The sequence below is a fragment of the Microbacterium sp. MMO-113 genome (genome assembly GCF_037148555.1).
In the GTDB taxonomy this organism is placed as follows: Bacteria; Actinomycetota; Actinomycetes; order Actinomycetales; family Microbacteriaceae; genus Microbacterium.
Genome location: NZ_JBBCTD010000003.1, coordinates 331,297 through 388,006 on the forward strand (window position 1 = coordinate 331,297; position 56,710 = coordinate 388,006).

General features: G+C 70.8%; 54 protein-coding genes, 2 tRNA genes and 1 other RNA gene (2 of these 57 running past the window's edge). 9 read left to right on the forward strand and 48 right to left on the reverse strand.

The genetic code is table 11. From position 1 onward, the window contains the following. From WFJ36_RS12240 to ffs, 15 genes are all read right to left on the reverse strand, one after another. On the reverse strand, window positions 1-219 hold the start of the coding sequence (locus tag WFJ36_RS12240; RefSeq protein WP_336643371.1) for a FadR/GntR family transcriptional regulator. The gene continues 504 nt to the left of window position 1, outside the view; the window shows 219 of its 723 coding nt (coding positions 1-219); it begins with the start codon at window positions 217-219; its stop codon lies off the left edge, out of view. A gap of 154 nt (window positions 220-373) precedes the next feature. Then, entirely contained in the window at window positions 374-1,027 is a 654-nt protein-coding gene (locus WFJ36_RS12245; RefSeq protein ID WP_292788307.1) for a thymidine kinase, read from the reverse strand. 9 nt (window positions 1,028-1,036) lie between these two features. Further along, a complete protein-coding gene (locus WFJ36_RS12250) occupies window positions 1,037-2,509 on the reverse strand; it encodes a malate:quinone oxidoreductase (protein ID WP_292788305.1) in 1,473 nt (490 codons plus the stop codon). Window positions 2,510-2,554: 45 nt separating this feature from the next. Further along, a complete protein-coding gene (locus WFJ36_RS12255) occupies window positions 2,555-3,625 on the reverse strand; it encodes an aspartate-semialdehyde dehydrogenase (RefSeq protein WP_336643372.1) in 1,071 nt (356 codons plus the stop codon). Window positions 3,626-3,978: 353 nt separating this feature from the next. Further along, a complete protein-coding gene (locus tag WFJ36_RS12260) occupies window positions 3,979-5,259 on the reverse strand; it encodes an aspartate kinase (protein WP_025104257.1) in 1,281 nt (426 codons plus the stop codon). A gap of 81 nt (window positions 5,260-5,340) precedes the next feature. Next, the gene (locus tag WFJ36_RS12265; RefSeq protein WP_336643373.1) at window positions 5,341-6,255 is read right to left on the reverse strand and encodes a DMT family transporter; all 915 of its coding nucleotides are present in this window, start codon (window positions 6,253-6,255) and stop codon (window positions 5,341-5,343) included. Beyond that, window positions 6,252-6,845, reverse strand: coding sequence for a recombination mediator RecR (gene recR / locus WFJ36_RS12270; RefSeq protein WP_025104255.1), 594 nt, complete (start codon window positions 6,843-6,845; stop codon window positions 6,252-6,254). Before recR ends, WFJ36_RS12265 begins: the two co-directional genes overlap by 4 nt. Further along, complete coding sequence (locus tag WFJ36_RS12275) at window positions 6,845-9,058, reverse strand: DNA polymerase III subunit gamma and tau (RefSeq protein ID WP_336643374.1); 2,214 nt, start codon at window positions 9,056-9,058, stop codon at window positions 6,845-6,847. Before WFJ36_RS12275 ends, recR begins: the two co-directional genes overlap by 1 nt. Before the next feature lie 126 nt (window positions 9,059-9,184). Further along, window positions 9,185-11,692 (reverse strand): glycoside hydrolase family 65 protein, encoded by a 2,508-nt coding sequence (locus tag WFJ36_RS12280; RefSeq protein WP_336643375.1) that lies wholly within the window; start codon window positions 11,690-11,692, stop codon window positions 9,185-9,187. Continuing rightward, window positions 11,689-12,447: a beta-phosphoglucomutase family hydrolase gene (locus WFJ36_RS12285; protein WP_292788294.1), complete on the reverse strand. Its 759-nt coding sequence runs from the start codon at window positions 12,445-12,447 to the stop codon at window positions 11,689-11,691. Before WFJ36_RS12285 ends, WFJ36_RS12280 begins: the two co-directional genes overlap by 4 nt. 100 nt (window positions 12,448-12,547) lie before the next feature. Then, window positions 12,548-13,768: an acetate/propionate family kinase gene (locus WFJ36_RS12290; RefSeq protein ID WP_336643376.1), complete on the reverse strand. Its 1,221-nt coding sequence runs from the start codon at window positions 13,766-13,768 to the stop codon at window positions 12,548-12,550. After that, window positions 13,765-15,894 (reverse strand): phosphate acetyltransferase, encoded by a 2,130-nt coding sequence (pta, locus tag WFJ36_RS12295; RefSeq protein WP_336643377.1) that lies wholly within the window; start codon window positions 15,892-15,894, stop codon window positions 13,765-13,767. The genes WFJ36_RS12290 and pta overlap by 4 nt, the downstream gene beginning before the upstream one ends. A gap of 62 nt (window positions 15,895-15,956) precedes the next feature. Next, on the reverse strand, window positions 15,957-16,655 hold the full coding sequence (locus tag WFJ36_RS12300; protein WP_336643378.1) for a hypothetical protein: 699 nt from the start codon (window positions 16,653-16,655) through the stop codon (window positions 15,957-15,959). Further along, window positions 16,652-17,260: a rhomboid family intramembrane serine protease gene (locus tag WFJ36_RS12305; RefSeq protein WP_292788288.1), complete on the reverse strand. Its 609-nt coding sequence runs from the start codon at window positions 17,258-17,260 to the stop codon at window positions 16,652-16,654. Before WFJ36_RS12305 ends, WFJ36_RS12300 begins: the two co-directional genes overlap by 4 nt. A 48-nt stretch (window positions 17,261-17,308) precedes the next feature. Further along, window positions 17,309-17,405: signal recognition particle sRNA small type (ffs, locus tag WFJ36_RS12310), an RNA gene on the reverse strand. Window positions 17,406-17,521: 116 nt separating this feature from the next. Here ffs and WFJ36_RS12315 point away from each other — a divergent pair. Genes WFJ36_RS12315 through WFJ36_RS12325 form a run of 3 tightly spaced genes read left to right on the forward strand, consistent with a single transcriptional unit; the run spans window position 17,522 to window position 21,966 of the window. Next, a complete protein-coding gene (locus WFJ36_RS12315) occupies window positions 17,522-18,511 on the forward strand; it encodes an AAA family ATPase (RefSeq protein ID WP_336643379.1) in 990 nt (329 codons plus the stop codon). Between the two features lie 10 nt (window positions 18,512-18,521). Further along, window positions 18,522-19,712, forward strand: coding sequence for a DUF58 domain-containing protein (locus WFJ36_RS12320; RefSeq protein ID WP_336643380.1), 1,191 nt, complete (start codon window positions 18,522-18,524; stop codon window positions 19,710-19,712). Then, window positions 19,699-21,966: a transglutaminase family protein gene (locus WFJ36_RS12325; RefSeq protein WP_336643381.1), complete on the forward strand. Its 2,268-nt coding sequence runs from the start codon at window positions 19,699-19,701 to the stop codon at window positions 21,964-21,966. The genes WFJ36_RS12320 and WFJ36_RS12325 overlap by 14 nt, the downstream gene beginning before the upstream one ends. Before the next feature lie 19 nt (window positions 21,967-21,985). Here the strand turns inward: WFJ36_RS12325 and trhO are convergent, their stop codons facing one another. From trhO to mpaB, 12 genes are all read right to left on the reverse strand, one after another. After that, window positions 21,986-22,894 (reverse strand): oxygen-dependent tRNA uridine(34) hydroxylase TrhO, encoded by a 909-nt coding sequence (trhO, locus tag WFJ36_RS12330; RefSeq protein ID WP_292788280.1) that lies wholly within the window; start codon window positions 22,892-22,894, stop codon window positions 21,986-21,988. 29 nt (window positions 22,895-22,923) lie between these two features. Beyond that, window positions 22,924-23,655 carry a hypothetical protein gene (locus WFJ36_RS12335; RefSeq protein WP_292788278.1) on the reverse strand — a complete coding sequence of 244 codons (732 nt, stop codon included), beginning with the start codon at window positions 23,653-23,655 and terminating at the stop codon, window positions 22,924-22,926. Further along, on the reverse strand, window positions 23,652-24,380 hold the full coding sequence (locus tag WFJ36_RS12340; RefSeq protein ID WP_336643382.1) for an ABC transporter permease: 729 nt from the start codon (window positions 24,378-24,380) through the stop codon (window positions 23,652-23,654). The genes WFJ36_RS12335 and WFJ36_RS12340 overlap by 4 nt, the downstream gene beginning before the upstream one ends. Further along, window positions 24,377-25,099: an ATP-binding cassette domain-containing protein gene (locus WFJ36_RS12345; protein ID WP_336643383.1), complete on the reverse strand. Its 723-nt coding sequence runs from the start codon at window positions 25,097-25,099 to the stop codon at window positions 24,377-24,379. The genes WFJ36_RS12340 and WFJ36_RS12345 overlap by 4 nt, the downstream gene beginning before the upstream one ends. Further along, complete coding sequence (mpaP, locus tag WFJ36_RS12350) at window positions 25,096-26,781, reverse strand: daptide biosynthesis intramembrane metalloprotease (protein ID WP_336643384.1); 1,686 nt, start codon at window positions 26,779-26,781, stop codon at window positions 25,096-25,098. Before mpaP ends, WFJ36_RS12345 begins: the two co-directional genes overlap by 4 nt. Beyond that, entirely contained in the window at window positions 26,778-27,590 is an 813-nt protein-coding gene (mpaM, locus tag WFJ36_RS12355) for a daptide-type RiPP biosynthesis methyltransferase (protein WP_071328897.1), read from the reverse strand. Before mpaM ends, mpaP begins: the two co-directional genes overlap by 4 nt. Window positions 27,591-27,658: 68 nt before the next feature. Then, window positions 27,659-27,778, reverse strand: a complete 120-nt coding sequence (mpaA3, locus tag WFJ36_RS12360; RefSeq protein WP_292788270.1) for an MpaA3 family daptide-type RiPP — start codon at window positions 27,776-27,778, stop codon at window positions 27,659-27,661. Between the two features lie 10 nt (window positions 27,779-27,788). Then, window positions 27,789-27,914, reverse strand: coding sequence for an MpaA2 family daptide-type RiPP (gene mpaA2 / locus WFJ36_RS12365; protein ID WP_256209429.1), 126 nt, complete (start codon window positions 27,912-27,914; stop codon window positions 27,789-27,791). Between the two features lie 43 nt (window positions 27,915-27,957). After that, window positions 27,958-28,092, reverse strand: a complete 135-nt coding sequence (mpaA1, locus tag WFJ36_RS12370) for an MpaA1 family daptide-type RiPP (RefSeq protein WP_256209430.1) — start codon at window positions 28,090-28,092, stop codon at window positions 27,958-27,960. A 5-nt stretch (window positions 28,093-28,097) separates the two neighbouring features. After that, entirely contained in the window at window positions 28,098-29,270 is a 1,173-nt protein-coding gene (gene mpaC / locus WFJ36_RS12375) for a daptide-type RiPP biosynthesis dehydogenase (RefSeq protein WP_336643385.1), read from the reverse strand. Next, window positions 29,267-30,526 carry a daptide-type RiPP biosynthesis aminotransferase gene (gene mpaD, locus WFJ36_RS12380; RefSeq protein ID WP_336643386.1) on the reverse strand — a complete coding sequence of 420 codons (1,260 nt, stop codon included), beginning with the start codon at window positions 30,524-30,526 and terminating at the stop codon, window positions 29,267-29,269. Before mpaD ends, mpaC begins: the two co-directional genes overlap by 4 nt. Further along, entirely contained in the window at window positions 30,523-31,590 is a 1,068-nt protein-coding gene (gene mpaB / locus WFJ36_RS12385; protein ID WP_336643387.1) for a daptide biosynthesis RiPP recognition protein, read from the reverse strand. Before mpaB ends, mpaD begins: the two co-directional genes overlap by 4 nt. A gap of 165 nt (window positions 31,591-31,755) precedes the next feature. On the opposite strand from mpaB, the gene WFJ36_RS12390 reads away from it, so the two are divergent. After that, window positions 31,756-31,843: transfer RNA gene (locus WFJ36_RS12390), tRNA-Ser, on the forward strand. Window positions 31,844-31,895: 52 nt separating this feature from the next. On the opposite strand, the gene WFJ36_RS12395 is transcribed toward WFJ36_RS12390, so the two are convergent. The 7 genes from WFJ36_RS12395 to WFJ36_RS12425 form a co-directional block, all read right to left on the reverse strand. Continuing rightward, window positions 31,896-32,498 carry a GNAT family N-acetyltransferase gene (locus WFJ36_RS12395; protein WP_336643388.1) on the reverse strand — a complete coding sequence of 201 codons (603 nt, stop codon included), beginning with the start codon at window positions 32,496-32,498 and terminating at the stop codon, window positions 31,896-31,898. Between the two features lie 18 nt (window positions 32,499-32,516). Continuing rightward, window positions 32,517-33,158, reverse strand: coding sequence for a phosphatase PAP2 family protein (locus WFJ36_RS12400; protein ID WP_256209431.1), 642 nt, complete (start codon window positions 33,156-33,158; stop codon window positions 32,517-32,519). A 47-nt stretch (window positions 33,159-33,205) separates the two neighbouring features. Beyond that, window positions 33,206-34,366, reverse strand: a complete 1,161-nt coding sequence (locus tag WFJ36_RS12405) for a cystathionine gamma-synthase (protein ID WP_071328902.1) — start codon at window positions 34,364-34,366, stop codon at window positions 33,206-33,208. 54 nt (window positions 34,367-34,420) lie between these two features. Continuing rightward, a complete protein-coding gene (locus WFJ36_RS12410) occupies window positions 34,421-35,791 on the reverse strand; it encodes a cystathionine beta-synthase (protein ID WP_336643389.1) in 1,371 nt (456 codons plus the stop codon). Window positions 35,792-35,895: 104 nt separating this feature from the next. Continuing rightward, the gene (locus tag WFJ36_RS12415; protein ID WP_025104231.1) at window positions 35,896-36,864 is read right to left on the reverse strand and encodes a carbohydrate ABC transporter permease; all 969 of its coding nucleotides are present in this window, start codon (window positions 36,862-36,864) and stop codon (window positions 35,896-35,898) included. Then, window positions 36,864-38,201, reverse strand: a complete 1,338-nt coding sequence (locus tag WFJ36_RS12420) for a carbohydrate ABC transporter permease (protein WP_336643390.1) — start codon at window positions 38,199-38,201, stop codon at window positions 36,864-36,866. Before WFJ36_RS12420 ends, WFJ36_RS12415 begins: the two co-directional genes overlap by 1 nt. A gap of 111 nt (window positions 38,202-38,312) precedes the next feature. After that, window positions 38,313-39,641 carry an ABC transporter substrate-binding protein gene (locus tag WFJ36_RS12425; protein ID WP_071328904.1) on the reverse strand — a complete coding sequence of 443 codons (1,329 nt, stop codon included), beginning with the start codon at window positions 39,639-39,641 and terminating at the stop codon, window positions 38,313-38,315. Between the two features lie 283 nt (window positions 39,642-39,924). Between WFJ36_RS12425 and WFJ36_RS12430 the strand changes: the two genes are divergently transcribed. Next, entirely contained in the window at window positions 39,925-40,929 is a 1,005-nt protein-coding gene (locus tag WFJ36_RS12430) for a LacI family DNA-binding transcriptional regulator (RefSeq protein WP_292788255.1), read from the forward strand. Window positions 40,930-40,995: 66 nt separating this feature from the next. Here the strand turns inward: WFJ36_RS12430 and rplL are convergent, their stop codons facing one another. From rplL to WFJ36_RS12445, 3 genes are all read right to left on the reverse strand, one after another. Continuing rightward, window positions 40,996-41,379: a 50S ribosomal protein L7/L12 gene (rplL, locus tag WFJ36_RS12435; protein WP_025104227.1), complete on the reverse strand. Its 384-nt coding sequence runs from the start codon at window positions 41,377-41,379 to the stop codon at window positions 40,996-40,998. A gap of 48 nt (window positions 41,380-41,427) precedes the next feature. Then, complete coding sequence (gene rplJ, locus WFJ36_RS12440) at window positions 41,428-41,916, reverse strand: 50S ribosomal protein L10 (RefSeq protein WP_025104226.1); 489 nt, start codon at window positions 41,914-41,916, stop codon at window positions 41,428-41,430. Window positions 41,917-42,242: 326 nt separating this feature from the next. Then, a complete protein-coding gene (locus tag WFJ36_RS12445; RefSeq protein WP_336643391.1) occupies window positions 42,243-43,217 on the reverse strand; it encodes a hypothetical protein in 975 nt (324 codons plus the stop codon). A 240-nt stretch (window positions 43,218-43,457) separates the two neighbouring features. Here WFJ36_RS12445 and WFJ36_RS12450 point away from each other — a divergent pair, with 240 nt between their 5' ends. Next, window positions 43,458-44,138, forward strand: coding sequence for a YqaJ viral recombinase family protein (locus WFJ36_RS12450; RefSeq protein ID WP_071328907.1), 681 nt, complete (start codon window positions 43,458-43,460; stop codon window positions 44,136-44,138). Window positions 44,139-44,179: 41 nt separating this feature from the next. Here WFJ36_RS12450 and WFJ36_RS12455 read toward each other — a convergent pair whose 3' ends face one another. Beyond that, window positions 44,180-45,064 carry a LysR family transcriptional regulator ArgP gene (locus WFJ36_RS12455; protein WP_177173820.1) on the reverse strand — a complete coding sequence of 295 codons (885 nt, stop codon included), beginning with the start codon at window positions 45,062-45,064 and terminating at the stop codon, window positions 44,180-44,182. Window positions 45,065-45,133: 69 nt separating this feature from the next. On the opposite strand from WFJ36_RS12455, the gene lysE reads away from it, so the two are divergent. Then, window positions 45,134-45,787 (forward strand): L-lysine exporter, encoded by a 654-nt coding sequence (lysE, locus tag WFJ36_RS12460; RefSeq protein ID WP_292788248.1) that lies wholly within the window; start codon window positions 45,134-45,136, stop codon window positions 45,785-45,787. Between the two features lie 4 nt (window positions 45,788-45,791). Here lysE and WFJ36_RS12465 read toward each other — a convergent pair whose 3' ends face one another. From WFJ36_RS12465 to WFJ36_RS12505, 9 genes are all read right to left on the reverse strand, one after another. Then, entirely contained in the window at window positions 45,792-46,148 is a 357-nt protein-coding gene (locus WFJ36_RS12465) for an iron chaperone (RefSeq protein WP_071328910.1), read from the reverse strand. A gap of 40 nt (window positions 46,149-46,188) precedes the next feature. Then, entirely contained in the window at window positions 46,189-46,992 is an 804-nt protein-coding gene (locus tag WFJ36_RS12470; RefSeq protein ID WP_071328911.1) for an amino acid ABC transporter ATP-binding protein, read from the reverse strand. Next, window positions 46,979-47,644: an amino acid ABC transporter permease gene (locus WFJ36_RS12475; RefSeq protein ID WP_025102334.1), complete on the reverse strand. Its 666-nt coding sequence runs from the start codon at window positions 47,642-47,644 to the stop codon at window positions 46,979-46,981. Before WFJ36_RS12475 ends, WFJ36_RS12470 begins: the two co-directional genes overlap by 14 nt. Window positions 47,645-47,647: 3 nt before the next feature. After that, complete coding sequence (locus WFJ36_RS12480; protein WP_336643393.1) at window positions 47,648-48,463, reverse strand: amino acid ABC transporter substrate-binding protein; 816 nt, start codon at window positions 48,461-48,463, stop codon at window positions 47,648-47,650. 200 nt (window positions 48,464-48,663) lie between these two features. Then, on the reverse strand, window positions 48,664-49,353 hold the full coding sequence (gene rplA / locus WFJ36_RS12485) for a 50S ribosomal protein L1 (protein WP_025102336.1): 690 nt from the start codon (window positions 49,351-49,353) through the stop codon (window positions 48,664-48,666). Window positions 49,354-49,364: 11 nt separating this feature from the next. Further along, a complete protein-coding gene (gene rplK / locus WFJ36_RS12490; protein WP_025102337.1) occupies window positions 49,365-49,796 on the reverse strand; it encodes a 50S ribosomal protein L11 in 432 nt (143 codons plus the stop codon). A 262-nt stretch (window positions 49,797-50,058) separates the two neighbouring features. Further along, the gene (gene nusG, locus WFJ36_RS12495; RefSeq protein ID WP_025102338.1) at window positions 50,059-51,093 is read right to left on the reverse strand and encodes a transcription termination/antitermination protein NusG; all 1,035 of its coding nucleotides are present in this window, start codon (window positions 51,091-51,093) and stop codon (window positions 50,059-50,061) included. 42 nt (window positions 51,094-51,135) lie between these two features. Next, on the reverse strand, window positions 51,136-51,408 hold the full coding sequence (gene secE, locus WFJ36_RS12500; RefSeq protein WP_025102339.1) for a preprotein translocase subunit SecE: 273 nt from the start codon (window positions 51,406-51,408) through the stop codon (window positions 51,136-51,138). 39 nt (window positions 51,409-51,447) lie between these two features. Then, window positions 51,448-51,520, reverse strand: a tRNA-Trp gene (locus WFJ36_RS12505). 192 nt (window positions 51,521-51,712) lie between these two features. Here WFJ36_RS12505 and WFJ36_RS12510 point away from each other — a divergent pair. Beyond that, a complete protein-coding gene (locus WFJ36_RS12510) occupies window positions 51,713-53,533 on the forward strand; it encodes an HSP90 family protein (RefSeq protein ID WP_336643394.1) in 1,821 nt (606 codons plus the stop codon). Window positions 53,534-53,561: 28 nt separating this feature from the next. Beyond that, window positions 53,562-56,354, forward strand: coding sequence for a hypothetical protein (locus WFJ36_RS12515; protein ID WP_336643395.1), 2,793 nt, complete (start codon window positions 53,562-53,564; stop codon window positions 56,352-56,354). A gap of 62 nt (window positions 56,355-56,416) precedes the next feature. On the opposite strand, the gene poxB is transcribed toward WFJ36_RS12515, so the two are convergent. Further along, on the reverse strand, window positions 56,417-56,710 hold the 3' end of the coding sequence (gene poxB, locus WFJ36_RS12520; RefSeq protein WP_336643396.1) for a ubiquinone-dependent pyruvate dehydrogenase. 1,431 nt of this gene lie beyond the right edge of the window; 294 of the gene's 1,725 nt are visible here — the last part of the coding sequence; the start codon falls outside the window, past its right edge — the gene reads right to left on this strand; it ends in the stop codon at window positions 56,417-56,419.

Consider the following 56,710-nt stretch of genomic DNA (forward strand, 5'->3'; position numbering starts at 1 on the left):
GGCGCCCGCCTGAGGGCCCGAGCCGGTCGCCGTGCGGATGAGGCCGAGCACCTCGAGCACGCGGAACGCCTCGCGGACGCTCGATCGTCCGACACCGAGGTCGCTCGCGAGGTCCCGTTCGGACGGCAGCCGGTCCCCCGGCCCGAGACGACCGTCGAGCAGATCACGCTCGATGTGCTCGAGCACGAGTCGCCATGCGCGCGCCGGCTGCTCCGTCATCCCGCCTCCTGTGGTCAGACCACAGGCTAGCGCGTGTGGTCAGACCACGCAATACGACGATGCCGCGCACGCGATCCACCCCTTTTCGTGCGTCCCGGCCCGGTGCGTACGCACGCAGAGGGGTGGGGCGACCGGAAGGGGGTGGGTCGACGGGTCAGCCGAGGCGGCCGCCAGACTCCTCCAGGTAGCAGGTGCCGCACAGCGACTCGTAGGTCGTGAGCTCGGGCGAGGCGGAGCCGTCGGCGCCCTCGTCGATCGCGACCTGGTCGCCGTCGAAGACGAAGCGGCCGCCGACCACGCGGCCGTTGAACACCGCCTTGCGCCCGCAGCGGCAGATGGTCTTGAGCTCTTCCAGGGAGTGCGCGATCGCGAGAAGACGGGCGGAGCCGGGGAACGCGTGGGTGCGGAAGTCGTTGCGGATGCCGTAAGCCATCACCGGGATCCCGTCCTCCACCGCGATGCGGAACAGGTCGTCGATCTGTGCGGGCGTCAGGAATTGCGCCTCGTCGATGAGCAGACAGGCCACGTCGACAGGCCCGGTCGGGAGGAGCTCCTCCTCCGTGGACCGCCGCATGCGCTCGCGGTGGACTGCGAAGAGCGCGCGGGCGTCGTCGTCCGGGCCGATGAGGAAGTCGACCGGTCGCGTGACCCCGAGGCGACTCTCGATCTCGCCGGCGCCCTTGGTGTCAATCGCGGGCTTGGCGAGCAGCACATGCTGGCCGCGTTCCTCGTAGTTGTACGCAGCCTGGAGCAGGGCAGTCGACTTGCCCGAGTTCATCGCGCCGTAGCGGAAGTAGAGCTTCGCCACGGTCCGAGGTCAGGCGTTGATGCCGAGGACGGCGGCGGTCGCGGTGGTCGACTCCTCCGCGAGCTCCGCGTCGCCGTTGAGCTTCCGGCCGAAGGTGGGGATGAGCTCGCGCAGCTGCGACTCCCAGCCCGGGTACTCGCCGGGGAAGCACTTCTTCAGCAGATCGAGCATGATCGGCACGGCCGTCGAGGCCCCGGGGGATGCTCCGAGGAGACCGGCGATCGAACCGTCACCCGAGGCGACCACCTCGGTGCCGAACTGCAGCACGCCACCCTTCTTCGGATCCTTCTTCATGACCTGGGCGCGCTGACCGGCGTCGATGAGCGTCCAGTCCTCGTCCTTGGCCGTCGGCATGAACGTGCGGAGGCTGTCGACCTTCTTGCGGTGGTTCTTCATCAGCTCGCTGATGAGGTACGTGATGAGGTCGGGGTTGGCGAAGGCGACGCGCAGCATCGGCCAGAGGTTGTGCGGCCGAACCTGCGTGACGATGTCGAGCATCGAGCCGTTCTTGAGGAACTTCGGGCTGAACGTCGCGAACGGCCCGAACATCAGCGACGCCTCACCGTCGACGACACGCGTGTCGAGGTGCGGGACCGACATCGGCGGCGCGCCGACCGAGGCCTGCGAATAGACCTTCGCCTTGTGCTGCGCAACGATCTTCGGGTTCGTCGTCTTGAGGAACTGGCCGCCGATCGGGAAGACGCCGTAGCCCTTGATCTCAGGGATGCCGGAATTCTGCAGGAGCTTCAGCGCCCACCCCCCGGCCCCGACGAACACGAACTTCGCCTTGATCTCGTTCGGGGTGCGGCCGACCGTCGTGCGGTACTTGATGAGCCAGGTGCCGTCCTTCTGCCGCTTGAGCGATTTGACCTCGTGGTTCGTGCGCACGGCGACGCCCGAGTCACGCAGGTGATCGAAGAGCTGGTGCGTGAGGGCGCCGAAGTCGACGTCGGTGCCGGCGGGCACCCGGGTCGCCGCGAACGGCTCGCCCTTCCGGCGCTTCTGCATGAGCAGCGGCGCCCACTGGTTGATGACGCGGGAGTCTTCGCTGTACTCGATCCCCGCAAACAGCGGCTGCTCCTTGAGCACCTCGTAACGCTTCTTGAGGTAGGCCACATCCTTCTCGCCCCGCACGAACGTCATGTGCGGGGTCGCGTTGATGAAGGTCGACGGCTCGTCCAGCACGCCCTTCTCGACGAGGGACGACCAGAACTGGCGGCTCTGCTGGAACTGCTCGTTGATCGAGATCGCCTTGGCGGGGTCGAGCGGAGCGTCGCCCTGTTGCGGCATGTAGTTCAGCTCGCACAGCGCGGCGTGCCCGGTCCCGGCGTTGTTCCAGGGGTTCGAGCTCTCCTGCGCCACGTCCGACAGCCGCTCGAAGGCGACGATCTTCCAGTCCGGCTGCAGCTCGTGCAGCAGGGTACCCAGGGTGGCGCTCATGATGCCACCGCCGATCAGGACGACATCGACGTTTTCAGTCACTCGAACAGTCTAGTTCGCGGCCAGGACACCGCAGACCATGCAGCCTCAGGAGACCGGGGCGAGCCGCTCCGCGAGGACCTCGGCGATCTGCACCGCGTTCAGCGCCGCTCCCTTGCGGAGGTTGTCGTTGCTGATGAAGAGCACGAGACCCTTGCCCTCCGGAGCCGACTGGTCCGCGCGGATGCGACCGACGAAGCTCGGGTCCTTGCCCGCGGCCTGCAGCGGGGTCGGCACCTCGTCGAGCACGACGCCGGGCGCCGCGCTCAGCACCTCCGTGGCGCGTTCCGGAGTCAGGTCGCGGGAGAACTCCGCGTGGATCGAGAGCGAGTGACCGGTGAACACCGGCACCCGGACGCAGGTGCCGGCGACGCGCAGGTCGGGCAGCTCGAGGATCTTCCGGCTCTCGTTGCGGAGCTTCTTCTCCTCGTCGGTCTCGTTGTCCCCGTCGTCGACGAGATTCCCCGCGAGCGGGATCACGTCGAAGGCGATCGGCGCGACGTACTTCTCGGGCTCGGGGAAGTCGACCGCGGAGCCGTCATGCACGAGGCGGAGGGTGTCGCCCTGCGCGAGCACGCCCTCGACCTGGCCGAGCAGTTCCTGTGCGCCGGCGAGTCCGGAGCCGGACACCGCCTGGTAGGTCGACACGATCAGACGCTCGAGTCCGGCCTCGGCGTCGAGGACCTTGAGCACCGGCATCGCCGCCATCGTGGTGCAGTTCGGGTTCGCGATGATGCCCTTGGGCCGGTCGTCGATCGCGTGCGGGTTCACCTCGCTGACGACAAGGGGGACCTCGGGATCCATGCGCCAAGCGCTCGAGTTGTCGACGACCACGGCGCCGGCCTCGGCGAAGCGGGGGGCGTAGGCGCGGCTGGCGGTGGCGCCGGCGGAGAACAGCGCGATGTCGATCCCGGACGGGTCGGCGGCCTCGACGTCCTCGACGATGACCGTCTGTCCGCCGAACTCGATCGCCGTGCCCGCGGAACGCGCCGAGGAGAACAGCCGCAGCTCGCGGATCGGGAACGAACGCTCCGCGAGAATCTCGCGCATCACAGTGCCCACCTGGCCGGTGGCGCCGACGATGGCGACGGAGAGTCCTGATTCGGAGATGCGGGTCATGATGTTCCTTGGCTTCGTGCGGTACGGCGTACGAGGCTTCGGGCGCGGCGTCGGGATGCTGAGGCTGCGCCTGGCGCCGGTGTCAGGGTTTCCGCGAGTCTATCGCGCCGCGACCACCCCGAAGCCCGCCTGTTTCACGGAGGTAGGCCACCCCGGCGAATCAGGCGAACGCGGGAGATCAGGCACGTGTGGACAGGACAGCCTGAACCCGCGCGAACGCCTGTGCTGGCGCGGCCCCTGGAGAACAGGCAGACCCGCGCGAACAGGCGAACGCGGGAGATCAGGCACGTGTGGACAGGACAGCCTGAACCCGCGCGAACGCCTGTGCTGGCGCGAGGTGAGAGTGGCCGGGGTCAGCGGCCGGTGCCGGCGTGGACCGTAGCCTCCGCGTCGCCGTCGAGACCGTAGGCGGTGTGCACGGTGCGCGCGGCTTCGGTGAGGTCGGTGTCGCGGAGCACGACCGAGATGCGGATCTCCGAGGTGGAGATCATCTCGATGTTGATGCCGCCGGCGGACAGGGCCTCGAAGAGGGTCGCCGAGACACCGGAGTGCGTGCGCATCCCCGCGCCGACCACGGACAGCTTGCCGATCTGGTCGTCGTGGATGAGGTTCTGGAAGCCGACCTCGGTCTGCTCGCCGGCGAGGGCCTTGAGCGCGGCAGCGGCGTCGGCCTTGGGGACCGTGAAGGAGATGTCCGTGCGCCCGGTGGCGGAGACGTTCTGCACGATCATGTCGACGTTGGCACCGGACTTCGCGACGATCTTGAAGATCTCGGCGGCCTTGCCCGGGACGTCGGGCACCCCGGCGACGGTGATCTTGGCCTGGCTGAAGTCGGTGGCGACGCCGGCGACGATCGGTTCTTCCATGACTGCTCCCTCGGCTTCGCGAGGGTTCTTCATGCCCTCGCCCAGAACGTATGTGCCCTCGGCCGACGAGAACGTCGACCGGGCGTGGATGAGGACGCCGTGCCGGCGGGCGTACTCCACGGCACGGATGTAGAGGACCTTGGCGCCATTGGCGGCGAGCTCCAGCATCTCCTCGCTGGAGACGTGGTCGAGCTTCTGCGCCTTCGGGATCACCCGCGGGTCGGCCGTGAAGATGCCGTCCACATCGCTGTAAATCTCGCAGACGTCCGCCGACAGCGCGGCCGCCAGCGCGACGGCCGTCGTGTCCGATCCGCCACGGCCGAGCGTGGTGATGTCGCGGGTGTCGCGGTTGAAGCCCTGGAAGCCGGCGACGATGACAATGGCGCCCTCGTCGAGCGCCTCGCGGAGTCGCACGGGCGTGACGTCGACGATGCGCGCCGCGCCGTGCTGCGAGTCGGTGATCATGCCGGCCTGGCTGCCGGTGAACGACCGCGCTTCGAAGCCCATCGAGTGGATCGCCATCGCCAGCAGCGCCATCGAGATCCGCTCGCCGCTGGAGAGGAGCATGTCGAGTTCGCGCGGCGCCGGGATCGGCGCGACCTCGTTCGCGAGGTCGAGCAGCTCATCGGTCGTGTCGCCCATGGCGCTCACGGCGACGACGACGTCGTGACCGGCGCGACGGGTGTCGACGATGCGCTTGGCGACGCGCTTGATGCTCTCTGCGTCGGCGACGGACGAGCCGCCGTATTTCTGCACGATGAGGGCCACGTTCACTCCCTGGGATGTCGGGCGGATCCGCCCACGGTCATTCTACGATCGGCGCGCATGCCGCCTCGCGCATGTGACGGCTCAGGCGGGGGCGGGCGGAACGGGCGTCACCGGGCGCAGCCGCCCTCCGGTGGCGGCGAACCAGCACCCGATGATGATCAGCGGGAATCCGAGGAGGAGCCCAGGGGTGAGGGGTTCGGCGAGGACGATGGCCCCGAGCACGATCGCCACGACCGGGTTCACGTAGGTGAACAGCGGCGCCCTGACCGGCCCGACCTCGCGGATCAGCGCGAAGAAGGCCAGGAACGCCAGCGCCGTGCAGATGACGGCGAGGGCGAGCAGCGCACCGATCGATGGGAGCGTCGGCATCTCGTGCTGCGTGAGCAGACCGATCGGGAGGTAGAAGATGCCGATCATGAGCAGCGACAGCGTGATCGTGCCGAGCGAGGGGACGTCGTTCAGCTTGCGGGCCACGATGAACGGCGCGATCGCGTACAGCACCGCGACGAGCAGCACCTCCCCCGCCGCGAGCAGGCTCACCTCTCCCCCGAAGAGCCCCGGCCCCGCCACGACGACGGCGACGCCGATGAAGCCGACCAGCAGGCCGATGCCGCGGGCGGGACGCAGCACGCCGCGGTCGCCACCACCCAGCGCGATGAGGGCGGCGAACAGCGGCACGGTGGCGACGAGGAGTCCGGTCATGCCGGAGGGCAGCGTCATCTCGGCGTGCCCGAGGAGGAGGAACGGTCCGGCCATCTCCACGGCCCCGAACGCCAGCACCCACGGCCAGTGTCGCAGCGCCGCGCGGAGGGCGCCGCTGCGCAGGGCGAACGGCAGCAGGAGGAGAGCCGCGATCAGCGTCCGTCCCGCCACGATCGCGGGCGGGGAGATCGAATCCACCGCCACGCTGATGAAGAGGTAGGGCACGCCCCAGAGCAGGGCCATGACTCCGAAGAGCAGCCAGCCCCGGCGGGAGAAGCCGGACTGCGGGGTCACAGCACGCGCCGGCCCTCGAAGGCCCGGCCGAGCGTCACCTCGTCCGCGTACTCGAGGTCGCCGCCGACCGGGAGGCCCGAGGCGAGCCGCGAAACCGTGATCTGCATCGTCGTCAGGAGCCGGCTCAGGTAGCTCGCCGTCGCCTCCCCTTCCAGGTTGGGGTTCGTGGCGATGATGACCTCCTGCACGGTGCCGTCGGCGAGCCGCGTCATGAGCTGGGCGATCCGGAGGTCGTCCGGGCCGATGCCCGCGATGGGACTGATCGCGCCGCCGAGCACGTGGTACAGGCCGCGGAACTCCCGCGTGCGCTCGATCGCGGCGACGTCCTTCGCATCCTCGACCACGCAGATCAGCGCCTGGTTGCGGCGTGGGTCGCGACAGATCGCGCAGCGTTCCTGCTCCGCGACGTTGCCGCAGATCTCGCAGAAGCGGACCCGGATGCGGATCTCGGTCAGCAGCTCGGCGAGACGGGCGACGTCGAACGTCGGCGTCTGCAGGATGTGGAAAGCGATGCGCTGCGCCGACTTCGGGCCGATGCCGGGAAGGCGGCCGAACTCGTCGATCAGCTCTTGGACGATGCCGTCGTACATCAGGAGAACCTCGTGGGGGGCTCGTAGGGCTCTTCGCGAAGGAACGTCGCGCCGAGCACCTGGCGGATCACGGCCTCTCCGTAGCGCTGCACGCCGCCGGCGGCGGGGGTGCGCTCGACGACGACCGGTGCAGCGGCCGCGGGGGCCGTGCGCGCGGCCGCCTGCGGGGCCGCCGCCGGAGTCGCGCGTGGGGAGGGAGGGCGGTCGTACGGAGCCGGCGGCTCGTAGGCCGGATCGTACGGCGGCTCCTCGTCGAACGCGGGAGCGTCGTCGTCGCCGGGCAGTGGCGGCTCATCGCGATCGATCCTGCCGTCGGCCGGCGGGGTCGGCGCGGCGGAGGCGGCCTCGACCTCCTCCGGCTCCTCGTCGACGGCGAGGGGCGCTGCCGGCGCGGCGGCCGCTGTCGTCGGGATGGGTGCGACCGCCCACTCCGTCACGGGGGCGGCGGCGCGGGTCTGCGGGCGGGAGAGACGCGCTGACGCAGGCTCCGATGCGGGAGCGGTGTCGGTCGGGGCGGCGGATCCCGAGGAAGCGGGCTGTCGCGGCGCACCGCCGGGCGGCATCGGGGCCGGCAGGTACTTGACCCGTACCCCGATCTCCTGCTCGATGGCCGTGCGGAGGTGGTCGGACGGTCCGGATCCGGGCGTGGTCCCCTTGAACTTCGCGACGTCGTGCTGACTCGTGAATCCGAGGGTCAGTACCTCGGACTCGCCGTCGTAGGCCAGCGGCTGCACAGCGGTGGCGAGCAGCCAGGACGTGCGGCTGATGCCTTCGAGGCGCTTCAGCACGGCCGGCCAGGCGTCGCGGACGCGGTCGAACGTGACGGGAGCGGACGGTGCGGACGACTCCGGGACCGGAGCGGGTGCGGGTTCCGGGGAGGACTCGGGCTCGGCGGGCGCAGGACCGGAGGGGGCCGGCGCAGGAGCCGAGGGGGCCGGCGCGGACGAGGCCGATGCCGTGGGCGTCGCCGTCTCGGGCTCGGGCGCGACGGTCGCCGAGGGCGGTGCCGAAGTCGGCGGGATCACCGGCGGATGCGTCGTCGCCGGCGGGTGCAGCGCACCCGATGCCGAGGCGCCGGAGGGGGCCGAGCCACCGGGAGCGGCAGCGAGCACACGGGCGACCATGAGCTCGAGGTGGAGCCGCGGTGACGTGGCGCCGGACATGTCGTCGAGCGCCGCGCTGACCACGTCGGCCGTGCGGGAGAGCCGCGCGGCGCCGAAGGACTCGGCCTGGCGGCGCATCCGGTCGAGCTCGTCCTCGGCGATGCCGCGCAACACGGCGGAAGCGCCGGAGCCGACGGCGGCGATGACGATGAGGTCGCGCAGGCGCTCCAGGAGGTCGTCGACGAAGCGCCGCGGGTCCTGCCCGGTCTGCACCACGCGGTCGATGGCCGGGAAGGCGGTCGCGGCGTCGCCCGCCGCCAGCGCGTCGACGATCTCGTCGAGGAGGGCCCCGTGGGTGTACCCGAGCAGCGCCACCGCCCGCGCATAGCCGACTGTGACGGTCTCGGAGCCGGCCGGGGCATCCGATCCCGCGATCAGCTGATCCAGCAGCGACAGCGTGTCGCGGGGAGAACCGCCTCCGGCGCGGACGACGAGCGGCAGCACACCCTGCTCGACGATCACGCCCTCTTCCGCGCACAGCTTCTCGACGTACTCGAGCATCGCGGCGGGCGGCACCAGCCGGAACGGGTAGTGATGCGTGCGCGAGCGGATCGTGCCGAGCACCTTCTCGGGCTCCGTCGTGGCGAAGATGAACTTGACGTGCGGCGGGGGCTCCTCCACGAGCTTCAGCAGCGCGTTGAAGCCCTGCGGCGTGACCATGTGCGCCTCGTCGAGGATGAAGATCTTGAAGCGGTCCCGGCTCGGGGCGAAGGTGGCCCGTTCCCGCAGGTCGCGCGCGTCGTCGACGCCGTTGTGGCTCGCGGCGTCGATCTCGACCACGTCGAGCGATCCACCGCCGGCCCGGGAGAGCTCGACGCAGCTCGGGCACGTCCCGCAGGGGGTGTCGGTCGGCCCCTCGGCGCAGTTCAGGCACCGCGCGAGGATGCGCGCGGAGGTGGTCTTGCCGCAACCGCGCGGGCCGGAGAACAGGTAGGCGTGGCCCACGCGGTCGCCGCGCAGCGCGGTCATGAGCGGATCGGTCACCTGCGACTGCCCGATCATCTCGCCGAACGTCTCGGGTCGGTAGCGGCGGTAGAGGGCTGTGGTCACCCCTCCAGCCTACGGCGTGCCACCGACGTTGCTCCCCTCCCGGTCGACCCGGCCCCTTTCACGCGAGCCACCCCTCTGTGTGCGTCCGCAACGGGGTGGGACACACGCAGAGGGGTGGGTCGGCGATCAGTCGATCGTCTCGATGACGGGGATCGCGCTCGTGATCACGGGAACCGAGGCGGAGAGCCGCGTGCCGTCGTCGCGGCGGGCGTCGGCGAACTCCTGCAGCGTCGGGCGTCCGGGGATCACGGGTCCCTGGTTCGAGAGGGGGACGATGACCTCGTCCTCCAGGGTCGCGATGTAGGCGTTGTCGCGCACGCTGAACGGCACCGGAGGGCCGCTGCGCACCTGCACCCGCAGCTCGTGCCGCGTGACGGTCACCTGCATCGCCGTGCCCTGCCACTGCAGCGGGAACGACAACGACGGCCAGGATTCGGGGAGCCGCGGGTCGAAGCTGAGGTCGCCGCCGTAGTCGCGCATGCCGCCGAAGCCGCACACGAGGGCCGTCCACACGCCACCGGCCGAGGCGACGTGCACGCCGTCGGCCGCGTTGTGGTGCAGGTCGTGCAGATCGACGAACAGCGACTGCTCGAAGTACTTCTGCGCGAGGTCCTGATAGCCGACCTCGGCTGCCAGGATCGACTGCACGACCGCCGACAGGGTCGAATCGCCCGTCGTCAGCGGGTCGTAGTAGTCGAAGTCGGCCTTCTTCTCCTCGGGCGAGAAGTGGTTGCCCTGCAGGAACAGCGCCAGCACGACGTCGGCCTGCTTGAGCACCTGGAAGCGGTAGATCACGAGCGGGTGGAAGTGCAGCAGCAGCGGGCGCTGGTCGGCCGGGGTGTTCGCGAGGTCCCAGACCTCCCGCTCCAGGAACAGCGAGTCCTGCGGGTGGATGCCGAGGCTCTCGCTGTACGGGATGTACATCGCCTCCGCCGCCCTCTCCCAGGACTCCGCCTCACCCGAGCCGAGGCCCGTCCGCTCGACGAGGGCCGCGTAGTCCTCCGGGTAGCTGTCGCGGATCTCCCGCACGACCTTGGCCGCGTAACGGAGGTTGTACCGCGCCATGACGTTCGTGTACAGGTTGTCGTTCACGACGGTCGTGTACTCGTCCGGGCCGGTGACGCCGTGGATGTGGAACGTCTGGAGGCCGTCGCCGGCACCGGACTGCTCCACGAGCCGCGATCCCCGCCAGAAGCCGAGGGTGGCCCAGAGCCGCGCGGTCTCGATCGCGACGTCGGCGCCCTCGCGCCGCAGGAAGGCCTCGTCCCCGGTCGCCCGCACGTACTTGCCGAGCGCGAAGCTGATGTCGGCGTTGATGTGGTACTGCGCGGTGCCGGCGGCGTAGTACGCCGAGGCCTCTTCGCCGTTGATCGTGCGCCACGGGAAGAGCGCGCCCGCCTCGTTGAGCTGAGCGGCCCGGCGGCGCGCCGCGGGGAGCATCTTCACCCTTGCTCGCAGCGCGTTGTAGGCCCAGCGCGGCGTCGTGTAGGTGAGGAACGGGAGCACGTAGATCTCGGTGTCCCAGAAGTAGTGGCCGCTGTAGCCGGAGCCGGTCAGCCCCTTCGCGGGGACACCGGCGCCGTCCGCCCTGGCCGAGGCCTGAGCGAGCTGGAACAGGCACCAGCGGGTGGCCTGCTGCAGGTCGTCGCGCCCGCCGATCTGCACGTCGCTGCGCTCCCAGAACGCGTCGAGCCACTCGCGCTGGCGGCGGAAGACCGTCTCCACGCCCTCGTCCGCTGCCCGGTCGAGCGAGCGACGGCAGCGGTCCACGAGCTCCCGCGGGGGCACCCCGCGGGACGAGTGGTAGCTGACGAGCTTGGTGATCGTGATGGGGACGCCGGCCTTCGCCTGCACGCGGAAGACGTTCTTGGCGATGTCCGGCTCGATGAGCGTCCGGACGTTGTAGTCGTTCTCCGTCTCGATGATGTGGTCGGCCACGACGGCGACGGTCATCCCGGACGCGGCGACCCGGTACGACAGCGCGGAGCGCAGCCCGTCCTGCCAGTGCTCGGCCGGCTCCAGCACACGGTCCGCGATGCGTTCGGCCTTGCGCGGGTCGAAGGCGGCGCCCTTGGTCGTCATCGGGGAGCCGGCGTAGACGCCCGCCCCGTCCTGACGGTTGAGCAGCTGGCAGCTGATCGTGACCGGGGCGTTGGCGTTCTCGACGACGACCTCGAGCCGCAGCACCGCGAGGTGCCGCTCCTCGAAGCTCACGAGACGCTGATCCCGCATACGCACCCGCTTGCCGGAGGGGGTCTCCCAGACCACGCGCCGCTCCAGCACACCCGTGCGCATGTCGAGGGTGCGGGCGTACTCGCGCACGTCGGCGTCGTCGAGGGAGATCGGCTCGTCGTCGACGTAGAGCCGCATCACCTTGGCGTCGGGGGCGTTGACGATCGTCTGGCCGACCTCGGCGAAGCCGTAGGCCTGTTCGGCGTGCCGGATCGGCCACGTCTCGTGCAGGCCGTTGATGAAGGTGCCGTGCTCCTGCGCGCCGCGCCCCTCGATGTGGTTGCCCCGGAGCCCGAGGTAGCCGTTGCCGACCGAGAACAGCGTCTCGCCGACGCCCTCCTCCGAGTAGCGCGTCTCGATGAGACGCCACGGGTCGACGGGGAAGCGGTCGCGGTCGATCATGCGGTCTCCGGGGTGTCGGTGCGGGCGGCGGGAAGCAGGATACCGAGGTCGTCGACGACGTGGGTCGCGCCGGCGGCGCGGAGTGCATCCGCGCCGGCGCCCCGGTCGACGCCGATGACGACGGCGTAGCCGGCGGCGGCGGCGGAAGCGGCACCGGAGGTGGCGTCCTCGACGGCGATGCTGCGGGCCGGGTCGACGCCGAGGGCCGAGGCACCGGCGGCGAACATGTCGGCCGCGGGCTTGGACGCGAGGTGCTCGCGCTCGGCGACGACGCCGTCGATCACGACGCGGAAGAAGGACCGGATACCGGCGGCCGCCAGCACCTCCTCGGCGTTCTTGGAGCTGGAGACGACGCCGAGCGGGATCCCCGCGGCGTGCAGCGCCTCGACCACGGCGAGGGAGCCGGGGAACGGAGCGATGCCCTGGCTGCGGAGGGACGTCGCGAACGCGGCGTTCTTGCGGTTGCCGATCCCGCAGATGGTCTCGGCGGACGGGTCATCGTCCACGGATCCCCAGGGGACCTCGACGTTGCGGCTGCGCAGCAGGCTCGCGACGCCGTCGTAGCGCTTCTTGCCGTCGACGTAGGCGAAGTAGTCCTCGTCGGTGTACGGCGGCGTGATGTCCCAGCGGGCGAAGACGTCGTCGAAGACCGCCTTCCAGGCGCGCATGTGCACCTCGGCGGTCGGCGTGAGGACGCCGTCGAGGTCGAACAGCACACCGTCGGCGTGGAACAGGTCGGGCAGCGCGTCTGGCACAGAGCCTCCAGGAGAAGGACGAGGGTCGGGAAAGGCACCTCTCCGTGCCACTGTGCAAGCGTAATGGCGCTGGCGCGCGCGGGGTAACCCCGGACCCGGATCAGAGCAGCTCGGCGGTCTGTCTGGCGATCTGCAGCTCCTCGTCCGTGGGCACGACGAGCACGGTCACGGGCGAGGCATCGGTCGAGATGACGCGGATCCCGCGCTCCTTCGCCTCGTTGCGGGCGGGGTCGATCTCGATCCCCGCGAAGCCGAGCGTCGCCATCGCCGCCGCGCGCACCGGCGCGGCGTTCTCGCCGACACCGGCGGTGAACGACACGACGTCGACCCCGCCGAGCTGCGCGATGTAGGCGCCCGCGTAGGCCCGCAGCCGATGGACGTAGACGTCGAAGGCGAGCGTGGCCGCCTCGTCTCCGGCCGCCACCCCCGCGAGGATATCGCGCATGTCACTGCGTCCGGCCAGACCTGCCAGCCCGCTGCGGGTGTTCAGCAGCGCGTCGAGGTCGTCGATGGTGTAGCCGGCGCGGCGGGACAGGTGCACGAGAGCGGCCGGGTCGAGGTCGCCCGACCGCGTGCCCATGACGAGGCCCTCGAGCGGAGTCAGGCCCATCGAGGTCTCGACCGAGCGGCCCCCGTCGATCGCGGTGACCGAGGCGCCGTTGCCGAGGTGGAACACGAGCTGCCGGAGGGTCCCGAGGTCGCGCCCGAGGAAGCGCGCGGCGGTCTCGCTGACGTACTGGTGGCTCGTGCCGTGGAAGCCGTACCGACGGACCCGGTGCTCGGCGGCGAGCGCTGCATCGATCGCGTAGGTGTAGGCCGCCGGCGGGAGCGTCTGGTGGAACGCGGTGTCGAACACCGCCACGTGCGGCACGCGGGAGAACACGGAGCGGGCCGCCCGGATGCCGGCGAGGTTCGCCGGGTTGTGCAGCGGCGCGAGCACGGCCAGCTCGTCGATCTGCCGCTCGACGTCGGCGTCGATCAGGGTCGGCGCGTAGAAGCGCGCACCGCCGTGCACGACCCGATGCCCGACCGCGACCGGCGGATGCGCGTCGAGGGAGGGGCCGTGCGCGGCGAACTGCGCGCGCATGACCTCGAAGGCGGCGGCGTGGTCCGGGATGGCCTGTTCGTCGCGGTAGGTGGCGTCGAGCATCGTCGCCGACGGTCCGTCACCCGGCTCCGGGCGCACAGTGTGGGCGACGGGGCTGGAATCCTGTCCGATGCGCTCGATGAGCCCGCTGGCGAGCTCGTCCTCGTGCGCGGTGTCGATGAGGCTGTACTTCAGCGAGGACGACCCGCTGTTGATGACGAGGATCGCGCTCACGCCTCCTCCCCCGATCGCTCGTCGCCCTGGGCCTGGATCGCCGTGATGGCGACCGTGTTCACGATGTCGTCGACGAGCGCACCGCGGGACAGGTCGTTGATGGGCTTGTTGAGTCCCTGCAGCACCGGACCGATGGCCACGGCGCCGGCAGAGCGCTGCACCGCCTTGTAGGTGTTGTTGCCGGTGTTGAGGTCGGGGAAGACGAACACGGTTGCCCGCCCCGCCACCGCCGAGTCGGGCAGCTTGGCCTTGGCGACCGCCGCGTCGGCGGCGGCGTCGTACTGGATGGGGCCCTCCACGAGGAGTTCGGGAGCGCGCTCGCGCACGAGCGCCGTCGCCGCCCTGACCTTGTCGACGTCGGCCCCCGACCCGGACTCGCCGGTGGAGTACGACAGCATCGCCACGCGGGGGTCGATGCCGAACTGCCGGGCGGTGGTGGCGGACGAGATCGCGATGTCGGCGAGCTGCTCGGCCGTGGGATCCGGGATGACCGCGCAGTCGCCGTACACGAGCACGCGGTCGGCGAGGGCCATGAGGAACACGCTGGAGACGACGTTCACCCCCGGCTTCGTCTTGATGATCTCGAAGGACGGACGGATCGTGTGGGCCGTGGTGTGCGCGGCACCGGAGACCATGCCGTCGGCGAGCCCGAGGTGCACCATCATCGTCCCGAAGTAGGAGACGTCGGTGACGGTGTCGGCGGCCTGCGCGAGCGTGATCCCCTTGTGGGCGCGCAGCCGGGCGTACTCGGCGGCGAAGCGCTCCACGAGGGCCGGGTCGGTGGGACTCAGCACCTGCGCGCCGGCGATGTCGAGGCCGAGTTCCGCCGCACGGGCGCGGATCGCACCGTCGTCGCCGAGGATGGTGAGCTCCGCCACCTCGCGGGACAGCAGCGCCGCCGCCGCCCGGAGGATGCGGTCGTCGTCGCCCTCGGGGAGGACGATGTGGCGACGGTCGGAGCGCGCGCGTTCCATCAGGCCGTACTGGAACATGAGCGGCGTGACGACGTGCGACTCGGCGAGCCCGAGCTGCTCGGTGAGCTCGGCCACGTCGACATGCGCCTGGAAGAGTCCGAGCGCCCGGTCGTAGCGACCGCGCGAGTCGGCGGAGATGCGGCCGCGGGTGCCCATCACCCGCACCGCCGTGTCGTAGGTGCCGAGGTCGGTGGTGATGATCGGCACCGAGGAGGCGAAGCCGTCGAGCAGCTGGAGGATCGGGTCCGGCAGGGGGAAGGGCCCGTTGAGGATGATGCCGGCGATCCGCGGGAACGTGCCGGAGGAGTCGGCGAGGAGGGCGGCGAGCAGCACCTCGGTGCGGTCAGCGGGAATCACGACGACGGCCTCGTCGGTGAGGCGAGGCAGGACGTTCACCATCGACATGCCGGCCACGACGATCGACAGCGCGACCGCGGTCAGGCGATCCTCGTCGCCCTTGAGGAGCGTCCCGTCGACCGCGGAGACGATGCCGCGGATGGACGGCGCGACGAGCGCGCGATCCTCGGGGAGCGCCCAGACCGGGGTACCGGTGGGGACGACGGCCCGCACCGCGTCGGCGATGGCATCGAGCGCGTCGGGGTCGGCCCTGTTCACGGCCACCGCGAACAGCTCCGCGCGCTCCTCGGCGAGTTCCGGCAGCGCCAGGGCGGCGATCTGGCCGACGGCGGCGGGCACCCGGGCAGTCGTGGTGCCGAGCTGCTCGGCCTGCCGCTGCTGGTCCCGTCCGCTCAGCACGAGCAGGACGGGGGCGCCGAGGTTCGCCGCGATCCGGGCGTTGAAGCCGAGCTCGGCGGGGCTCGCGACGTCCGTGTAGTCGCTGCCGACGATCACGACGGCGTCGCACTGCGCCTCGACGGCCTTGAAGCGCGCGACGATGGTCGACAGGGCGCCCTCCGGATCGGCGCGCACATCGTCGTAGGTGACCCCGATGCAGTCCTCGTAGTCGAGCTGGACGCCGTCGTGGGCGAGCAGCAGCTCGAGGATCTCGTCCCGCTCGGCGACCGCCCGGGCGATCGGGCGGAAGACGCCGACGCGCGGCGACACGCGCATCAGCGCGTCGAGCACCCCGAGGGCGATCGTCGACTTCCCGGTGTGGCCTTCGGCCGAGGTGATGTAGATGCTCCGCGACACGGCTCCAGCTTAGGCGGGCACCCGGACACCGCACCCGGCCGCTGCCGTGACAAACGTGCGCGTCACTCGCACGGGCCGGACAGCACGTCGACGACGGCCGTCGCGTCCTCCTGGTACCGCGTGTAGTAGTCCCGGTCCGTGTTCACCTGCACCCGGTGGATCGCGTGCGACGGCGCCATCGACCGCCAATCGGGGATCCGCCCGAGGCGCTCGAAGAACAGGCGGGCCGCGGTGGCGGGATCCATCCGCTGCTCCGCGCTACCCCACCAGTCCTGCTGCTGGAAGAGGCCGATGCTCGTCGTGCGCGATCCATCCGGATTGGTCCAGCCGCGCGTCTCCCAGTCCCCGTAGTCGATATTGCGCAGGCTGCTCTCCCCCATCGCGGTCATGACGCCGAGGATCTGGCCGTCCCGCGCGAACCCGAGCTCGTCGGCGGTGCGGATGATGGTCGCGGCGTTCTCGAGCTGTTCGCCGCTCCATCCGGCGACGCCCGCCTGGGGGAAGGTCGACGGGCGGTCGAGGCAGACCGGCGCCGGATCCCTCGCCAGCCCCAGGGGGATGAGCACGAACAGCACCGCCACAGCGGCCACCACCGCGGCCGACACGGCGACGCGCTGCAGGATCCGCTTCCGCCGGGCACGCCGGGCGGCCCGACGGCGAGCCTCGCGGCGCCGTCGGTTGGTGGCCTCGCGCGAAGCGGCGGGCCGCCGGATCGATGTGGTCCGCGTCCCCGCCGTCCCCCTCGTGCGCGGGGCCGTCATCGTCCGACGGCGCGGCGCCGGTCGGGACGCCGTCCGGCGAGCGCGGCCGCACCGCCCCCGATCGCGCCGAAGAGATGGCCCTGCCAGGACACGCCGTCCGCGACGCCGAACACCCCGGCCAGCATGGTGCCGCCGTACAGGCCGATCACGACGACGGCGATCACCGCGTAGAGGATGCGGTGCGAGACACGGCCGGGAGCGAACACCCGCATCACCACGTAGCCGAAGTACCCGAACACGAGTCCGGAGGCGCCGACCGTCAGCGTGCCGGGGGCGTTCACGAGCCAGGTGCCCAGCCCGCCGACGACCGCGACGATCACGGTGACCGCCCAGAACCGGCGCGTGCCCTCGACCGCGACCAGGCAGCCGAGCACGAGGAACGGCACGGAGTTCGCGATGAGATGCGCCCAGCTCGCGTGCAGCAGCGGGGCGAAGACGATGCCCAGCAGTCCCGCGGGGTCCCACGAACGGATGCCGAGGCCGCTGAAGGAGCCCGGCAGCACGGCGTCCGCGAACTGCACCGCCCACATGGCCGCGAGCAGCAGCACGGGCGACGCGAATCGCCGCAGCGGATGCTCGGGCCTGGCCGACGGAGGAACGGTCACCGCTCGATTCTCGCAGGAGCACCCTGGCGCCGGCTGGACGCAGGCAAAAGAAAAGACCCTCCGCGCACCCAGCAGAGCCCGGTTACCCTTGCTGCGTTTCCGCCCTGGGGGAATTGGCCTGGATGCCGCCACGCGGAGAGCCGTCGTCCACTCTACCCGACGTCGACGGGACCCGACGACCGCAGCCCGGCATGGTCCCGCAGGGTGTGCGGAGCGTACGATCGATGCACGCGCATCGTTGCGCCGGACGAGAGGGAACGCATGCCAGAGAACGCCCCCCTGAGCCCGGTCGCGATCGACGCCGACGGATTCGCCTCCCAGACCGCGGCCATCCTCGGCTCGATCAGCCAGGTGATCGACGGGAAGCCCGAGGCCGTGCGCAGCGCCCTCGTCTGCCTGCTCGCCGAAGGCCATCTGCTCATCGAGGACGTGCCCGGCGTCGGGAAGACGATGCTGGCCCGCGCCCTCGCCGCGACCGTCGACGCCACCGTCCGCCGCATCCAGTTCACCCCTGACCTCCTGCCCGGCGACGTCACGGGGGTCTCGGTCTACAACCCCGTCGATCGCGAGTTCGAGTTCAAGCGCGGCGCCGTCTTCGCCCACATCGTCATCGCCGACGAGATCAACCGCTCCTCCCCCAAGACCCAGTCCGCACTCCTCGAGGCCATGGAGGAGGGCCAGGTCACGGTCGACGGCTCCACCCACCGGCTCCCCGACCCGTTCCTCGTCGTCGCCACGCAGAACCCGCTGGAGATGGAGGGCACCTACGCGCTTCCGGAGGCGCAACGCGACCGGTTCATGATGCGCATCTCGATGGGCTACCCCGACCCCGCGGCCGAGGCCCTCATGCTCCGGCAACGCGATGTCGTGAACCCGCTGGCGACCGTGACCCCGGTCGCGGACGCCGCCGCGATCTCGCAGCTCATCGCCTGGGCCCGGGCCGTGCATGTGGCTCCCGCGCTCGAGGAATACGCCGTCTCCCTCGCCCAGGCGACGCGGAACGACCCCAGCCTGCACCTCGGCGCCAGCCCGCGGGCCACGTTGCAGCTCGTCCGCGCCGCGAAGGTCTGGGCCGCCCTGGACGGGCGCGACTACGTCATCCCGGACGACATCACCGACCTGCTGATCCCGGTGTTCGCCCACCGTCTGCTCCCGGCCCGCGGGGCCCACCGTGCGGGCGCGCAGCCGGTCGAGGCGGCGCTCACCCAGATCGCGGAGCGCGTCCGCGTCCCCGTCGCGACCCGTTCCTGAGCACGCGATCATGCGCCGACGTCGACTGCTCACGCCGCGCGGCACCGGTGCGCTCCTCGCCGCCCTCGCGTGCGTGATCGCAGCCAACGTCCTCGGCGCTCGGATCCTCCTGTACCTCGGGATCCTGCTCGCGGCGCTCACGCTGTTCGCCGCCCTCGCCGTGCGCCTCCCGCGGCGTTCCGGGACCGTCAGCCGACAGATCTCGACCGACCTGCTCACGGTGTCCGAGACCTCGCGGGTCACGGTCCGCTTCACGTTGCGCGCCCTCCGGGTCCCGCACGGGCTGTGGCACGACGCCCTTCCCCCCGCGGTCACCGGAGACTCGAGCGGCGAATACCCCGCGGACACACCCCAGCTCAGCTATCTCGTCACCGGCGTGCGCCGCGGCGTCTGGCCCCTGGGGCCCCTCGTGCTGCGGACGGTCGATCCGTTCGGCCTCGCCCAGCGCGAGCAGGCGTTCGGCGACACGCGCACCGTCACGGTCGTCCCGGAGGTCTTCGCGCTCACCCCGCTCGCCGTGCGGATCGGCGCCGCGGGCGGGACGGCGCACACCTCGTCCACCCGCCTCGGCCAGGGCAGCGACAACCTCTCGCCCCGTGGCTACGCGCCCGGCGACTCGATGCGACGCATCCACTGGAGGGCCACGGCACACCGCGGCGAGCTCATGGTCCGGCAGGAGGAAGAGGAATCGAGCCCGGACGCGGTCGTCGTGCTCGATCGCGCCGCCGGCGGCTGGGCGCCGGAGGCCGATGTCGTCGACCCGGCGTTCGAGGCCGCCGTCTCCCTGTGCGCATCCGCCGCCGTCCACCTCGCAGCGGAGGGGTACAGCGTCGACGTCCTGGACAGCGCCGGCACGCTCCTCGGCGCGCTCCGCGGACACGAGGACGACCGGGACGGACTCCTCGTCGCCCTGGCGATGGTGACGCCGCGCGGTGAGAGGCGCGATCTCGTCGCCCTCCTGGGCGGGACTCCGCCGGGACCGCTCGTCTACGTGACCGGACGGCTGGACGAGGAGGACGCCGCGTTGCTGCGCCCGGCCGGCGCTGCGGCGCCGCTGCTGTTCAGCACGGATCCGCTTCCGGGATCGGAGGCCGCCGCCCGCCACCACGGCTGGACGGTGACGCGGCTCGGCGTCGACGTGGCGGACGCCTGGGACGACGCGCTGTCGGCACGGACGGGAGCCGCCGATGTTCCGCGCTGAGCGCCCGCAGCCCGCTCCCGTCCCCGCCGACACGAGCGCACGTTGGCACCGCGACCGGGAGGAGCCGCCGCCCGGAGTTCTCGCGCCTGCGGCCGTCGCCGGGCTCGCCGCACTCACGGCGCTGTGGCCGTTCACCGCCGTCATCGCTCCGGGGAGCTGGTCCTTCGTCGCGTCCCTCGTCATCATCGCGGTCGTGGGGGTCGGCGCGCTCGTGCGTCACCTCCTGCGCGGGCGCTCGGAGGGCGTCGCCGGGCTGGTGGCGCTTCTGGCGCAGATCATCGTGGCGGTCGGCGTGCTCACGCTGCTCCTCGCGGGGGACACCGCGGTCGCGGGGGTCGTCCCGACGTCCGCGACGCTGAGCCGGTTCCAGGTCCTGGCTGCGGCGGCAGCGGAGGAGATCGTCTTCGGCTCCGCCCCGCTGGAGGCCTCTCCGGGACTCGCAGCGGCCCTCGGCGCGGGCTTCGCGGTCGTCGCGATCCTGCTCGATCTCCTCATCGCGAACCGATCCGCCGTGCTCACGACCGTGCTGATGGGCGTCACCGGCGCGGTGCCCATGATCATCACCCTGGGCGCCCCGAACCTGGGGTGGTTCGTCGTGGCCGCCGTCGTGGCCCTCCTCGTGTTCCACTTCACCGCCCGCCGCCATCCGGAGTCGCCACGCCGATCGTCGCCCGGGGTCGCGGTCGCCGTGGGCGCCGCCGCCCTCGCGACCACCTTCGTCGTGACGCCGCTGCTCCCGGTCGGCTCGACCATCACGGGCACCGGGGTCGGTGTGACCGTCGATGCCTCGCTGCGGCTGGGCGACGATCTGCGGCAGCCGAGCCCCGTCGAAGTGCTGACCGTGGCCGTGAAGGCGGACGCCGCCCCGTACCTCCGCCTCACGACGCTCTCCCGATTCGACGGCCGCGTGTGGCAGCCCGATCGTGGCGACCTGCAGTCTCAGGTCGACGGCTTCGGCGAACCGGAGTGGGGGGACGACATCACCACCGCCGAGCAGACGACCTCGATCCGAGTGCTGCGCATGTCGAGTTCCTGGCTGCCGCTGCCCTACCCCGCCACCGACGTGCAGGGACTCAGCGCTGCATGGCGCGTCTCGCCCGAGAACCGCACCCTGTTCTCCCGCCGCGCCGATGCGGTCGGCAACGACTACACCGTGACCTCGCTTCGGGTGACGCCGACGCTGGAGCAGATCCGCGCGACGGAGGCGGCCCCGCCCCTCGAGGACGCGGAGGGCGAGGACGTCGAGCTGCCCGGAATCATCTCGCAACTGGCGACCGAGGTCACCGCGGACGAGGAGACCGACTACGACCGCCTCATCGCCCTGCAGGACTGGTTCCGGTCGGAGTTCGAGTACTCGCTGGAGACGCCCGTCGACGAGGGGTTCGACGGCACCGGCGCCGACGCGGTGGCCCGTTTCCTCGAAGAGCGGTCCGGGTACTGCGTGCACTTCGCGGGCTCCTTCGCTCTCATGGCCGAAAGCCTGGGAATGCAGGTGCGCATCGTGGTGGGGTACCTCCCGGGGGCTCCGACCGACGAGAAGCGCGGAGACGAGTCGATCTTCTCGGTGTCGAGCGACCAGCTGCATTCGTGGCCCGAGGTGCTGTTCCCCGGGATCGGCTGGGTGCCGTTCGAGCCGACCGCCTCGCTCGGCGTCCCCACGGCTTTCCGTGCGGGGATCACCGGAGGGGGGACCGACGGCAGCCCGACCACCCCGGCGCCGACGACGGCGCCTCAGACCGAGGAGACATCGGGCCCTGAGGTCGACCGGAGGGACGCCGATGCCGGCTCCTCGGACTCCGGGGAGCTGCGCCGGCTCGACCCGACGCCGGTCCTCCTCACGACACTCGGCGTGGTGATCGTGCTCCTCCTGCCCGCCGTCGTCCGGCTCCTCGAGCGGCGCCTCCGGATGCGTCGCGCCGCCCACGGAGACGCCGCCGCGGCGTGGGCGGAGCTGCGCGACACCCTGGTCGACCTCCGGATCCCCGTCTCGGACGCGGAGAGCCCGCGGTTGCGTGCCGCAGGGCTCGTCAGGGAGGCAGGTGCGGACGAGGCCGCGTTGGGCCGGTTGGTCAGGGCGGTGGAGCGCGCGAACTACGCACGATCGTCCGCCGCTGCCGACGACCTCGCCGTCCCCCTGCGGGCCGTGCTCGTCAGCCTCCGCGCGCACGTCGCCGGAGGGACTCGGGTCGAGGCGCTGCTGTTGCCGCGGTCGCTCTATGCGCCGCGGGGTTCCGACTCCCGGCTCCTGGTCTGACGGTCGGCAGGCGCGGCGGTCAGAGGTGCGCGGCGGACGGCTCCGCGTGCGTCGGGCAGGCGACCGCGTCGCAGTCCGCGCAGACCACGAACTGCATCCGGCATGAGAGGTCGGGGCAGTTCGCGGTGCGTTTGGTCGCCGCACCGCACCCTGCGCACACGCCGATGACGCGCGCGTGATCGGAGAAGTCGACGGACCCTCGCCCATCGAAGACGTAGAGCGATCCGTCCCAGAGACCGTCGTCTCCATAGGTCTCGCCGTAGCGGACGATGCCACCCTCGAGTTGATAGACCTCGCCGAATCCGCGGGAGACCATGAGGCTCGAGAGCACCTCGCAGCGAATGCCCCCGGTGCAGTACGTGACGACGGGCTTGCCCTTCAGATCGTCGTAGGCGCCGGAGTCGAGCAGACGCACGAAGTCCCTGGTGGTCTCGGTGTCCGGCACGACGGCGCCGCGGAAGCGTCCGATCTCGGCCTCCAGCGCGTTCCGGCCGTCGAAGAACACGACCTCGTCCCCCCGTTCGGCGACCAGGGCGTGCAGCTGGTCGGGGGTGAGCCGCGCGCCTCCGCCGACGACGCCGTCCGCGTCGACGCGGAGCTCGTCCGGGGCACCGAAAGACACGATCTCGTCGCGCACCTTCACGCTCAGCTTCGGGAAGTCGAGGCTGCGGCCCGCCGCGTCGAGTCCGGTGCCCTCGCTCCACTTGATGTCAGCGTCGCGGAAGGGCGCATAAGAGCGGAACGAGCGTGCCCACTTCTTCAGCGCCGGGAGGTCGCCGCCCAGGGTTCCGTTGATGCCGTGTGCCGAGATCAGCAGCCGTCCGCGCAGCCCCAGCGCCTCGCCGAGGTCACGCTGCCAGACGCGGATGGCCTCCGGGTCGGCGAGCGGCGTGAACGCGTAGAAGAGGACGATCTTGGGGGTGGCCACCCAGGAATCCTACGTCGCCGCCGGGAACCCTACGACACGTCCCGCCGCAGGAACACGGCCGCCCCCGCGCCCACCGCGAGCAGGACCCAGCCTGCCGCGATCGGCACCGCCGCGGGTCCGAGGCCTCGATCCGCCGGGATGCCGATGACGGACACGTCGAACCGGAAGGCGTCGAGCAGCGCCGGGAGAGGCAGGTACGCGGCACCCGCGCTCCAGAACAGCGCGACGAGCATCCCGAACCCCATCGTGAGCGCGGCGACGAACAGCGCCGCGAGATGCGCCTGCACGACGATGCCGACGCCCAGACCCCATAGAGCCGCGGACGCACCGAGGGCGACGGCCGACGCGACGGCGGACCCGTGCACGGGCACGCCGCCCATGGTGACGAGCAGCGCCGTGCGACCGCCGACCACCGCGGCGCCCGCGACGACCGCGCCGCCGAGCGCCGCGGCGGGCACCCGCGCGACGAGCATCACCCGTCGGGACTCCAGCATCAGCCGCTGCGCGACGACGCCGTCCCGCCAGTCGATCGTGTAGCGGAAGGAGCCGTAGACGGCCGCGAGGATGCCGGCGTAGGTCGCGAGCACCGCGTCGAAGGGGGCGACGAGCTCTTCCCGGGCTGCCGGCGGAGCGTCGGCGAGATCCGCCGGGATGCCGGCGGCGAGGGAGAGGGACAGCACGAGCGCCGCCAGCGCCATGCCGAGGAGGACGACGTCCCCGACGGCCCCGCGCGCCTGCGCGCGCAGCGCCCGACCGATCATGCGAGGCTCCGGCGTCCCCGGACGGCCGCGAGCACGACGAGGCCGACCGCCCACGTGATCCCGATGGCGAGGGCGGGCGCGAAGGCGAGCAGTCGGCCCTGGTACTCCGGCACGCTCAACGCCGCGATGGCCATTCCCGGCGAGAACCGCGCGACCTCGGGCGCCGTCCGCAGCATCGCGAACTCCAGTGCCATCGGGAAGACGAGGACGATGATCGCCGTCGCGTAGTAGTTCCGGGTGATCCAGCCGATCGCGCCGCCGATGAGGGCACCGAGGACCACGCCGAGCAGGGCCCCGGCGACGATGCGCCCCGCGTCCGCGGTGAGCACGAGAGCGAGCCCGTGCCGAGCCAGGAAGAACGAGATGCCGAGCATCCACAGCAGGACGACGACCATCGCGAGCGCGAGGGCGACGAGGACGCCGGCGACCAGCTTCCCGGGGAAGGCGCGGCGGAACCCGACCGTCGTGAGCGCCCGGTCCATGGAGCCGTAGTAGTACTCCCGCGTCACCGGGTACGCGCCGACGAACGCCGCGGAGATGACCGACCACGCGAGCGGCTCCAGCAGCCGGGCCGTCGCCGTGCCCGCGTCAAGTCCGTCCACCGCGAGACGGGAGCCGTCGGAGAAGAGCACGAAGGCCGGCATGAGGACCGCGACGAGGTACACGGCCAGGATCGACAGCCCGCTCACCGCGCGCAGCAGCTCGCCACGGATCACGCCGCTCACGCGGGCGCTCCTTCGACGAGATCGAAGTACCGGCTCTCGAGCGAGTCGACCCCACCCGTGACGAGGTCGTCCAGCCTCCCGGCGAAGAGCGCGCGGCGTTTGATGACGACCACCTCGTCGACGACCTGCTCGAGCTCCGGGAGCTGATGGCTGGAGACGAGCACCGTGCCGCCGCGTTCGGCGAAGCCGCGGAGGAACCGGCGCAGCCACCGGATGCCGTCGGGATCCAGACCGTTCGCCGGCTCGTCGAGGATGAGCGTCCGCGGCGCACCGATCAACGCCGCGGCCAGACCCAGTCGCTGCGCCATCCCCGTCGAGTACGTCTTCACGCGGCGGTGCGCATCGGCGGCGAGGCCCACCTCGTCCAGCACCTCGTCGATGCGGTCGCGGGGCATCCCGGCGGCGAGCCGGCAGATCTCCAGGTGCCGTCGCCCCGAGATGCCGGGCTCGAAGCCGAACCCGTCCATGTGGACGCCGACGTGCGCCGCCGGGTTGTCCAGTGCCCCGAACGGCACCCCGTCGACGATGGCCTCGCCGCCGGTCGGCCGCACGAGTCCGACGATCGCACGCAGCGTCGTCGACTTCCCCGCGCCGTTCGGGCCGAGAAGCCCGACGATCGCGCCGCGGGGCACCGCGAACGACAGGTCTTCGACGGCGGTGCGGCGCCCGTACCTCTTCGTGAGACCGTGCACCTCGATGGCGTGCTGCTTCATGGTCATCCTCTCTCCTTCTCGCTCGTGAGAGCTGCCAGCGGCGACGCGACCGTCGCCCAGATCGCCTGCCAGAGCGGGGTCGTGCCGAGGTCGACGCGCGCCTGTCCGGCTGCCGGCAGGGCACTCCGCTCCCCCGTCATCTCCGCCTCCGCCACCACCGTCGCCGCGACCGAGGCCCCGGGCATCCTGACCGGGAAGAGCGCCTCGATCGGCACCTCGGTCTTCGTCGCCGGGCGGGTCCGCATCGTCCCCACGCCGCGGTACTCATTCGCGAGGATGCCCCGCGTCGACAGGACCACCGGTGCACCGTCCGGGAGGTCGATGCCGGTGTCCCGGCCGCCGTGCACCAGGACCACGCGGCCGTCATCCACGGAGAACCCCAGCGTCGCGGCCGTCGGGACCGGGATGAGGAGGCCGGCGGCCCCGATCCCGAGCGCGAGCGCGGCGGTCACCCCGGCAAGGCGGGACCGCGAGACACCGGATCGCCGCACCCGGAGCAGAGCGCGCGCCAGGAGGGCGACACCCACCGCGACCACGACGACCTCGAGGGCGAGCACGAGGAGGCTCGCCGCCGGACCGCCCCCGGCGAGCAGCTGGGCAGCCCGGACGACCGCGAACAGCACCAGGACGACCGGAGCCCCCAGGCAGCAGAGGCCGAAGGGCACGCTCCACCACCGCTCCAGCGCCCGAGGCTGCCGCGGCGCCCCGAACAGGAGGCGGGCGAGGAAGGCCGCACCGTCGCGTACCGTCCTCCCCCGCAGATTCGGCTCGTCGAGGGCGCTCATCAGGGCGAGGTACCCGTCGAAGCGCACGAAGGGGATCAGGTTCACGAGCACCACGACCGTACAGGAGATCGCGAGGAGCAGCAGCGTCTCCCTGGCCACCGACGACGGCAGGGCGAGAGCGACCACCATCGCCACCGCCGCCACCGTGGCGTGGACGGCCGGACCGGCGAGCGCGATCGCCACCCGGTGCCGGCGGTCGGGGAGCCGCCAGCCGTCCGTGACGTCGACGAAGAAGGCGGGTGTCAGGTACAGCAGCATGAACCCGGCGCGTCGCGGTCGGCCGCCCAGCCGGGTGAGGGTGAGACCGTGCGCGGCCTCGTGCAGCAGCGTCGCGAGGCCGAGCGCCACGACGGCGAGCGTGAAGCCGGCGAGGGGGACGGGACGGGCGAGCACGGCCCCCAGCTCGCCGGCGAGCAGGACTGCGGCGATGAACCCGGCAGCGAGCACCGCGACGACGGCCACGAGGACCCCGCGACCCGGGACGGGGACGACCAGACGGTCGAGACGGGCGAAGAGCGCGGGAGCGCGGAGGGTCGCGAACTGCACGGTGAACGGCGGCCGATAGGCGACACGACCGGGCGGCCGAGATGCGCCCCCGTCCAGGAGTCCGTTGTCACGGAAGCGCGCCACCAGTCGCAGCACCTCCTCGTCTGTCTCCCCCGGGGCGAAGCGCGTCTGCAACGCCGAGACGGGGGTGCGGCCGTCCATCGCCGTCAAGAGGTCGACCACCGCTCGGGACAGCCGGGCGGTCGGCACGCCCTGGACGGTGGCGAGCCACCCGGATCCCTCCGCCGTCGGCTCGAACGCGACGCCGGCGGCGAGAGACGGGCACGAGTGCGCCGTGAGGGACGCGCGACCGTCCCCTCGGCGACGCCGTCCGGGTCGAGGTCCTGCCGTCGTCATCGCCCGCCCCTTCCATCCCCGGCGAGGGAGGTCGTGAGGAGCAGGATCTCCACGCCCGCCGGCGTCCGCACGGCAGACCTCTCCGGCGCCGTGAACCCCGCGGCCACGAGCTCGCCCGCGAGGACCTCGGGGCACAGCACGTGCAGGCGGCTGGTGAGGACGGGCACCTCCGCGCGCGGGGCGATGTCCGCGAGGCGGACCCAGTTGACCACCCGCACGGCACCGTCGTTCTCGATCTGCTGCGCGAAGAGGTAGGGCTCCTCCCCTGCGCCGCCCGGGACGGTGATCTCGCGATCGGTCGCCAGGCCGAGACTGACCGCCGAGGCGCCGTCCGCGACGGTGAGGGCGAAGACACCGGTCGCGGTGAGATGACGCCGGACGCCCGCGTAGAGCCGCGAACGGCCCTCGCGGTCGAGCAGCGTGATCGAGGTCGCCCCGAGGACGACGAGACCGAAGTGCCCGGCGAGTGCGAGGTCGCGGATGTCCGCCATGATGCACTCGACCGTCGCCTTGGGCGGAACGGCGCCGCGGAGGCGCGCGAGCATGTCCGCGGAGAGATCGACCGCCGTGACGCGATGCCCGGAGCGAGCGAGCGGGATCGTCAGGCGGCCGCTTCCTGCGGCGAGGTCGAGGACGGGACCGGGGACCGCGCGCGCGAGTGCCAGGACTTCGCGGATCTCCGCCCGGTCCGGGCCGACGAGCCGGTCGTAGAAGTCGGTACCGGCCCCGGCATACAGGTCCTGTTCAATGGCGGTCGCGCCGACGAGGTCGAGCCGTGCCGCCACGGTCTCGGTGATCAGGGACGTCATCCGTGCATCGCCTCTCCTCGGATGGATGGTCGGGGAGTGCGGGCGGATGGTCCCGCCCGCACCCTCGGTCAGGTCGCGATGGCGGCGGCTCCGCCGATGATCGCGATGATGTAGCTCGCGTGCTCCCACCACTCGAGCGGGGTGTCGATCTGTTCGAGTTCCAGGAACTCCAGCGACGTGGTCTGCAACGTGCACCTCCTAGGTCAGAGCGAGAATTCCGATGATCACGCCCACGGCGAAACCGCGGATGTAGTCGTCGGCATCGCCCGGCGCATCCATGGCGTCGAGTTCCGTGAACTCGAGCGTCGGCAGTGCTGCGGTCATGTGTCCCTCCTTCCTTTCTGTGATCCGGTGCTTCCGGTCGACATCACGTGGCGGCCGCCGCACCGATCCCGATGAGGACCAGCGCACCGATCACGCCCTGGTAGAAGCTGTCCCAACTGGGGGCCTCCATCGGGTCGAGCTCCTGGAATCGGATGCTCGTCTCCGTGCTTTCGTTCATTCCCGTCACCTCCTCTCCACGGCTCGGGGCCGGCGGTCGCCGACCGGAGACGTGCTCCACCGGGAGTCGTGGAGCACGTCGCGGACGTCCGCAGCACGGATACCGCGCAGCATGGGGCGGTGATCCCCCCACGCGGTCTCCACGGCGGCGGCGATCCGGTCGATCTCCCGTGCGCTCGGGCGCGGCGGTGACGGGAGCCCTCCCTGATCGACGACGACGGCGATGCCGGCTGCCGGGTCACGAGGCAGCGCTGTCTCCGCTGCGACGACGGCCCAGAAGGCATCGAGGCTGGTGCGGTCGCCCCAGCGCGGATCGCCCGCACCGATCCGCCGCCAGACGGCGGCGATGACCGCCGCCGTGGCCGTCATCTTGCGGACGCCGAGATGGAAGGCGACCTCGTTCGCGAGATACCAGTGGCGGGCGCTGTACGGATCGGGGCCGCGAAGGGCAGCCGTGCGCTGGGTGGCGGCACTCAGGCGTGCCAGGCGCAGGCGTCCCGTCGTCGACATCGCGTCCCCCGCGGCCGCCTCGAGCAGCGCCCGACCGAGGATCCGCGCGTCGCGCTCGGCCCGCTCGGTCCGCGGACTCGTCGAGGCGCCGGCCACCCGGAGGAAGGCCTCCAGCGCGCCCTCCCGGACAGCCGCGGGGGTGAGCGTGGCGAGCCGTTCGGGATCGAGGACGGCGTGGCGGGGGCGCAGCGGGCGACCGACGAGGAGCCGGGTCCCGCGGCGGTTCCGGAGGATGGCGACGCTGTTCGTCTCGGAGGACGTGCCGAGCGTCGTCGGCAGGGCGATGATGTCGACCGGCGGGGGCGCGTCGGGCAGGATCGTGAGCGCCGCGGTCGCCGCGTGCCGCAGGGCGAAGTCCAGGAGGCGTCCGGGGCTGAGCGCGAGGGCCGCGATCTTGCTCGCATCGAGGACGCTTCCGCCGCCGACGGCCACGATGACCTCGGGCGGTCGCCGGATGATCTCCTCGGCGATCAGGAGGATGCCGAGCTCGTCCACCGCGGAAGCGTCCACGGTCATCGTCCGGGCCGACGCTGCGGCGGGAAAGGCGTGCGCGACGGCCGCGTCGGCGATCACCAGCGTGTCGCGTCCGGCCGTCAGACGCGCCATCGCCTCCGGTGCGCGCGGCCCGTGCCACAGCGTGGGGACGTGCGCGGCGTACGGCGCGGTCATGCCGCGGCCTCCTGCACGTGCGCCAGGCCGGCCCGGACGGCCCGGTCGGTCTCGGACACCTCCGCGGCGGTGAAGCCGTAGCCGGGGATGAGCTGGAAGGAGCTCGGACCGGGGTGCACCACGACGCCGCTGTCGGCGATGGCGGACACCACCTCCAGGACGTCGGTCCCAGAGAGCGGGGACCCGTCCGGGCGGCGGAGCCCCGCCCCGACGAAGCAGCCGCTGCCGGTGACGTCGGAGACGATCCCTTCCTCCTGCCAGGTCCGCGCGAGGCGGTGCAGCGTCGGCGCCAGGGCCTGCGTGGTGGCCTCGACGTCGATACGACGGAGTTCGTCGATCACGGCGAGGACCGCAGCCGCGCAGGCGGGCGTGCCCGCCTGCGTCTCCCCGTGGACGAACGTCCACCCGCCGCGCACGAACGCCGTCGCGATGCGGTCGCCGACGAGGAGCGCGGCAGCCCCCATCGCGCCGTTCGTCAGCGCCTTCGACACGAGGAGGATGTCCGGTGCGGCCGCCCAGCGGTCGGTGGCGAACATCGCACCGGTGCGCCCGAAACCGGTCGCGACCTCGTCTGCCACCAGCAGGAACCCATGCCGCTCCCTCAGCTCCAGCAGGCGCTGGACGAAGGTGGTGGACAGCGCGTGAGCGCCGCTGCCGAGGACGGGCTCCACGACGACGGAGGCGACGCGGGAGCCTTCGCGCTCCAGCAGCGCTTCGAGCTCGTCCCCGTCGTCGGCGTGCGACACGTGCCGCACCGTGCGCCTGTCGACGCCGTAGACCGACTGCAGCAGGTCGTCACCGCTCAGTACGTGGCTGCCGTACATCGTGCCGTGGTAGCTGCCGCGCAGGCCGACGACGAGTGACCGCGACCCGGCGCCCTGCTGCGCCCAGTACTGCCGGGCGAGCTTCATGGCGGCGTCGTTGGCCGCCCCGCCGGAGGTGGAGAAGATCACCCGCCGGTAGCGGTCGGAGCCCGCGAGGGCGATGAGGGCATCGGCGGCGTCCTCGGCGTACCGGTGCGGGGCGCGGAACAGCGAGAGGTAGGAGGCGTCGCGCGTCGCCCTGCTCACGGCCTCGGTCACCGCCGGGTTGCCGAAGCCGAGGGGCACGTTCCACAGGCCGCTGGTCGCGCAGAGGCGTTCGGAGCCGTCGGCGTAGAAGAGGCGATGCCCGGCTGCGCCGACCGCTACCCGATCCGGAGAGAAGGCGGTGTCGGCGGGGAGCATCGACGTCCACAGCGCGTGCGGCGCGTTCATCGCACACCGTCCCGCGAGGCGTCCTCGATGGGAGCACCGAGGTGGACGCCGAGCGCCGTGAAGGCGTCGAGACAGAGCCGGCGAGCGTGGGCGTCAGGAACGCCGCAGGCGCGGGCCACCCGCGCCGCCGCTCGCCCACGTGTGCGGGAGGTCTGGATCGCGTCGACCACCGCAGCGGTCAGCGGGGACAGGAGGTGCCGGCGGAGCGTCCGGACATCGGCGAGCAGGAACCCCTCGGCGGTGTCGAGCAGGAACGGGTCGTCGGTCGGAGGCTCCGCATCCGCGAGCTCGTCGTCGAGGAGCGTCCATCCGAAGCCCGCGATCCGAGCAGCGCCGTTCGGCAGGCGGAGCATCTTCCGGAGATCGGCGGCGTCCAGGTATCGGCGCAGCCACGGCCGGGTGTCGAGTTCGGCGACGAGGTCGGCCGAGCCGGGCACGCCGCCCAGCGCCGACGCCCGCGGGCGGGCCCGTCCGAGAGCGGCGGGAAGGTCGTCCACGTGGCCGACCGCCTCTCCCTGCAGCCCGAGATGCACTCTCCCGTCCGCGTCGATGCGGAGGGCGCGCGGAGTCTGCACCTCCTGCGGCCGCGCGAGAGCGGAGCGATCCGCCAGCAGCACCCGGGGGTCGAGCATCGCGGCGGCGAAGACCCCGGTGCCGCGAGCGAGGTCGGCGTCGTCGAGGAAGGCACGCCAGCTCGCCTCGTCGAAGAAGCGCATGACCGTCGGTCCGACGATCTGGACGAAGGAGGCCGCGATGTAGTCCTGGAGCTCGACGCCGCGCTCCCCGAGGAAGAGCTCATCGCCGAGGTCGGCGAGCCGCCCGCCGTAGCCGACCGCACGAGCCGCCCCGTGCCGGGGCACGGATCCCGCGGGCTCGAGGATCACGTCCTCGGGGTCGGCCGCAGCCGCGACGGCCTCAGCCCCGGTCTCCGCCTCGCGCAGGAACACGCGACCGCGTGCCGCATGCCCGCCCGTCACCCACTCCCGCAGGGCCTGCGGCCCGAGGAGCGGGTCTTCCCCCGTCGCCCCTTCGTCGTGCCGTGCCGTCGTCGCACTCGTCCCCATGATCCCCCCAGAGAACCGGATCCGCCTGACGCGTTTGCGTCTTCATATGAAGATATACAGCCCTCTTTTGACGTGCAATATTACAGCTTTCGCGGCCGTAGAGCTGGATCGCCGGTATGTCACGAGGCCCCCGGGAGATCGGATAGGATGGACAGGTTGTTCCCTGGTGACGTGTCCGAGCGGCCGAAGGAGCACGCTTGGAAAGCGTGTGTTGTGCAAGCAACCGCGGGTTCGAATCCCGCCGTCACCGCCACAGACGAAGAAGACCTCCGCATCGCGGAGGTCTTCTCTCGTCTCGGGCGGCGTCAGCCGTCGAAGCGCACCCCGTACGTCAGGCCACCGGGCGCGGACGGGAGCACGGTCATGCCGAGCCGCTCGTAGAACGCGGCCGCGCCGGAGTTCGCGGGGTCCATGCCGAGGTGCAGCGCCGGGACACCGCGCCGACGCAGCTCGACGAAGAGCGTCTCGATGAGGCCCCGACCGAGCCCCTGCCCCTGGGTCTCCGGCAGCAGGTCGATGTGCAGATGCGCCGGGAACTCCGCAGCGTGCGGCTCGACCCCCGGCTCCCGCGTGTAGCCGTACTCGATCAGCTTCTCCTCACGCGTCTGCGGGTCCGCCGATCGCGGATAGCGCGCGTGCAGGCCGGGCCACCATTCGTCGCGGAACCAGGCGTAGAAGGCGTCGGTGTCATCGGTGGCGACGATGTAGCCGATGGTGCGCCCGTCCTCCGCCTCCACGACCCAGGCGAGGTCCGGGTGCCGCTCGACGTACGGCACCGCGAAGAGGTTCCCCCACAGCTCGTCATCGGACAGCACCCCGGTGGCGTCTCCCCCGGCGTCGGCCGTCCGCAGGCAGATCTCGAACATCGCCGGGCGATCGGTCGGACGGTAGGGACGGATGCGCGACACGGGGTCTCCTCGGACGGGTCAGGTTCCGCTCAGCCTATCGGCGCGGGCGGTCGCCTCGACATCGCGTCGCACCCACGGCACCAGCCAGGCCGCGAGCACGAGGACGACGCCGGCACCGACGAACGCCCCGCCGACCGTGTCCGTCGCCCAGTGCACCGACAGGAAGGTGCGCGAGAGCGCCATGAGCACGATCCACGCGGCACCCACGATCGCCACCCACACCCGCGGGAAGAGCACCCAGAGCACGAGAGCGATGGTCGCCGCGTTCGCGGTGTGCCCCGACGGGAAGGAACCGTAGTCGCTCACGACGAGCATGTCGTGCGGCCGAGCGCGGCCGAAGACGTTCTTCAGGAGCTGGACGGCACCGGCGCTGACGAGGAAGCACAACGCGGCGAACAGCGCCCCCCGCCACCGGCGCAGCAGAAGCAGGAGCAGGATCGTCAGCAGCGGAACGGCGAGGATGGCGACCCAGCCGCCGCCGATCCAGTTCAGCGCGAGGGCGAAGCTCAGCATCCAGTCCGCGCGGACGGCGGCGATGGTGTCGTTCCACCACTGGTCGAGCCCCGGCGTCTGCGGATACACGAAGACGACGAGAGCGCCGAGGGCAGTGGCCAGGAGGAGGCAGGCGACGCCCCACCACAGCAGCATCCGTCGATTCATCGTCCCATTGTGACGGACGCCCCCGCGATCGCGGGTCGGCGTGCCGGTCAGCGGGCGATGCGGGCGAGCCCCTCCTCGAGGTCCGCGATGAGGTCGGCCACGTCCTCGATGCCGACCGAGAGGCGCACGACGTTCTCCGGCACCGCGAGCTCGGTGCCGCGGACCGACGCGTGGGTCATCTCCGGCGGGTAGCCGATGAGCGACTCCACGCCGCCGAGCGACTCGGCGAGCTGGAACACGCGCGTGCTCTCGGCGAAGGCCCGGGCGGCGTCCGCACCTGCGGCGAGGCCGAGCGACAGCATCCCGCCGAAGCCGCTCATCTGCCGTGCCGCGATCTCGTGACCGGGGTGCGACGGGAGGCCGGGATAGAACACCTGGGCGAACTCCGGCCGCGCCTGGGCCCATTCGGCGATGGCCTGCGCGTTCTCGGAGTGCTGGCGCACCCGCACCGCGAGGGTCTTGATGCCGCGGGTCGTCAGCCAGGCGTCCAGAGGCGCCGAGACCGCGCCCACCGCGAACTGCTGGAACTTCACGGCCTCGACGAAGCGGTCGTCACCGAAGACGACGGCGCCGCCCAGCACGTCGGAGTGCCCGCCCAGGTACTTCGTCGTCGAGTGCACGACGAGGTCGGCGCCGAGCGCGAGCGGCTGCTGCAGAGCCGGCGAGGCGAACGTGTTGTCCACCACGACGAGGGCACCGGCCGCGTGCGCCACCTCGACGATGAGCGCGATGTCGACGACCTTCAGCAGCGGGTTGCTCGGCGTCTCCAGCCACACGATGCGCGTCTCGGGACGGATGGCCGCCCGGATCACGTCGACGTCGGAGAGCTCGACCGTGGTCGTGTCGATCCCCCAGGGCGCGAGCACCTTCGTGAGCAGGCGGTAGGTGCCGCCGTAGACGTCGTTTCCGAGGAGCACGTGGTCGCCCGGCTTGAGGATGCCGCGCAGCAGCGCGTCCTCGGCCGCGAGACCGGACGCGAACGACAGCGCCCCGACCCCGCCCTCGAGTGCGGCGAGCTGCGTCTCCAGCGAGGAGCGCGTCGGGTTGCCCGCGCGGTTGTACTCGTAGCCGTCCCGGAAGCCGCCGATGCCGTCCTGCACGTGCGTCGACGACTGGTAGATCGGCGGGATGATCGCCCCGGTGATCGGGTCGGGCGCCTGTCCGGCGTGGATGGCTCGTGTGGCGAAGGCGTGGTCGTGGTCGGACATGCTCTCAGCCTACGTCCGGGCCCTCCGACGGGCCCCGGCCTGTTACGTCCCGCGTCACCGGGAGAGGTAGCCGAGCAGGTCCTGTCGGGTCAGCACGGTGTGCGGCTTGCCGTCCTCGGTGACGAGGAGGGCGTCGGCGTCGGCGAGCGCGGCCCGTGCCTGCGCGACCGACGCGTGGATGCCGATGAGCGGCAGCCGCTCCCCCACGTGCGCGCCGAGGGCATCGCTCGGCTCGGCCTCGCCGCGGAAGAGCAGGTCGAGCAGTCCCTTCTCGTCGACGGTACCCACGACCTCGCCCATCATCACCGGCGGCTCCGCGCTGAGGACGACGAGCTGCGACACCTCGTACTCCGTCATCATGCCGATCGCCTCGAGCACCGTGTCGGTGGGATGCGCGTGCACGAGGTCGGGAAGGCCGTGACGGGAGGACCGGGCCGCGAGCACGTCCGCGACCGTCTCCCCCTCCTCCACCTCGCTGAAACCGTAGGAGCGCATCCACCCGTCGTTGAAGATCTTGCCCAGGTAGCCGCGCCCGCCGTCGGGCAGGAGCACGACCATGACCGCGTCCGCCGGCAGCTCCTTCGCCACCCGCAGCGCCCCGACGACGGCCATGCCGCTGGAGCCCCCGACGAGGATGCCCTCCTCGCGGGCCAGCCGCCGGGTCATCGCGAACGACTCCGCGTCGCTCACCGCGACGATCTCGTGCGGGACGGCGGGATCGTAGGCACCAGGCCAGATGTCCTCGCCCACGCCCTCGACGAGGTAGGGACGGCCGGTGCCGCCACTGTAGACGCTGCCCTCGGGGTCGACGCCGACGATGCGCACCGCGTCGTCGGACACCTCGCGCAGGTAGCACCCGGTGCCGGTGATGGTGCCGCCCGTCCCCACGCCGGCGACGAAGTGGGTCACGCGCCCGTCGGTGTCGCGCCAGATCTCCGGCCCCGTCGTCTCGTAGTGGCTGCGCGGCCCGTTCGGGTTCTCGTACTGGTTCGGCTTGAAGGCTCCGGGGATCTCACGTGCCAGGCGGTCGCTCACGCTGTAGTACGACTCCGGGCTGTCCGCCGGGACGGAGGTCGGGGTCACGACGACCTCTGCGCCGTAGGCACGGAGCACGTCGATCTTGTCCTCGCCCACCTTGTCCGGGAGCACGAAGACGCACCGGTAACCGCGCTGCTGCGCCACGAGGGCGAGGCCGACCCCGGTGTTGCCGCTCGTGGGCTCGACGATCGTGCCGCCGGGCTGCAGATCGCCCGCGGCCTCGGCGGCGTCGATGATGCGCGCGGCGATCCGGTCCTTCGCCGACCCCCCGGGGTTCAGGTACTCGAGCTTCACGAGCACCGTGCACGCGATGCCCTCGGTGACGTGCTGGAGCTTCACCAGGGGGGTGTCGCCGACGAGGTCGACGATGGAGTCCGCATACTTCATCTGTTCAGGGTACGGCGCGGGCTCCGGCCACCGGGGCTGTGTTTCACCCGCGCTCCGACAGGCTCAGCGACCCGGAAACCTGGGTCCCTGAGCCTGTCGAAGGGTCAGCCCTTCGTCGCGCCGGCCAGCAGGCCGCGCACGAAGAAGCGCTGCAGGGCGAAGAACACGATCAGCGGGACGATGATCGAGATGAACGTTCCCGCCGACTGCAGGAACCACTTGTTCCCCCAGGTTCCGGAGAGCGAGTTCAGCGCCTGGGTGATCGGCAGGGCGCCTGGCGAGGCGAAGATCGTCGCGACCAGCAGGTCGTTCCACACCCAGAGGAACTGGAAGATCGCGAAGGAGGCGATCGCCGGAGCAGCGAGCGGCAGGATGATGCGGAAGAACACCTGTCCGTGCCCGGCCCCGTCCACGCGCGCCGCCTCGATGATCTCGCCCGGGATCTCGGAGATGAAGTTGTGGAGCATGAACGTCGCGAGCGGCAGAGCGAAGATCGCGTGCGCGATCCAGACGCGCGCGAAGCTGTACTGCACCTCGTTCAGGCCGAATCCGGGGAAGATCGGCACGTCGTTGATCGTCAGCCCATCCGAGAACAGGCTCAGCAGCGGCACGAGGGCCATCTGCAGCGGCACGATCTGCAGCGCGAACACGAAGATGAAGAGCATGTTCCGACCCTTGAAGTCGATCCACGCGAACGCGTACGCGGCGAGCGACGCCATCACGATCGGGAACACGGTCGCCGGGATCGTGATCGCCAGCGAGTTGATGAACGCCGTCGCCAGGGTCGTCGAGGTGCCGCCCGAGTTCCACGCCTGCACGTAGTTGTCGAACGTGAACTCCGGGTTGGAGAAGACCGTCCACCAGCCGCTGTTCTGCGTGTCGGCGCCCGGGCGGAACGACGTCACGAAGAGGCCGAAGGTCGGGATCGTCCAGAAGAGCGCGATGACCGCGGCCGCGATCGTCGCCCCCTTCGAGGTGAGCTTCTTGTGGGCGGTCGCCTCGTTGCGGCGCGTGTCCCGCGCCACCTGGCGCTTGGTGCGGTTGTCCACGACGGTGGCCTGCGTTGCGCTCATCAGCGGATCTCCCTCTGCTTGGCCATCGATCGGGCGTTGTAGATGATCAGCGGCAACACGAACAGGAACAGCACGACGGCGAGCGCCGACGAGTGCCCGTAGCTCTGGAACCGCTGCTGCTGGTTGACCATCTCGAAGCCGAGGACGCTGGTCTCATCTCGTCCGCCGGTCATCACGGCGACGATGTCGTACACCTTCAGGGAGGCGATCGTGATGGTCGTGAGCACGACGATCAGCGACGACCGGATGCCGGGCACGGTCACGTTGCGGAAGCGCTGCCAGGCGTTCGTGCCGTCGAGCTCGGCCGCCTCCATCTGCTCGACCGGCACGGCCTTAATCGCGGCCGAGAGGATGACCATGGCGAAACCGGTCTGGGTCCAGATGAACACGATGAGCAGCATCAGCGTGTTGAGGATCGGCTTGATCGCCAGCCACTGCACGGGGTCGCCGCCGAAAGCGGTCACGATCGCGTTGAGGAGACCGATCTGGTCACCCTGCCGGGCGTCGTACATGAACTTCCAGATGATGCCGGCTCCGACGAACGAGATCGCCACCGGCATGAAGACCAGCACCTTGAGGAACTTCTCGCCGCGAGCCCTGTCGATGAAGACGGCGTAGGCGAGGCCGATGACCACGGAGATCACCGGAGCGAGCAGCGCCCAGATGATCGTGTTGATCACCGACGACGTGCCGACCGGGTTGGTGAAGACCCAGACGTAGTTCTCGAGCCCGACGAACTCGTCGCCGGTCTTGTCGAAGAAGGACTTGAAGATCGTCGAGATCGCCGGGTAGATGAGGCCCAGCAGCAGCATGATCGCCGCCGGGGCCATGAACAGCACGAGCTGGAAGAGATAGCCCGCTCCCTGCCGCGCGCGGAAGTCGGCGAAGAAGAGGAGCGCCCCGACGAGGAGCGCGATCGCGACGACGTACACGACGGCGTTCGCGTAGGGACGAAGCAGCAGCAGCGCGAGCACCGGGATGACGAGGCACGCGACCAGCCGCATGATGAAGTAGCCGCGACCAGGGCGGGGCGCGAACTCGATCAGCACGAGGATGATCGCAACGACTACGCCGAACACGAGCAGCACGGCGGGGATCTGCACCAGCGGATTCAGACCGCCCAGCCACAGGAAGAAGCTGTTGAGCGAGAACCCGATCGTGATCCGCGAGGACTCCTCGGTCGGAGCGGTGAAGACGAGGAGGAGAGCCAGCGCGACGACGACCACGAAGCCGATCGCGAGGATCGTGCGTGTGGTCTTCCTCCCTTTCTCGTCGGTGCCGTGCGTCGTCGGCGGCGCGTCAGCCTCGACGGGTTTCTCGATGGTCGCGTGCGACATGAACGTCCCCTTCTGGATCATGCTGGGTTCCCGCGCAGTACGGATGGGTGGAGCGGGGCCGGGCTTGTGCAGCCCGGCCCCGCTCAGCCTGAGAAGATCGCGTCGAGGCGATCAGTTCTCGTAGCCGGCCTGGATGTCGGAGAGCACCGTTTCGGTGTCCTTGCCGTCGATCCAGTCGACCATCCCCTTCCAGAACGAGCCCGAGCCGACGGTCGACGGCATCAGGTCGGAAGCGTCGAACCGGAAGGTCGTCGCGTCGTCCTGCATGATGGTCATCGCCTCCTGGAGGAACTCGCTCGAGGCGAGGCTCGGGTCGGCGTTCTTGTTGGCGGAGATGACGCCGCCGAGCTCGACACGGGCGTCGGCGAACTCCGGCGATGCCATGAACTCGAGCACCTTCTGGGTGGCCTCGTCGTCGGAGAAGGCCGCGACGAACTCGCCGCCGCCCTCGACCTGGAGCTCACCGGCGGTCTCGCCCGGCATGATGAACGCGTAGACGTCGCCGTCCGGGGCGACCTCGGGGACGTTGCCGTCCGCGGTCTCCGTGTCGAGGAAGTTCGCCGACAGGAACGAGGCCTGGTGGGTCAGCGCGCAGTCGCCCTTGGCCACCGCGTTGGCGACGTCGCCGAAGGCGGTGGAGTTGATGCTCTTGACGTCGCCGTAGCCCGCGTTGACGTACTCCGGGTTGAGGAGGATCTCCCCCACCGCGTCGAACGCCTGCTTGATCTCGGGGTCGGTGAACTTCACGTCGCCGGCCACCCAGTCGTCGTACACGTCGGGGCCCGACTGACGCAGGACGAGGTCCTCGATCCAGTCCGTCCCCGGCCAGCCGGAGGCAGCCTCGGAGGCGAACCCGGCGCACCAGGCCGGACCGCCGGTCTTCTCGACGATCGTGTCGGTGAGGGCGATCATGTCGTCCCACGTCTCCGGGACCTCGACGCCCCACTCGGCGAACTGCTTCGGCGAGTACCAGACGTAGCCCTTGAGGTTCGCAAGCATCGGCGCCGCGTAGAAGGTGTCGTCGAACGTGCCGTACTTCTTCCAGTCCTCGGACCAGTTCTCGTCGACGGCGGTCTCCACGGCCTCCGGGGCCGGCATGACCTTGCCGGTGTCGACGAGGGTCTTGAGCAGACCGGGCTGCGGGACGATCGCGATGTCGGGGGCGTCGCCACCGGTCACCTTGGTGACGATGTTGCCCTCGAAGCCCTTGTCGCCGGTGTACTCGACCTTGATCCCGGTGTCCTTCGTGAACTGCTCGAAGGAGGCGTTCAGGTCGTCGGCCTCGACGCCGGTGATGCCGCCGGAGATCCGGACCGTGTCCTTGGTCTCCCCGCTTCCGCCCTCGCCGCTTCCGCCCTCGGCGCAGCCGGCGAGCGCGAGAGACGCGACGCCGACGAGTGCGATGGGGGCGAGCAGGCGGTATCGCTGTGACAAAGCCATGTACTTCTCCTCTTCAGGTGGATCTTCAGTCCGCCCAAGGAGAGCAATCGCCGCAACCATTGGGGAACCGATTCCAGGCCAACCTACTCGCGTTCCTTCCCGCCGTACAACTGGGGAAGGTTACAAGATCACAACCGTTTGAGGGCGCTGTCGCCGGCGTGATGGGAGCGCTCCCAGATCCAGCCGTCTGGAACCGGTTCCTCCTCGCGTGTGGAACGGCTACGATTGCTCCCGGCGAGCGCCCGATGGCTCGCCGTCGTGGAACCGGGTCGAGGAGGACACGATGAGCACGATCGCCGACGTCGCGACGCGCGCCGGCGTGTCCAAGGCGACTGCGAGCCGCGCACTCAGCGGCCGCGGCTACGTCTCCGACGAGACGAGACAGCGCGTGGAGGAGGCGGCGCAGGAGCTCGCGTACGTCGCGCACTCCTCCGCCACGAGTCTGGCCACGGGGCGCACCGGCACCATCGGACTGGTGATGCCGCCGGTGGACCGGTGGTTCTTCTCCGAGCTGCTGGCAGGCGTGCAGGAATCGCTGCTCGCGCTCGATCACGACCTGTCGCTCTACGGCGTCCCCGAGCGCTCCGAGACCAGGGAGCGCCTGTTCGAGAGCGTGCTGCCCGGCCGGCGGTTCGACGGCATCATCGCGGTCAGCATCCAGCCCAGCGCCCGGGAGCTGGAGCGACTGCACCGCACCGGGCGCCCGCTCGTGAGCGTGGGCCCGTACAGCGCCGGATCGAGCGCCGTGTCGATCGACGACGCGGCCGCCGCCCGGATCGCCACCGAGCACCTGATCGAGCTCGGCCACACCGACATCGCCTTCGTCGGCGGTGCCACGGACGACACCGACCTCAGCTACGGCGACGCCCGACGCCTGGCCGGCTACCGGGAGGCGCTGCACGCGGCGGGACTGACCCCGCGAGCGCGGGTGGCCGGAGCGGCCCCCACGATGCCCGGCGGCTACGCGGCGGCGGCGGGGCTGCTCGGCGACCGCCGGCACCGACCGACCGCCATCGTCGGCGTGTGCGACGAGGCGGCCATCGGCGCCGTGATCGCCGCTCGCCGCCTGGGGATCGCGGTTCCGACCGAGCTCAGCGTCGTCGGCATCGACGACCACGAGCACGCGGAGATGTTCGCTCTCACGACCATCGGGCAGTCGCCGCGGGACCAGGGCCGGGAGGCCGTGCGCCTGCTCATGCGGCGGATGAGTGAGCCGGATGCCCCGGTCGAGCGCGTCGAGGCCGCCTCGGCTCTCGTCGTCCGCAGCTCCACGGCGGCGCCGCGCTGACCCCGCAGACACACGAAGGCCCCGGGCGGAACCCGGGGCCTTCGCAGAAGCGCTGGTGCGCTGGAATTACTTGAGGGTGACGGTCGCGCCGGCCTCTTCCAGAGCAGCCTTGGCCTTCTCGGCCGTCTCCTTGTTGGCGCCCTCGAGGACGGCCTTCGGAGCACCGTCGACGACGGCCTTGGCCTCGCCGAGGCCGAGCGAGGTGAGCTCGCGGACAGCCTTGATGACCTGGATCTTCTTGTCGCCAGCGGCCTCGAGGATGACGTCGAAGGAGTCCTTCTCCTCCTCGGCCGCGGCCTCGCCTGCGCCGCCAGCGGCACCGGCGACGGCGACGGGAGCAGCAGCGGTGACCTCGAACTTCTCCTCGAACGCCTTCACGAACTCGTTGAGCTCGATGAGGGTCAGGCCGGCGAACTGCTCGAGCAGCTCCTCGGTGGAAAGCTTCGCCATGATGTATCTCCTAGATAGATGGGGTTTGTAGACGAGATCGCCGGTCGCTTACGCGGCCTCGGCGGTCTCCAGCTTTTCGCGAAGCGCGTCGATGGTGGCCGCAGCCTTGCCCATCGTCGCCTTCATCATGCCCGCGGCCTTCGCCAGCAGAACCTCGCGGCTCTCGAGCGAGGCGTACGTGTTGACCTCGTCGGCGGTGAGGGCCTTGCCCTCGAAGATGCCCGACTTGATCACGAGAAGCGGGTTGGCCTTGGCGAAGTCACGCAGAGCCTTGGCGGTGGCGACGAAGTCACCGTGCACGAACGCGACAGCCGACGGCCCCTTGAGGTCGTCGTCCAGCGCGGAGATGCCGGCCTTGTTGGCGGCGATCTTGGTCAGCGTGTTCTTCACCACGGCGTACTCAGCGTCCTGACGGATGCTGTTGCGCAGCTGCTTGAGCTGGGCAACCGTCAGACCGCGGTACTCGGTCAGCAGGACGGCGTTCGAGTTCTCGAATGACTTCGTGAGCTCGTTGACCGATGCATCCTTCTGCGCCATGGTCACTCCTTGGTGTGTACGAGGCGCCGCACGGTGGTGGGGCGCCGGCCTCCGACCCCCTGCAAAAGAGAAGAGCTCCGGCGCAAGCGCACGGAGCTCGGAAGTTCGTGACACCTGCGCGGGCCCCTGCGATGCAGAGCTTCGATCCTGTGCACTCACGCGCACACGATGACCAGCGGTCTTCGGTTATGACCACTGTACCCCACCCCCACCTCTCCCCCAAATCCCCTGTCCTCTTCCCGTCGACCCACCCCCTTCGGTGCCTCCCGGCCCCCTACGGCCGCACGCAAGAGGCCGGGGCGCGCGGAAGGGGGTGGGTCGACGGCTCAACGGGCGAAGAGGCCGAAGGCACGGAAGTGCGCGTCGGCTGTGGCGAGGGAGGCGACGTCCGCGCTGGTCACCCGGATCACCCGCCAGCCGGTGGTTCCGCGCACCCAGTCCTCGCGGATCTTCTCGTCCAACACGACCCTCTCCGCGGTGCGCTCCCCGCGGAGCTCGTCATCCAGATACTTGTCGCGGCCGTCGCACTCCACGAAAGTGCGGCACTGGTCGACGGCGATGTCCAGCCAGAACCGACCGCCGCGCGGTGCGTCCACCGGTACCTGCAGCCGCGGTCTGCCGAAGCCGAGCTGATGGAGCCGATATCGCGTCACGCTCTCCAGCGGCAGCTGCGCACGCCCGTCGGCAAGGCCCACGATCCGGCGCGCCTGCACGATGCCGCGGAGCCGTGGCCGGCGCACCCGAGCCGCGAGGTCCGCCAGGAGAGCCTGCTCCGCGGTGTCGTCGAACTCCCACGGGTCACCGCCGACCAGAGCGAGAGCGGCATCGGCTGCCGCGAGAGCCGCCTCCGGAGAGACCGTCCGGGCGAGGTCGACGACCGTCCGGGCGAGGGAGGTGCAGCGGATGCCGTCGCGCTCCACGATGTCGCCGGGTGAGACAGTGCCCTCGTGCCGCAGGATCCCGGACGTGCTGTGCCGACGGTCCGGTGGCGCCGTCACATGGACCCTCGTCGGACGCACCCGGTACAGCGGCAGTCCCCACAGCACCGCGGCCGAGGCATGCGAGAACACAGGCCGAGTCCCCGAGGCCGCGAGGTCGGCGGCCACCACCTCCGCACGGTGCCGGGACTCCGGGGCGAGCTCACTCCAGGTCCGCAGCGCGAGGTACCACCCCCGTCGCACGTGATGCAGCTGCCGCCCCTCCACCGCGGCGTGGAGCGTCCGAGACCCCCACCCCTCCTCCTCCAGCCGCCGACGGCCGAGGAGCATCCCCCGTATCTCGTCCACACTCACCTGTCTCATCCCCCCGACTCTCGCCCCTCCTCTCGCCACTCCCCCGCCTTCCCCCAGTTCCCCACACCCTTTCTCTCCCTTCCCGCTCCTGTGCAGGAAGACACCTCTCGCCCTCGGCCCACCCCCTTTCGTGCGAGCCACCCCCTTGCGCGCGTCCGTAGGGGGCCGGGATGCACGCAAGGGGGTGGGTCGGGCGAGGGGGCGGCGTGTACGGCGGGAGCGGGGGTGGGGGAGAGTTAGAGTCTTCTGGTGACCCCGGAACTCCAAGCTCGCATCGTCGCGGACTCACGCGACCGCGTGGCCTGGATGAGGGCACGATCGCGCGGCATCACGGCGACCGACGTCGCCGGACTCACCAGCGAGCGCTCGATCGCCCGTGCTGCCGACGCCAAGCTCGGCGGCGGGCCGCGGTTCGGCGGCAACGCCTACACCGACCACGGCCGGCGCCGCGAGCCGGAGATCGCCGCCTGGGTCGCGGCCACGCACGGCATCTTCCCCTCCTCCGCGCTGTTCCGCGCCGAGGTCGAGCACCGCCACCTGGCGACCCCCGATGGCATCTCGGTGGATGCGGATGGTCGCGTCAGCCTCGCGGAGATCAAGACCACCAACAAGGCCTTCCGGGGGATCCCCCGCACCTACCTGCGCCAGGTGTGGTGGCAGCAGCACGTGCTGGGCGCCGAGCGCACCCTGTTCGTGTGGGAGGAGCACGTCGACTTCTCCCCCATCCACGACGAGCCCCGCTGCGTATGGATCGATCGCGACGAGCGCGAGATCGCGAAGCTCGTCGGGCTCGCCACCGATCTCATCGACGAGCTGTACCGCCGCACGACCGGACGCACCGTCCCGGCCCGCTCCGCCTCCCCCGTGGATAGCCGCCGCGAGCAGCTCCGCGAGCGCGACGCCTTCCGCGCTCTCGCCCTCGCCGACTGAGTCGACCGAAGCCCCGCAGCCGCCGGGACGCTCACTCTCCGTCAGGGTTCGCGAGAGAGCACGCGGGCCGCCTCCCCCGCGACCTCGGACGCGATCGTGTCGAGGAGCGCGGAGCGCAGGTTCCATTGCTGCCAGTACAGCGCCACGCGCAGGGTCGGACCGCCGAGCGCCACGAGACCGGGCACCTCCTGCAGTCGCGGCACCATCCCCCATCCGAGGCCGAGACCGACCGCGAGCGCATAGTCGTGCGATGCGGGCACGTAGTGCCGGGGAACGCCGGCCGCCGGCACCCCCCGCGCGGCCAGCCACTCGTGCTGCAGGGTGTCCCGGCGGTCGAAATCGACGAACGGCGCGCGCGCCAGAGCATCCCGGGTCACCCCGTCCGGGAACCAGCGACGGGCATAGGCGGGTTCGGCCATGGCGCGGTATTCGAGCACGCCGAGCGCCGTGACCGTGCAGCCTGCGACCGCCGTGGCCTCGCTCGTCACCGCCGCCATGACCGTGCCCGATTCGAGCAGGCGGGCGGTGAAGTTCTGATCGTCGCGGTGCAGGTCGACATCGATGTCGTGCGCGGCGGAGAGCCGGGCCATCGGAGCCAGGAACCAGGTCGCCATCGAATCCGCGTTGACGGCGAGCGGCACGCTGATGCGCCGCCCCTCGGCACTCCCCTCGATTCCGACTCCCGCGAGAGCATCCTCTTCGAGGAGGGCGATCTGCCGCGCGAGCCGCACGACGGATTCTCCCGCCTCGGTGAGGCGGACCGGCTTGCTGCGCACGAGGAGGATCCGTCCGAGGTGCTGCTCCAGCGCCTTGAGACGCTGACTGACCGCCGACGGGGTGACCTGCAGCCGACGCGACGCGGCATCGAGGGTGCCCTCGTCGGCGACGGCGGCAAGCGTGGCGGCGAGCTCCGGGTCGATCCTCACATCAGTGATGCTAATGGTGCGGAAGGAATCTTCGCTGCACCTCATGCTCAGCCCCCATAGGCTCGACACATGCTCACCGTCCTCGCCGGTCTCGGCCTCGGCCTGTCGCTCATCGTCGCGATCGGCGCGCAGAACGTCTTCGTGCTGCGCCAGGGGATACGGCGCGAGCACGTCCTCGCCGTCGTGATCGTCTGCGCCCTCTCCGACGCCGTGCTGATCATCGCCGGCGTCGCCGGGCTCGGGTTCCTGTTGTCCGCCGCACCCTGGCTCGTCGTCGTGGCTCGCTGGGCGGGGGCGCTGTTCCTGCTCGGATACGGACTGCTCGCGGCGCGGCGGGCCTGGCGGGGCGGCGAGGAGCTGGTGGTCGACGGGGGCGACGCACCGGTCCTCGAGGCGTCCGGGGGCACCGGCACGCTCACCCGCACCCGCCTCGCCCCGGTGATCCTCACGACGCTGGCGTTGACGTGGCTGAACCCGCATGTGTACCTCGACACGGTGCTGATGCTCGGCTCGATCGCGGCGACGCACGGGGAGGAACGGTGGCTGTTCGCCGCCGGCGCGGTCGCCGCGAGCCTTCTCTGGTTCACCGCTCTCGGCTTCGGCGCCCGCTACCTCGGACGGTGGCTGCGCACCCCGCGCTCCTGGCGGATCCTCGACGCGGTGATCGCGGTCGTGATGATCACGCTGGCGGTGAGCCTCGTGCTCCCGGTGCTGGGCGCCTAGCCCCTCACGCCGCGTCGATCTGCGACACCCGCGCCCGGATGAGCGCGCGGACCGCCTCCACCGGCAGGGGATGCTCCGGCTGGAACCGGATCGTCCCCTTGTCGAGGCTGACCCCGGGGTGACCTGCGAGGAGTTCCGCCACGGCAGCGACCGCCACGGGGCTGAACGGGTAGACGCCGATGTGCTTCTTCGCACGCATCACCGAGAGCAGCGGCTTGCCGGCGTACACGAGCGCCGGCATGCCGTAGCCCTTGCCCTGCTCCGCCTCCGGTACCTCCTCCGTGGCGATCCCATACACGCCATCGATCACCGCACGATCCGCGGCGTCGAGGTCGGTCAGATAGTCGTCGATGGTGCCCACGCACCGCATCCTGCCATCGAATCCCGTCGGGGTCGAGGGCTCACGCGCCGTCGAGGGGCCGGAGGATGCGGGTGAGGAACCGTTGCGTGCGCTCGTGCTGCGGGGCGCTGAAGAGCTCGGCGGGCGGCCCCTGCTCCACGACGACACCGCCATCCAGGAAGAGCACGTGGTCTGCGGCCTCGCGAGCGAAGCTCAGCTCGTGGGTGACGACGGCCATCGTCCATCCCTCGTCGGCGAGCTCCTTGATGACGAGCAGCACCTCTCCCACGAGCTCCGGGTCGAGCGCGCTTGTCGGCTCGTCGAACAGCAGCAGGTCCGGCTGCAGGGCCAGCGCCCGCACGATGCCCACCCGCTGCTGCTGCCCGCCGGAGAGCTGATGCGGCCGCGCGTCCGCCTTGTCGGCGAGACCGACCCGGGCGAGCAGCGCCTGAGCCTCGGCGACGACGTCGTCCTTCGGACGGCCCTGCACCCGCCACGGCCCTTCGATCACGTTCTCCAGCACGGTCAGGTGCGGGAAGAGGTTGTGGTGCTGGAAAACCATCGCCGACCGGTCGCGCAAGGCGAGCCGCTGCTGCTTCGCGACGCGGGGCTTCGGGCGGACCTCCGGTGCGAAGTCGATCTCCGGACCCCCGGCCATCGCGATGGTGCCGGCGTCCGGCGTCTCCAGGCCGTTCAGGGCCCGCAAGACGGTCGTCTTGCCAGAGCCGCTCGGCCCGATGAGCACCACGACCTCGCCGCGGTGCAGGGTGAGGTCGAAGCCGCGGAGCACCTCGGTGGCGCCGAAGCTCTTGTGCAGCCCGCGGGCGGTGAGCAGCGGTCCGGTCGTGGGGTCAGTGCGCGACACGGCTGTCGAGCCTCCTCTCCAGGGCGCTCTGCCCGAAGGAGAGCACCAGGCAGATCACCCAGTAGACGAGCGCCGCGGCAAGATACACCACCATGAACTCAAGTGTGGTGGAGGCGATCTGCTGCGCCACCTTGAACAGCTCCGTCACGAGGATCAGCGACGTGAGGGAAGTGTCCTTCACGAGCGAGATGAACGTGTTGGACAGCGGCGGTACCGACACCCGGGCGGCCTGCGGCAGGATGATGCGGGTCAGCGTGCGGGTGCGGTTCATCCCGACCGTGTACGCGGCCTCCCACTGCCCCTTCGGCACCGAGAGGATCGCCGCCCGCACGACCTCGGCGCCGTAGCCGCCGACATTGAGCGAAAGGGCGATGATGGCGCTCGGCCACGGATCGAGGGTCACCCCGACGGACGGCAGTCCGTAGAAGATCACGAAGAGCTGCACGAGCATCGGCGTTCCGCGGATCACCGAGATGTAGAACCGCGCGATGCCGGACACGACCGGATGCACCGAGATCCGCATCAGCGCCATGCCGATCGCGATCACGAGCCCCAGGGCGAACGACACCAGGGCGAGCGGAATCGTCGCCGTCAGCCCCGCCCAGGCGATCGGACCGAGCGAGGAGAAGAAGAGCTCCCAGGGATTCTGCATCGCCTACTGCGAGACGTCTTCGCCGAAGTACTTCTCGCTGATCTCGGCCAGGGTGCCGTCGGCCCGGAGCGTGTCGAGCGCCTCATTGACCGCATCGACGAGCGCCTCCTTGTCCTTCGTGAACACGAAGGCCTGCTCCCCGGCTTCGTCGGTCTCTGCAGCGATCTTCAGGCCCGTCGGGCTGTTGGTCGTCTCATAGTCGAGGAAGGTCAGCTTGTCGTTGACGGTCGCGTCCACACGCCCCTGGCGGAGGAGCTCCACGGCCTGCGCCCAGCCCTCGACGCCCTCGACCTTGGCGCCGGACTCTGTGGCCAGCTCGTACCAGTTGCTCGTGAGGGATTGGGCCGTCGTCTTGCCCTCGAGGTCGTCGAAGGACGAGATGGAGTCATCGTCCTCCTTGACCACGATCACTCCGGGCGACACCGTGTACGGGGCGCTGAAGAGGTACTTGGCCTCGCGCTCGTCGTTGATGGACACCTGGTTCGCGATCACGTCGAAGCGGCCGGCATCGAGTCCCGCGAAGATCGCGTCCCACTGCGTCTCCTGGAACTCGACCTTCAGGCCGAGCTCGTCGGCGACCGCCTGGATGATCTCGACGTCGTAGCCGGTGAGGTCACCGGAGCCGCCGTCGTCGTGGAAGCTGAACGGGCGGTAGGTGCCCTCGGTCGCGACCGTCAGCGTGCCGTCCTTCACCAGGCCGAAGTCGGAGCCGGCGGCGCTCTCGCCGTCGGTGCTCGTGGGCGTGCTCGAGCCGCTGCAGGCGGTCAGGGCCGCGGCGGCGACGACGAGTGCGGTGACAGCGATGAGACGACGGGACATGGACCCTCCTGGGGCGAGAAAGCGCGGATGCGAGTTTACGCGACGACCGCGGGAACTCCCCCACAGTACGCGTCGCCTCCGACCTTCCCCGCATCGCATGACGCCGGATGTCGGGGTGGCGACGCCTTCGGGAACGCAGAACGCCCCCGGGCGGACCCGGGGGCGTTCGGTGTGTGACGGGTGCGAGACCCGTCGACGCGTCAGATGGCGTTGACGTCCAGCGGGATGCCGGGGCCGAACGTGGTCGACACCGCACCCTTCTGGATGTAACGGCCCTTGGCGCTGGACGGCTTGAGGCGGACGATCTCCTCGAGAGCGGCGTCGATGTTCTCGTTCAGCTGCTCGGCAGAGAACGAGGCCTTGCCGATGACGAAGTGCACGTTGGCGTGCTTGTCGACGCGGAACTCGATCTTTCCGCCCTTGATCTCCTCGACGGCCTTGGCCGGGTTCGGAGTCACGGTGCCGGTCTTCGGGTTCGGCATCAGGCCACGGGGACCGAGCACCTTGCCGAGACGGCCGACCTGGCCCATGAGCTCCGGGGTCGAGACCGCGGAGTCGAAGTTGGTCCAGCCGTCGGCGACCTTCTGGATGAGCTCGGCACCGCCGACCTCATCGGCGCCGGCCGCGATCGCAGCCTCGGCCGCGGGGCCGGTGGCGAACACGATGACGCGGGCGGTCTTACCGGTGCCGTGGGGCAGGATGACGGTGCCGCGCACCATCTGGTCCGCCTTGCGGGGGTCGACGGCGAGCTTCAGCGCGACCTCGACGGTCGAGTCGAACTTCGCCGAACCGGTCTCCTTCGCGAGCGCGACGGCCTCGGACGGCGTGTAGAAACGGTCTGCCTCGATCTTCTCGGCGGCAGCCTTGTAAGCCTTGGACTTGGTAGCCATGATTATTCTCCTCAGCCCTCGACCGTGATGCCCATGGAGCGGGCGGTGCCGGCGATGATCTTCGAGGCGGCCTCGATATCGTTCGCGTTCAGGTCGGCCTGCTTCTGCTCGGCGATCTGACGGACCTGGTCCTTGGTGATCTTGCCGACCTTGACGGTGTGCGGGGTGGCCGAGGCCTTCTGCACGCCGGCCGCCTTCTTGATGAGCTCCGCCGCGGGCGGGGTCTTCAGGACGAAGGTGAAGCTGCGGTCCTCGTAGACGGTGATCTCGACGGGGATGACGTTGCCGCGCTGCGACTCGGTCGCGGCGTTGTACGCCTTGCAGAACTCCATGATGTTGACGCCATGCTGACCGAGCGCGGGGCCGATCGGCGGCGCCGGGTTGGCGGCACCGGCGTTGATCTGAAGCTTGATCAGGCCGGTCACCTTCTTCTTCGGTGCCATTCTCTTTCCTTTCCTCGAGGCGGATGCGAGCATCCGCTTCTCCCACGGCTCCGGCCTTTCCGGCCCGTGGTCGTCCCTGTGCACGCCGAAGCGGCACACAAACCACGTAAGTCTACCCGATCACTCCCCCACTGGCGAGCCGGCCCCTTGCGTGCGAGCCGGCCCTGTACGTGCGTCCGCAACGGGCCGGGAGACACGAAAGGGGGTGGGTCGGGGGAAGAAAACGGCCGCCTCGGAAGAGGCGGCCGTTTTCGTGACAGTGTCAGATCATCTTGGTGACCTGGTCGAACGACAGCTCGACCGGGGTCTCGCGCTCGAAGAGGGAGACGAGCACCGTGAGCTTGCCGCTCTCGGGCTTGATCTCGCTGATCGAACCCGGAAGACCCGCGAACGAGCCCTCCTTGATCGTGATGGTCTCGCCGACCTCGAAGTCGACCTCGGCGGGAAGCGGACGGGCGACGGCGACGCCCCCCTTGGCCGCGATGTTCTTGGCGGTCGGGACGTCCTTGACCTCGACGAGGGACTTCAGCATGTTGAAGGCCTCTTCGAAGCGCAGCGGCGTCGGGTTGTGCGCGTTGCCCACGAAGCCGGTGACGCCGGGGGTGTGCCGCACGACCGACCAGGTGTCTTCCGTGAGCTCCATGCGCACCAGCACGTAGCCGGGGATGCGCACGCGGGTGACCATCTTGCGCTGGCCGTTCTTGATCTCGACGACGTCCTCCATCGGGACCTCGACCTGGTAGATCTCGTCCTCGACCTCGAGCGTCGACTTGCGCTGCTCGATGTTCGCCTTGACCTTGCGCTCGAAGCCGGCGTACGAGTGGATGACGTACCACTTGCCCGGGAGCATGCGCAGGTCCATGCGGAAGGCCTCGTACGGGTCTTCCTCGGACGCCGATTCGTCCTCGTCCGACTCGGCGGCGGGACGGTCGTCCTCGCCGTTCACGTCGGGACCCTCGTACGGGGTGACCTCGTCGGCCGCTTCGGCCTCCTGCTCCGCGACCTCTTCGGCCACGGAATCGTTGAGGACCTCGGCGGCGGCTTCGGACTCCGCGGCTTCGTCCAGGTTCAGAGCGTCGTTCACGATGGCGTCCGCCTCCGGGTCGTCGATGTCGATGTCGATGTCTTCCGTCTCCTGCTCGCCGTCCTCGTCCTCGACGTGGACCGCGACGTGCTCGGCAGAGGTGACCGAGAGCTCCTCGGCGGCGAGCACGTTGCCCTCCTGGGCCTCGTCCTCCTCGCTGGACTGCTCTGCGGCGGTCGCCCAGTCGGCGTCGTCGGAATATCGTTCAGACACGTTGCTTCTTCTCCATAGCTGCGGCGGTTGCCGCGGGGGTCATCAGCCAGGGATTCCGAACACGTAGTGCGTCAGGAGCCCGAAGACGTAGTCGAGACCGTAGACGATGCCCATGACGATCAGGACGAAGACGAGCACCACACCCGTGAACTTGAAAAGCTCCTTGCGGGTCGGGGTGACGACCTTGCGCAGTTCGGCGATGACCTGGCGGATGAACAGGGCGATGCCCCCGAAGAACCGGGAGAAGGGGTTGCCCTTCTTCTGGCGCGTGGCGCCGGCCGCGACGACGTCGCCGCGCGGTTCGTCCTGATCCATCCTGAATGTACCTTTCGTGTGTCAGCGTGCGCTGACGCGCAGGGCGGACAGGAATCGAACCTGCAACCTGCGGTTTTGGAGACCGCTGCTCTGCCAATTGAGCTACCGCCCTAGAGACCCGGAGGTCTCGGGGATGCCCTCCCCACCCTGCCACCGGCCGATGTCGTAGACGCCAGGCACGGCGAAAGAATGCAGAGAACAACTGCTCACCAAGCATACGGCATCGATCCGGTGGTGCCGAACAGGAAGCGGAACCGGCGTTGTTGCTAGGCTCGGCGGGCGGACGAAGCAGGAAGGGACGCATGTGAGTGGGGATGTGCAGCAGTTCCAGGTGGACCTGCGCGGAGTCGTCGATCTGCTCAGCCGGCACATCTACTCCAGCCCCCGGGTCTATCTGCGGGAACTGCTCCAGAACGCGAGGGACGCGATCGCCGCGCGCCGTGAGGTCGACGGGGGCGGCAGCCGCATCCGGATCACGCCGCTGACCGCGCAGTCGGACGAGTTCGTGCTCCGCGACGACGGCGTGGGCCTGACCGCCGCCGAGGTCGCCGATCTGCTCGCGACCGTCGGGCGCAGCTCCAAACGGGACATCTTCGACCTCCCCCGGAGCGACTTCCTCGGCCAGTTCGGTATCGGGCTGCTGAGTTGCTTCATGGTCGCCGACACCATCGTCATCCGCTCCCGCAGCGCCAGAGGCGGCTCCGCGGTGGAGTGGACGGGCAGCGCGGACGGCACCTTCCGCGTCACGGAGATCGACGACGACCTCCCGATCGGCACCAGCGTGCACCTCGTGCCGCGCTTCGACGCCGACGAGCTGCTGCGGCCGGCGGCCGTGCACGAGCTCGCGACCACGTTCGGGGAGTTCCTGCCGGTGCGGGTGACCATCGACGCGCCCGGCGGGGATATCGACGTGACGCGCGAGCCTCCTTTCCTCGACCCCGCCGCCGATGTCGAGGCGGCCGTGCAGTACGGTCGCGACCTGCTCGGGGCCGCCCCGCTGGACGTGATCCCGCTGAGCGAGCCGGCGACCGGGACGCAGGGCCTGGCGTATGTCCTGCCCTTCGCTCCTCCGCCCGGCGCCCGGCAGGCGACCCGCATGTACCTGGGGCGCATGCTGCTGTCCGAACGCGTCGACGACGTGCTGCCCGACTGGGCCTTCTTCGTTCGCGCCGTCGTCGACTCCACCGGCCTCGCGCCGACCGCGAGCCGCGAGTCCCTCGTCGAGGACACGGCCCTGGAGCACGTCCGGGAGCAGCTGGGTGCCGGGATCCGCCGCTGGGTGCTCGAGCTCGGGCTGCGCGAACCGCATCGCCTCGCGCAGTTCGTCGCGGTGCACGAGGTCGGACTCAAGTCCCTGGTGCGCCACGACGAAGAGCTCGCGCGCTTCATCACCCGCTGGCTCACCGTGGAGACGACGCACGGCACGCTGCGGATCGGCGAGCTCGTGGAACGGTACCCGCACGTGCGCTACGCCCAGACGGTCGACGAGTTCCGCCAGGTGGCGGGCATCTCCCCCTCGGACGAGGTGCTCGTCAACGGCGGCTACCTCTACGACGCCGACCTGATCCGCCTGCTCCCCGACCTCTACCCGCAGGTCACGGTGGAGAAGGTCGACGTGACCGGGGAACTCGACCGCCTCGACCCGCCGCCGCTGGACGACCGGGACATCGCGATGTCGCTGGAGTCCCGCGCCGGCGCCGTGCTCGCCGCCTCCGACTGTGCCGTCGTCGTCAGGGCGATCGATCGCCCCGAGCTGACCGGACTCTACGTCGCGGATCCCGAGGTGCTGCGCACGATCGACCGCGGGCGCACCAAGGGCATCGCGAGCACGCTCTGGGGCGGGGTGCTCGACCGGATCGATCAGACGCTCTCCTCCGCACGGGACGACGACCTCACGGCGCGACTGTGCCTGAACTGGTCGAACCGCGTCGTCCGCGCCCTCGTCCGCGTCGAGGACGACGCCGTGTTCACGCGCACGGTCCAGCTGCTCTACATCCAGGCGCTCCTCGCGGGACATCACCCGCTCTCGGACGCCGACCGGGCCCTCATGACCAGCGCCCTCTCCGACCTCGTCTCGCTCTCCGCCGGCATCGAGGGGGACACGCTTCCCTTCGACGCGCGCTGACACCCCCGACTACCCGAAAGGGCCCTCCATGGCACGTCCGAAGAAGCGCTTCCAGCAGCTCATCGAGGAGATCGATCGCACCCCCTGGGGCCCGGCCGAGCAGGCCCTCGTGGCGGAGGCCGTCGCGCTGGCCATCGAGATCGGCGACGAACGGCTGGAGTACGAGGCCCGGATGCGCCAGACCGCGTCGGCGAACATGGTCGGGGCCACCGACGTCATGCTCAACTCGTTCGCCTGGTGCCTCGCGCATCACGACGCCGACCCGCAGCGGTTCCCCGCCGACCTCGACAACGGCGGCGCCGACCTCATGTGGCAGTTCAAGTGGATGGCGTCGTCCCTGCGCTCCTCCCCCGCCTTCTCGCAGGAGCAGATCGCCGCGGTGCTCGACGACATGGAGGCGCACTACCGCGCCGCAGGACTCGGCCTCAGCGGCGTGCTGACCGCCCGTTTCGAGGACGCCTGGGACGCGGGGCGGTTCGACGCCGCCGAAGCCCTGCGGGTGCAGCTCGAGGCCACGCCGCGCGACGAGCACAGCCACTGCGACGCGTGCAGCCGCAGCCAGTTCGCGGGCTTCTTCGCGGAGACCGACCGCGACGCCGACGCCATCCGCCTCGTCGAGGAGATGATCGAAGGCGGCTTCTCCTGCGGCGAGGAGCCGGAGCATGCGCTCTCCCGCGTCCTCCTCCCCTACCTCCGCGCCGGCCGCACGGAGGAGGCGAAGACCGCGCACCTGCGCAGCTACCGCCTGGCGAAGGACAACCCCGACAACCTGCGCATCGTGGCCAACAACATCGTGTTCGCCGCGATCACCGGCAACGAGGCGCGGGCACTGGCTCTGATCGAGAAGCACATCGCGTGGCTGGCCCACGACGGCCTCAACGTCGACGCGCACTTTGCCGCCCTCACCGCCTTCGCGGTCGCTCTGGACCGCGTCACCGCCGCCGGTCACGGCGACACCCCGGTCCGCGGCGCCGATGCCCCGGCGCTCGTGTCGCTGCTGGGCGCGCACGACGGCCCGTGGAGCGCCGCCGACCTGGCCGCGACCGCCTGGTCGACGGCGGAGCGCATCGGCGCGGACTTCGACGAGCGGGACGGCACCGACGGCCACGCTCGCAGCCTCGCCCGGATGCGTGCTCTCGCCGACGAGAGCTACGACGTCCCGATCCGCTCCGACGCGTTCGTCGCTCCCGCTCCCGCCACCGCTCCGGCAGATCCGCAGGCCTGGTACGAGCGGGCGATGCAGCTCGCGCAGTTCGGCGCCGAGCAGGAGACCCTCGCCGCACTCCCGCACGCCCTGGAAGTCGATGACGCCGCCCAGCGCGCGCAGCTCCTGTCGATGCACCTCGGCATCCTCGTCGCGCTCGACCGAGTGGAGGACGCCGAGCGCCTGCTTCCCGACCGGATCGCCGCGCTGCGGGCCGCCGGGAACGACGTGCAGGCCGACCTCGAGGAGCGTCTGGGCCTGGCGACGTTCGGCCTGCACACCGACGAGACCATGGCGGCGCTCGAAGAGGAGCTGGCTGAGGCCGACCGTCTTCCCGCGTGGTCGCGAGGCGACCTGGCGATCAGCCGCGCGTCGCTGCACCTCCGGGCGGAGGAGCCGGATGCGGCGCTCGACCTCGCCGAGCTCGCCGCCCGCTCGTTCGCCGAGGCCGAGGACACCCGGCTGTCCAACACCACGACGCTCGTGGCGATCGGCGCGGTGCTGAGCAAGGGCGACCTGGACGCCGGTCGCACGCTCCTCGACCGCTTCCTCGCCCAGGACGACCTCTCCGCCGGCCACCGGGCCCACGCGCTGCGGACCCGGGCCCGCGTGCGCGGCGGCACGGGTGCGTACCAGGACGGGGCCGTCGACGCCGACGAGGTGTGCCGCCTGCTCGCCGAACTCGGCGCCACCCGCGCTCTCGCCGACGCGCACGTGCTCGCGGGTGCGCTCTGGGAGGACGCCGAGCAGCCCGAGAAGGCCGTCACGCGCTACCGTCTGGCCGCCCGGCTCCAGGACGAGGGCGATCGCACCGGCGTCGACTTCCGGCTGGCCAGGGCGATGCTCCGTGCCGGAGACGCGGAAGAGGCCGCGGAGCTCTTCGGCGACGTGCTCCAGCGCGAGGAGATCGCCGAGACCCCCGCCGGCTCCCGCGCCATGACCGCCTCCCTCCTGGCGCGGTCGCTCGCCGAGTCCGGAGAGTACGGTCAGGCGGTCGGAGCGCACGGCTACGCGGCCGAACTGTTCGGACAGGCGGAGGCGCACGCCGACCAGGCCATGGCCATGACGGAGCAGGCGAAGATCCTCGCCCGGTTCGAGGAGCACGACGACGCGGTGCGGCTGCTGGAGGGCGCTGCGGACATCGCGCGGCGTGCCCCCGAGGCCGTTGGCGCGCTGTCCGAGGTGCTGCACAGCCTCGGCCAGGCCTACGCAGGCCGGGGTGATGAGCGCGCGTTCCCCCTCTTCGACGAGGTCGCCGCCCTCGCCCAGGAGCACGAAGCCGGCTGGCTGCTCGCCGACGTGACCGACTCCCGCGGCCGCGCACTGGCCCAGCTGGGCCGGATCGATGAGGCCGTCGCCGCCGCCCTCACCGCCGCCGACGGTTTCGCGGCGCTCGGCGACCAGGGGGCGGCCGGCAGCTCGGAACTGTTCGCGGGCCGGGTGCTCGCGGGGAACGACCGCCCCGCCGATGCCGTGCCGGTGTACCGGAGCGCCCTGGAGCATGCCGAGGGCTTCCCGCCGCTGCGTCAGGTGGCGGCGCTGGAGCTCGGCGATGTGCTGGAGGCGCTGGGGCGACACGCCGAGGCCGCCGAGGTCAGGACCCTCGTCGAGAGCTGACACGACACCGGCTCGGGATCCGCAGAGGGTCCCGAGCCGGAGTCGCGTGGCGGAACGCCGCGTCAGAAGAGCTGACGCCAGTTCGCCCGTGCGAGGTCGAGCAGCTCGTCGCCGCGACCCGACATGACCGTGCGGATCGCGTAGAGCGCGAAGCCCTTGACCTGCGCGGCCTCGATCGCAGGTGGCATGGACAGCTCCTGCCGCTCGGTCACGACGTCGAGCAGCGCGGGACCGTCGTGCGCGAGGACCTCGCGGACCGCCTCCGGCAGATCTTCGCTGCGCTCCACACGACGGGCGAAGATCCCCATGGCCTCGGCGATCGCGGCGAAGCTGGGGTTGTCGAGCCCCGTGCCGTA

What these genes read in the sequence shown, in the direction of transcription:
- WFJ36_RS12430 (WP_292788255.1), top strand. Translation starts at nt 39,925, where the DNA reads ATGAGCACGATCGCCGACGTCGCGACGCGCGCCGGCGTGTCCAAGGCG.
- WFJ36_RS12445 (WP_336643391.1), bottom strand. Translation starts at nt 43,217, where the DNA reads ATGAGACAGGTGAGTGTGGACGAGATACGGGGGATGCTCCTCGGCCGT.
- WFJ36_RS12325 (WP_336643381.1), top strand. Translation starts at nt 19,699, where the DNA reads ATGTTCCGCGCTGAGCGCCCGCAGCCCGCTCCCGTCCCCGCCGACACG.
- WFJ36_RS12255 (WP_336643372.1), bottom strand. Translation starts at nt 3,625, where the DNA reads ATGACCCGCATCTCCGAATCAGGACTCTCCGTCGCCATCGTCGGCGCC.
- WFJ36_RS12345 (WP_336643383.1), bottom strand. Translation starts at nt 25,099, where the DNA reads ATGACCATGAAGCAGCACGCCATCGAGGTGCACGGTCTCACGAAGAGG.
- recR (WP_025104255.1), bottom strand. Translation starts at nt 6,845, where the DNA reads ATGTACGACGGCATCGTCCAAGAGCTGATCGACGAGTTCGGCCGCCTT.
- WFJ36_RS12320 (WP_336643380.1), top strand. Translation starts at nt 18,522, where the DNA reads ATGCGCCGACGTCGACTGCTCACGCCGCGCGGCACCGGTGCGCTCCTC.
- mpaM (WP_071328897.1), bottom strand. Translation starts at nt 27,590, where the DNA reads ATGACGTCCCTGATCACCGAGACCGTGGCGGCACGGCTCGACCTCGTC.
- mpaA2 (WP_256209429.1), bottom strand. Translation starts at nt 27,914, where the DNA reads ATGACCGCAGCACTGCCGACGCTCGAGTTCACGGAACTCGACGCCATG.
- rplJ (WP_025104226.1), bottom strand. Translation starts at nt 41,916, where the DNA reads ATGGCGCAGAAGGATGCATCGGTCAACGAGCTCACGAAGTCATTCGAG.
- WFJ36_RS12335 (WP_292788278.1), bottom strand. Translation starts at nt 23,655, where the DNA reads ATGATCGGTCGGGCGCTGCGCGCGCAGGCGCGCGGGGCCGTCGGGGAC.
- WFJ36_RS12475 (WP_025102334.1), bottom strand. Translation starts at nt 47,644, where the DNA reads ATGCAGAATCCCTGGGAGCTCTTCTTCTCCTCGCTCGGTCCGATCGCC.
- WFJ36_RS12405 (WP_071328902.1), bottom strand. Translation starts at nt 34,366, where the DNA reads ATGTCCGACCACGACCACGCCTTCGCCACACGAGCCATCCACGCCGGA.
- secE (WP_025102339.1), bottom strand. Translation starts at nt 51,408, where the DNA reads ATGGATCAGGACGAACCGCGCGGCGACGTCGTCGCGGCCGGCGCCACG.
- mpaP (WP_336643384.1), bottom strand. Translation starts at nt 26,781, where the DNA reads ATGACGACGGCAGGACCTCGACCCGGACGGCGTCGCCGAGGGGACGGT.
- WFJ36_RS12415 (WP_025104231.1), bottom strand. Translation starts at nt 36,864, where the DNA reads ATGAGCGCAACGCAGGCCACCGTCGTGGACAACCGCACCAAGCGCCAG.
- WFJ36_RS12410 (WP_336643389.1), bottom strand. Translation starts at nt 35,791, where the DNA reads ATGAAGTATGCGGACTCCATCGTCGACCTCGTCGGCGACACCCCCCTG.
- rplK (WP_025102337.1), bottom strand. Translation starts at nt 49,796, where the DNA reads ATGGCACCGAAGAAGAAGGTGACCGGCCTGATCAAGCTTCAGATCAAC.
- WFJ36_RS12425 (WP_071328904.1), bottom strand. Translation starts at nt 39,641, where the DNA reads ATGGCTTTGTCACAGCGATACCGCCTGCTCGCCCCCATCGCACTCGTC.
- lysE (WP_292788248.1), top strand. Translation starts at nt 45,134, where the DNA reads ATGCTCACCGTCCTCGCCGGTCTCGGCCTCGGCCTGTCGCTCATCGTC.
- WFJ36_RS12515 (WP_336643395.1), top strand. Translation starts at nt 53,562, where the DNA reads ATGGCACGTCCGAAGAAGCGCTTCCAGCAGCTCATCGAGGAGATCGAT.
- WFJ36_RS12420 (WP_336643390.1), bottom strand. Translation starts at nt 38,201, where the DNA reads ATGTCGCACGCGACCATCGAGAAACCCGTCGAGGCTGACGCGCCGCCG.
- WFJ36_RS12280 (WP_336643375.1), bottom strand. Translation starts at nt 11,692, where the DNA reads ATGATCGACCGCGACCGCTTCCCCGTCGACCCGTGGCGTCTCATCGAG.
- rplA (WP_025102336.1), bottom strand. Translation starts at nt 49,353, where the DNA reads ATGGCTACCAAGTCCAAGGCTTACAAGGCTGCCGCCGAGAAGATCGAG.
- WFJ36_RS12300 (WP_336643378.1), bottom strand. Translation starts at nt 16,655, where the DNA reads ATGACGGCCCCGCGCACGAGGGGGACGGCGGGGACGCGGACCACATCG.
- mpaC (WP_336643385.1), bottom strand. Translation starts at nt 29,270, where the DNA reads ATGACCGCGCCGTACGCCGCGCACGTCCCCACGCTGTGGCACGGGCCG.
- rplL (WP_025104227.1), bottom strand. Translation starts at nt 41,379, where the DNA reads ATGGCGAAGCTTTCCACCGAGGAGCTGCTCGAGCAGTTCGCCGGCCTG.
- WFJ36_RS12400 (WP_256209431.1), bottom strand. Translation starts at nt 33,158, where the DNA reads ATGAATCGACGGATGCTGCTGTGGTGGGGCGTCGCCTGCCTCCTCCTG.
- WFJ36_RS12480 (WP_336643393.1), bottom strand. Translation starts at nt 48,463, where the DNA reads ATGTCCCGTCGTCTCATCGCTGTCACCGCACTCGTCGTCGCCGCCGCG.
- WFJ36_RS12315 (WP_336643379.1), top strand. Translation starts at nt 17,522, where the DNA reads ATGCCAGAGAACGCCCCCCTGAGCCCGGTCGCGATCGACGCCGACGGA.
- mpaB (WP_336643387.1), bottom strand. Translation starts at nt 31,590, where the DNA reads ATGGGGACGAGTGCGACGACGGCACGGCACGACGAAGGGGCGACGGGG.
- mpaD (WP_336643386.1), bottom strand. Translation starts at nt 30,526, where the DNA reads ATGAACGCGCCGCACGCGCTGTGGACGTCGATGCTCCCCGCCGACACC.
- mpaA1 (WP_256209430.1), bottom strand. Translation starts at nt 28,092, where the DNA reads ATGAACGAAAGCACGGAGACGAGCATCCGATTCCAGGAGCTCGACCCG.